The following is a 55,874-nucleotide window of genomic DNA, read 5'->3' as shown; positions in this document are numbered from 1 at the left end:
TTCAACATACAGGCTCCGGGTCGCGGGGCAGGGTGAGGCTCAGGCGTGCGCCGCCGGGCAGGTTCTCGACCTGCATCTGACCACCGGCATCGGCGATGATGCCATAGGAAATCGCCAGGCCCAGGCCAAGGCCTTCACCGACCGGCTTGGTGGTGAAGAAGGGGTCGAAGATACGCGGCAGGTCGTCGACGGCGATACCCCCGCCGGAGTCGAGGACGCTCAGGCACCACCGTTCGCCTTCGCATTCGATGCGAATCTCCAAGCGTTTGTAGCTTTTCTCGGCCATGGCGTCGAGGGCGTTGCGCAGCAGGTTGATCAGCACCTGCTCGAGGCGGATGGCATCGCCACGCACCCAGGCCGGGCGCGCCAGGTACAACGCCACCTCCACCGCTTCAGCGCGAATGCGTGCATCGAGCAGGTGCAGGGCCTGGTCGACCACGGTGGCCAGGTCCAGGCGCTCGCGCAGCCCGCCTGGGCTGTTGCGGGCGAAGGTCTTCAGGTGGCCGGTGAGCGCGGCCATGCGCGCCAGCATCTGTTCCAGCGGCTCCAGGGCCTCGCGGGCCTGCTCGTAGCGGCCATGGTCGAGCAGCAGGCGCAGGGTTTCCAATTGCATGCGCTGGGTCGTCAGCGGCTGGTTGATCTCGTGGGCCAAGGCGGCGGACATCTGCCCCAGCGCCGCCAGCTTGGCCGACTGCACCAGGCCTTCCTGGGCAGTGCGCAGCTCGCGGGTGCGCTCCTCGACCAGGCGCTTGAGCTCTTCGCGGCTGCGCTGGCGCAGGCGGGCCAGGCGCCAGCGCTGGCTGACGAACAGCACGGCGAACACCAGGCTCAGCCAGACCGCCGCAGCACCCAGGGCGGCGTTGCGTTCGTCCTGGGCGGCCTGAGGCTTGCGCAGCAGGTGCAGGGTCCAGCCTTCGGTATGCAGCGGCAGGCTTTCCCACAGGTAGTCGGCGCTGCCCTCCGGGCCTTGTACGCGGGCGAGCCGGCTGTGCTCGTCGAAGCGGGTGAGGGTCTGGTGTTGCAGGGGCACCAGTTGTTGCCTGTGGTACTGGCGGGTCTCGGCCAGTTCGGTGCGGTCGGCTTCGCTCAGCGGCAGCAGTTCGCGGTAGCGCCAGCCGTCCTGGTTGGCGAGGAAGATGATTCCACGGGCGTCGCTGACCATCAGGACATCATTGCCCTGGCGCCACTCGCGTTCGAGCTCCGGGAATTCCAGCTTGACCACCATGGCGCCGAGGAAGCGCCCTTGTTCGTCGCTCACCGCGTTGGAGAGAAAGTAGCCGGGCACCCCGCTGGTCACGCCCACCGCATAGAAGCTGCCGCTGCCCAGGCTGCGGGTCTGCTTGAAATAGGGGCGAAAGCCGTAGTTGGAACCCACGTAGGTGGTCGGCAGGCGCCAGTTGCTGGCGGCGACGGCAAGGCCGGTGCGGTCGAGCAGCTCCAGGGTCGAGGAGTTGGCGGCGCCGTTGATACGTTCGAGCTTGCGGTTCAGGGCGTCCTGCACCGGTTCGCTGACCGGGCCGCGCAGTGCGTCGATCAGTTCCGGGTCCAGCGCCAGTACGGCGGGCAGGGCGCGGTAGCGTTCGATCAGGGTGTGCAGGGCGGTGGCGTACAGGGTCAGTTGCTCGCTGGCACGGCGCGCGTCGGCCTGCATCGACTGGCGTTTGGCGTGTTGCATGGCCCAGCCGGCGCTCAGTGCGGTGCCGACCAGGATGAACAGGATGATCAGCCCCAGGCGCAGGGCGCGAACGGTAGAAGGCATGCGGCGGGGGTCCTGGGTTTCCTGCGGCGTGTCAGGTCCGGCCTCTTCGCGGGCTAGCCCGCGAAGAGGCCGCTACGGTTTACAGCAATTCGAAGCTCTGCTGCTGCACCGCCTGCGAATCGAGCCCGACCTGGACGTTGAACTGCCCAGGCTCGGCCACATGCTGCAACTGGCCATTGTAGAACTTCAGGTCGCTTTCGCTGATGTCGAAAGTCAGGGTGCGCGACTCGCCGGCCTTCAGCATCAGTTTGTGGAAGTTCTTCAGCTCCTTGACCGGGCGGCTCATCGACGCGGTGACGTCCTGGATGTACAGCTGCACCACCGTCTCGCCATCATGCTTGCCGGTGTTCTTCACCGTCACCTTGGCCTGCACGGTGTCGCCACGCTTGAGCTCGTCCTTGGACAGCGTCAACCCCGACAGCTCGAAGCTGCTGTAGCTCAGGCCGTAGCCGAACGGATACAGCGGGCCGTTGGGCTCCTCGAAGTACTGCGAGGTGTAGTTGCCAGGTTTGCCGGGGGTGAACGGGCGGCCGATGCTCAGGTGGTTGTAGTACATCGGGATCTGCCCGACCGAGCGCGGGAAGGTGATCGCCAGCTTGCCGGAGGGGTTGTAGTCGCCGAACAGCACGTCGGCGATAGCATTGCCGCCTTCGGTGCCGCTGAACCAGGTTTCCAAAATGGCATCGGCCTGCTCGCGTTCCCAGGCGATCGACAGCGGGCGGCCGTTCATCAGCACCAGCACCAGCGGCTTGCCGGTGGCCTTCAGGGCCTTGATCAGGTCGCGCTGCACCGCCGGGATTTCCAGGGTGGTGCGGCTCGACGACTCGTGGGACATGCCGCGCGACTCGCCGACCACCGCCACCACCACGTCCGACTGGCGGGCGGCCTTGACCGCTTCGTCGATGAGTACGGCAGCAGGGCGCGGGTCGTCGATGATTTCCGGGGCAGCAAAGTTGAGGAAGTTCAGGTAGTCGAAGATGGCCTTGTCGCCGGTCACGTTCGAACCCTTGGCGTAGACCAGCTTGGCCTTGCCTTCCAGGGCGCGCGTAAAGCCTTCGCGCACGGTCACCGAGTGCTCGGGACGGCCATCGGCGGCCCAACTGCCCATCATGTCGATGGGTGCATCGGCCAGCGGGCCGACCAGGGCGACAGTGCCGGCCTTCTTCAGCGGCAGGGTCTGCCCGCGGTTCTCCAGCAGCACCAGGCTGCGGCGCGCCACGTCGCGGGCAGCCTCGCGGTGCAGGCGGTCGTTGCCGTAGTATTCGGCCAGGTCGGTCTCAGGCTTGCCGATGCGCACGTACGGGTCCTTGAACAGGCCCATGTCGTACTTGGCGCCGAGCACTTCGCGTACGGCCTGGTCGAGCTCGGCCTGGGTCACCTCGCCATCCTTGAGCAGGCCCGGCAGTTCCTCGCCGTAGAGGGTGTCGTTCATGCTCATGTCGATGCCGGCCTTGATCGCCAGCTTCGCCGCTTCGCGACCATCGCGGGCGACGCCGTGACGGATCAGCTCCTGGATGGCGCCATGGTCGCTGATGGTCACGCCCTTGAAGCCCCAGTCCTTGCGCAGCAGGTCGTTCATCAGCCAGGTGTTGGCGGTGGCCGGCACACCGTTGATCGAGTTAAGCGCCACCATCACGCCACCGGCCCCGGCGTCCAGGCTGGCGCGGTAGGGCGGCAGGTAGTCGTTGTACATCTTCGGCAGGCTCATATCGACCGTGTTGTAGTCGCGCCCGCCTTCCACTGCGCCATACAGGGCGAAGTGCTTGACGATGGCCATGATGCTGTCGGGGTTGGCGGGGCTTGTGCCCTGGAACGAGCGCACCATCACCTGGCCGATCTTCGAGGTCAGGTAGGTGTCTTCGCCGAAGCCTTCGCTGGTGCGACCCCAGCGTGGGTCGCGGGCGATGTCGACCATGGGCGCGAAGGTCATGTCCAGGGCGTCGGCCGAGGCTTCGATGGCCGAGGTGCGGCCGACCTTGGCGATGGCGTCCATGTCCCAGGTGGCGGCCAGGCCGAGGCTGATCGGGAAGATCGTGCGTTCGCCGTGGATGGTGTCGTAGGCGAAGAACATCGGGATCTTCAGGCGGCTGCGCATGGCGGCGTCCTGCATCGGCCGGTTCTCGGGCGCGGTGCGCGAGTTGAAGGTGCCACCGATGCGACCTGCGGCGATTTCCTCGCGAATCTTCTCGCGGGGCATTTCCGGGCTGATGCTGATCAAGCGCAGCTGGCCGATCTTTTCATCGACGGTCATCTGGCCGATGAGGTGGTCGATGAAGGCCCGCTTGTCTTGCAGGGGCGGTGCGGAGGTGGCGGCCAGGGCCGCCTGACTGGCAAGGCCCATGGCCAGGCCCAGCAAGGACAATTTCATCATCAATTCCGTTATCGAGTGATACGCTCGCGGCCGATCGTTCGGACGACTGTTGTTGTAAGCCAGCTGGTGATACTGCATCTCGCTCCCCATCCACCAGCGGCAGCGGCAGCGGCGGATTATGCCTTATATGAGGGAGTGATGAGATACACTCTCGTCCGCCGCATGCCGGCTCACAACAATAAGAACGATCCAGAGACGCAAGGCATGACCCATCTCGATGAATATGAGCAGCGCCAGGTCGCCGAGGCCATCGCCCGCGCCGAGCGGCGTACCGATGTAGAGCTGGTGACCGTGCTGGCGCGCCGTGCCGACGACTATGACTACCTGCCGCTGCTCTGGGCGGCGCTGCTGGCGCTGGCGATTCCCGGTGCGCTGCATCTGTTGCTGGGTTGGCCTGGGGTGCGTGGCCTGCTGGTGGCCCAGGTACTGGTGTTCATTGCCTTTTGCCTGTTGCTGCGCCAGCCGCGCCTGGCCGCGTGGGTGGTGCCGCGTGTGCTGCGCCACCGGCGTGCGGCGCAGCTGGCCCACCGGCAGTTTCGCGAGCAGAACCTGCAACGTACCCAGGGCGCGACAGGTGTGCTGATTTTCGTCAGCGAGGCGGAGCGCTACGTGACGATCCTGGCCGACGAGGGCGTTGCCCGGCATCTGGATGAAAGAGCCAGAGCCGAGTTGGTGGCAAAGCTTGCCGAGCAGGTGGGCGAGGGGCGTACCTTGCAGGGGTTCGTCGAGTGCATCGATGCCTGTGGCGAGTTGCTGAGCCAAGCGGTGCCGCCGACCCAGCGGCGCAACCAGTTGCCGAATCGCTTGGTGATACTGGACTAAGCCTTGTAGTGGCGGTACTGGCCCTTTCGCCGCACCGCCGCGAAAGGGCCGGTACAGCCACCCCAATCAGCAAACCCTGTAGAATGCCGCCCATTGCGCACTTCGAGGCACCCCGTTCCTATGTCTTCCCCCACTCCTGCGGCAGACGCCCGCGCCCAGTTCCTGTCTCTCCTGGCCGACGCCTTGAACAGCGACACCCTGGTCAAGCTGGTGCTGGCGCGTCACGTCGGCGCCGACCAGACCTTGCAGCGGATCATCGCCAAGCCCCTCCAGGTAAAAGGCCAGCCGTGCCTGTCGTTGGTCTATCGCCACCAGACCCGCGACATCACCCGCAACCTGCCGCTGGACCAGGCCCAGGCGCTGGTCGCCGAGCTGCTGCCGGAGAGTTTCCGCAACGCCCACCTGTTCACCGCCGAAGGCGAAGTGCAACTGGGCTTCAGCAAGAAAGGCAAGCCGCTGCTGCAACACCACACCGCCCAGGCGCCGCGTGAGGCGGCAAGTGCAGGGCATGACCGCGAGAAGAAGCGCTACTTGCAGCTGTCGCGCCCATTCCTGCGCGACCTTGGCGTGACCGATGCGCAAGGTGCGTTGATCCCGTCGATGTCGCGCAAATGGAAGCAGATCAACAAGTTCATCGAGGTGTTCGACCACGCCCTGGCCAGTGCACCGCTGACCGCCGAGCAGCCGCTGCGGGTCGCCGACTTCGGCTCGGGCAAGGGCTACCTGACCTTCGCCATGCACGACTACCTGCGTGACAGCCTCGGGCGTGAAGCCGAGGTAACCGGCGTGGAGCTGCGCCAGGACATGGTCGAGCTGTGCAACGCCGCCGCCGCGCGTCTGGAGCACCCGGGCCTGGAGTTCCAGTGCGGCGACGTGCGCAGCGTGGTGCCCGAGGCCATCGAGGTGATGATCGCCCTGCATGCCTGCGACATCGCCACCGACTACGCCATCCACACCGGCATCCGCTGCGGCGCGTCGATCATCATGTGCTCGCCGTGCTGCCACAAGCAGATCCGCCCACAAATGCACAGCCCCGGCCTGCTCCAGCCGATGCTGCAATACGGCCTGCACCTGGGCCAGCAGGCCGAGATGCTCACCGACAGCCTGCGCGCCCTGTACCTGGAAGCCTGCGGCTACGAGACCAAGGTGTTCGAGTTCATTTCGTTGGAGCACACCAACAAGAACAAGATGATTCTGGCGGTCAAGCGCAGGCACGCCGGGGACAACGGCGCGTTGCTGGAGAGAATTGCCGAGCTCAAGGCGTTCTATGGGGTGAAGGAGCATTGCCTGGAAACGCTGCTGCGGGCGGATGGGTTGATTCCAGGCTGAGTCAGGCGATAAGGCCGCGCGTGTCCTGTGGGAGCGGCCTTGTGTCGCGATTACCGGCGTAGCCGGTGCCATTCACCGTGGCGTTCCCATCGCGGGACAAGCCCACTCCCACAGGCGGCGCGGCGTTCTTGAAACCCACGCGATGCAACTCAGAAAAACCGCGTCACGCTGACCTTGGCATTGCGCCCCTGGGTATACACGTTCTCCCCCGACAACTCCGGGCGCACGGCCTTGTTGAACAGGTTGTCCACCGTGAAGTTGACCTCGGTGCCCTTCAGGTAGGCCTGCTGCGGCTTCCAGTTGGCGAACAGGCCGTGGATCTGGTAGCGGTCGTTGGCGAAGTGGTCGTAGTAGCGGTCGCCCAGGGTGCTGGCCGGGCCGCTGTAGTAGTCGTCACTGGGCAGGCGGTCGGTCTGGCGCACGAACTGCGCGGTCCAGCCGATGCGCGCATCCCACGCCGGGATCTTCACGCCCAGGGTGGTGATCCACTTCGGCGCGGGGATGTCCTTGGCCCATACGTCCGGGCCCCAGGGGTTGGTGTAGGCCCCTTGGTGACGGCCAGTGATCCACGAGAACGACGCCGAGCCGAACAGGTAGGTGGAGTCGTAGAAGCTCTCTACCTCGAAGCCCTTGATCACCACGTCGCCGATGTTGCGGTAGTTGGACATCAGCCCGCCGCCGCAGGTGTTGGCGATGGTGCCGCCGGTCACCAGCTGCTGCGGGCAGCCGATGCCGGTGGCCTTGAAGATCTCGTCCTCGATGTGGTTGCGAAACAGCGTGGTGCGCACTTGGGCGCTGTCGCCGCTTTGCAGCACGTTGTCGAAGTCGAACACGCTGCCCACGCGCAGGGCGGTGATGCGCTCGGGGTCGAGGTCGCGGCTGGTGGCGGTACGGCTGCCGCTGCCTTGTACTTCGTACTGCTCGTCCAGCACCGGGGCGCGCCAGGTCTTGCTGTAGTCGGCGAACAGCGCGGTCTGCGGGGTGACTTTCCAGAACACCGACAGGCGCGGCGACCAGCCGCTGTAGGTCTTGGCGCTGTAGTCGTGGCCAGAAGCAGGGGTGTTGTACAGCGGCGCGTCGTTGGGTTTGCCTTCGTTGGTGATGTGGTCGTAGCGCAGCGACGGAGTGATGGTGACATCGCCGATGGTCACTGCATCCTGCAGGTAGTAGCCCTGGCTCTGCACCTTGCCGCTGGGCATGAAGTACGGCTGGTAGTAGCCGTAGTTGTAGCGCGGGGTATTGTAGGTGGTGCCGGGCATCCACATCTGCGTGTCGCGGTCATGCCGGCGAACCTGTACGCCGGCGGTCAGCGCGTGTTCCAGGATGCCGGTCTCGAACAGGCTGGTGTTGGTGACCGCGAGCATGCGGTCCTGGTACTCGGTGTCCATGCGTCGCCCGCCGGTGGCTGGCTGGAAGAACGCGGTGGCGTCGCGCTCGTCGGTCTGTTCGGTGTCCGACTCGGAATATTTCACCTCGAGGTCGACCAGCGGGTTGTCGATCGGCTGGTACTTGTAGGTGGTCGACCAGGTGGTGTCGATGGTCTGGCGGTTGGCCAGGAAGCGCTTGAGCGCGGCTTTGTAGCCATATTGCCTGATGTTCGCGGCAGTCGGTGGCGTGGGGTAGGCGGTGGAGGAGAACGGCGTCCAGCGCTCGCTCTCGGAGCGCGACCAGGAAAAGCCCAGGCTGTGCTCGTCGGTGAAGTGCACGTTGCCTTTGAACAGCGCACCTTCCAGGTCCAGGGCGCTGTTGGGCAGGCGCTTGGGGTTGATCGGGTAGCGGCCTTCCGGGTCGGGCAGATTGCTGGCCAGTTTCATGTCGCCGCCATCGCGCTTGGTCAGGTACGCCAGGCCGTCGAAGCGGCCATCGTCGCTGCGACCGAACAGCGCCGAGCTGTAGACCTGCTGGTGGTCGTTGCTGGCGTAGCCGTACTTGAGCATGGCGCCGCTGTTGCGGCCTTCCTGGAGCAGGTCGGTGGCGTCCTTGGTGGTCATGTTGACGCTGCCGCCGAAGCCACCGTTGCCGGTCTTGACCGAGTGCGGGCCTTTCTCCACCTCGATGTGCTTGATCAGCTCCGGCTCGATGAAGATGGTGCCCTGCTGGTAGCGCTCGAAGCCGCTCTTGGTGGCGCCGTCGACGGTCATCGGCACGTCTTCGGCATCGCCCATGCCCCAGATGTTGATGGTCTGGCCGCCGGGCTTGGCCGAGCCGCCCATGTTCACGCCGGGCAGGGTGGCGAGCACGCTGGGGATGTTGCTGGGCTGGTAGCGGTCGATCTGCTCCTGGTTCAGGGTCGAGCGGCCAACGTTGCCAGGGTCGACCTGCTGGCCGTCGCCGACGATGCTCATGGCGCCGAGCTGGATGGCGTTGTCGGCGGCCGGGGCCTCGTCGTTCAGCCGCACCACGAAGGTGTTGCCCATGCGCACCATGCTGAAGCGGCTGCCGGCCAGCAGGCGGGCGATTGCATCCTGCGCCTCGAAAGCGCCGCGCAGGGCCGGTGCCTGGGCGTCGCGCAGCAGGGCTTCGTCGAACAGCAGCTGTACCTTGGCCTGCTGCGCCAGTTGGCTCAGCGAATGGGCCAAGGGTTGAGCTGGCAGGTCGAACTGCTGTGGGGCGGCCTCGGCGGCCAGGCTCAAGGCCAGGCACAGGGCCAGCAGGGTGGGGCGGGCAGGCAAGGTTTTCAACGGACGCAACGCGGACAACATGATTTCCCCCAATCGGCAAGAGGCCGTAAAAAAGCCTGCGTTCAAGCGGCAGGCGTGGAGGAAGACGCGGTGTTGGGAAAAACCCTCACCTGCGAATGATAAAAATTCTCAATTTATTTTTGCCGCTGCTCGATACGCACGCGGCCGTCGGCCAGCGGCATGGTTTTCACCGGCAGCAGGGCGGGGAGTGCGTTGAGCAAGGCATCCGGGTCACGCACGTCGAGGTTGCCGGAAACCTGGTAGCGGCCTAAGTCTGGGTCGGCCAGAAGGATCGGTTGCTGGCGATACAGGCCCAGTTCGTCGATCAGGCTGGCCAGTTCGCGGTTGCGAAAACTCACATGGCCGTCGCGCCAGTCGGCTACCAATTGCTCGCCAACTGCCTGGCGGGTCAGCGTGCCTCGGGCCGGATCGTAGGTGATGCGCTCGCCCGCGCCCAGCAACGAAGGGGGCTGGCGCTCGCCCGGGATCTCCAAGGCCACCAGGCCATGGGCGACGCTCACCACCAACTCGCGCTGGCCGCGGCGCAGGTCGAAGGCGGTGCCCACCACGCGCACTCGTGCGTTGCCGGCATCGACGTACAGCGGGCGTTCCTTGTCGGGGGCCACCTCGATGTACAACTGCCCGCGCTCGAGGTGAATCAACCGCTGCTCGGCGCTGAATTCCAGGCGCAGCTGGGTTTGAGCGTTGACGTACAGCTGGCTGCCGTCGGGCAGGCGCAGGCTGCGCATCTCGGCGCTGGCTGCCAGGCGCTCGTGGAATACCTGGGCCGAGGTGCCAAGGTTGCCGACCAGCATTGCACACAGCAGTGCGGCGGCCACTGCCAGGGCGGGGCGCCAACGCGGTGCACGACGCACAGGCAGGGGCACGGGCTTGCTGTCCTGCTTGAGTGCGGCCAGGTCGTCCCACAGTTGCTCGAACTGGCGATAGGCGCGGGCGTGCTCAGGTGTCTGGCGCCACTGCGCGAATGCCTTGCGCGTCTCGCGCGAAGGGCTGTTGCGGTTGCGAGTGAACCAGCTCGCTGCCTGGGCATCGATCGGGGATTGCTCGATGTCATCGATCGGGGTCATTCGGGCTGCTCCCTGCCGGTCTCGCTGTCCAGTCGTTGCTTGCATTGCAGCAGGGCGGCGGCGATGTGCTTCTCGACCATGCTGATGGAAATGTTCATGCGCTCGGCGATCTGCGCCTGGGTCAGACCTTCGAAGCGGTGCAGCATAAGGGCTTCTCGGCGCCGCGGCGAGAGTTCGGCGAGCACCTGGCGCAATTGCTCAAGGCGCTGCTCGCGCTGGGCGTGATCCTGCGGGTTGTTGTCGGCCTCGACCTGCTGCGCTTGAGCGGCGTCGTCGCTGAAGGTCGCCTGGCGCACCTTCTGCCGACGCCAATGGTCACTGAGCAGGTTGCGCGCCACCTGAAACAGGAACGCCCGTGGCTGCTGGACCCGTGCGCGGTCGCGGTAGCCGAGCCACTGGGCGAATACGTCCTGGGTCATGTCGGCGGCATCGCTGGCGTTGTCCATGCGTTTGCGCAGGAAATGCAGGATGTCGCTGTAGAAACCGCGGCAGGTGTCCTGGGTGGCTGGGTCGGGCTTGAGGCGCTGCATGCACGCTTTCCGGGCTGGCCTGGGAAAAGGGTGCGGATCTTATCGAGAATTATTTACATTTGCCAGGGTTGAATTCGTTCGTCCTCAGCGGTGCCTGGCAGGCCCAGGTGGCAGTGCCAGGGCCAACGCCGGATCGCCCAGCGGATGACTGCTGGCGTCGAAGAAATGCAGGGAAATGCGCTTGTCACCGGCGAAACGATTAAAGAAGTGCTGCTTCTGATTGATGATCGACGCGTCGCTCAGTGGACGGATGGCGATCGACAAGTGGCGGGGACGGGCCGCACGAATGGCGTCGAGCAGGTGTTCGTCGCTGGTATCCAGGTGCTGGCCGAACAGGCACAGACCTTGGTGTTCGTGAGCCAGTTGCGCCAGGCACCAGGCCAGATAGTCCGAGTTGCGAATGGCACGCAGCTTGTGGGGGCTGCGGTCTTCGTTGATGAACAGCGGTACTTCGCCGGGGATGTTCACGGCGAAGCCATCGAGCAATTCGGCGCCCTGTGCTGCGCGCTGGCGGGTACTGCCATCGGGTAGCTTGAGCAGGTGCAGCCCGCCATGCAGGTGCAAGATCCGCGTGCCTTCGCTGGCGGTGCGGCGCACGTCGAAGAAGCCTTCGTCGTCGAACAGGCGGGCGAAGCCTTCCGGCGCCTGCTCGACTGCCCAAGGCAGCAGCAGGTCGTAGTTGCTGGTGTAGACGCTGCGGTACTGGCGCAGCGCCTGGTTGAGCGTCGCCAGGGTAGCGGGTGGCAGCAAGGCAAAGGGCGGATGCACGGCGCGCACCGCGTGAATCAACCCTTCCTTGATCGAATAGTAGCGGTTCAGCGGCGCGGTGGAGTTGATCGCCAGTGCCGCGTTGGCCCGTACCGTGGTGTTGAGGGTGCTCAGCACCGGCTCGAACAGTTCCGTGCCCAGGGCCTTGAACAGCGCCTGGTCGCTGACGCCCAACGCCCGATGGCGCACTCGCGTGGCCTCTTCGAACAGCGAGAAGTAGCCGAACGGCTTCCACAGCGCCCGGCTGGCGCCATTGCCCAGCAGCAGCGCGTGGCAGGGGTGGCGTTGATTCAGGTCGGGCCAGGTGGCCAGTTGGGTGTCGAGCGCGGGCATGGGCATTCCGTCTGGGTGGGGCGTAAAACGCGGGGACTTTAGCATGTCACGCAGAAATGCGACGCTAGCCCGTCCAAGGAAATGCACACTGCTCTGCGCAGGACAATCGCGATAAGGAAAACTTCGATGCCGAGATCTATCAAGCACATGGCCTGCCTGGCCATGCTGATGCTGCCCCTTGCGGCCAATGCCAACGACGCCCAGGCCCTGGCCGAGGCCCAGGGCATTCCAAACCCGGCAGTCATCGCTCATCGTGGCGCCTCGTTCGACGCGCCGGAGTCGACCAGGCCGGCCTACGAACTGGCCCGTGACTTGGGGGCCGACTACCTCGAACTGGACCTGCAACGCACCCGCGACAACGTGCTGGTGGTGGTGCATGACGATGTGCTGGCCCGCACCAGCGATGTGGCCGCGCGCTTTCCCGAGCGCAAGGCCAGCCCCGTCAGTGCCTTCACCCTGGAGGAGCTGAAATCCCTGGATGCTGGCAGCTGGTTCAACCAGGCCTACCCGCAGCGTGCCCGTGCAGCCTTTCGTGATCTGAAGATTCTCACCCTGGATGAAGTGATCGACATTGCCGAAGCCAACCCTGCGCACAAGCCGGGGCTGTATATCGAGACCAAGGTGCCCAGCCAGTTTCCCGGTATCGAGCAGCAGCTCAAGGAAAAGCTCCAAGCGCGTGGCTGGCTCGAGCGACCGGGGCGAGTGATTCTGCAAACCTTCGACCGCAACAGCCTGGCGCTGCTGCACCAGCACATGCCGCAAGTACCGAAGATTCTTCTACTGTGGGTGGGCAATGGCGCCATCGAGCCGGCTTCAGGCAAGAATTTCGTCGACTCCGCAGAGCCCGACAAGGCCGCGTTCTACGCTCGCCAGGAGCCCAAGTCCGAGGCCGAATTCCTGCGATGGCTCGACTTTGCGATCGAGGGCGGGGCCATCGGCACCGGCCCCTCAGCCACCCGCGCACAGCTCGGCGAGCAAAGCTATGCCGACTTGATCAAACCCTGGATGAACAAGGCCAGCCACGAGCGTGGCTTGCTGGTGCATGTGTACACCCTTGATGAGACGGTGGACTTCGACAAGGCGATGAAGGCTGGGGTGGATGGTATTTTCACCAACCGGGCGGGAGAATTGATGCGGTTCTACGGACGTTCGCCGGAAAAGAACGAGGGGCAGGTACTGAAGGCGCTGGGGTATTGAATGAAGAGGGTCGCGCTTTGCGGCCCTCCTGCCCTGCCACATTCGGGTATCGAGTCACCAAGGCAATGTCTCGATTGCTGCTCAAACCACAGAAACGAAAAAAGGAGCCAAGGCTCCTTTGAACGGACGTTGACGTCACCGGGACGCCACGCGGGAAGACGGGGTGGAGCGGGTAGAGGGAATCGAACCCTCGTCGGAAGCTTGGGAAGCTACTGTTCTACCATTAAACTATACCCGCCTTGGTGTTACCCAATGCGTACTGAGAGCGGTGCCAGGAAGAACCCTCGGGGCTTACCTGCTTCAGCAGCCCGACTTTTTACCAGAACCCTCGGCCCATGAGAACCCCAAGTTGCTAAAAAAGCCTGTCGGCGGCCCGTAGCCTGCGGGTTTTGAGAGCTACAGGACGCCGATGCGCTCAGAGGGCAAGTGCATGTTGCCCCTGTGTGTAGGTGTAGCGTTGGCGGGTATCGCGCACCGCTGGCTTGAGGAAGCCCAGCATGGCACTGCGGGTATCTTCGCACGCGGCCTTGTGTTCCATGTCGAGGAAATGTCCGGCGTCACGGATCGTGCTGAAGTGGCTCTGGCCGACGTGGCGGGCGAACTGGCGTGCATCCTCGACGGTGGTGTACTCGTCGCGCTCACCGTTGATGAACAGCACCGGAATGTCGATGTTGCGTGCTTCGTTCAGCGCGCGCTCCAGGTCGTGGGCCAGCACCTGGTTGATGTGGAAGTGCATCTGCGCGTACTCGTGGGTGTCGAGGCTGCTGATATGCCGGTAGTTGAAGCGCTTGAACAGGGACGGCAGGTGCTTGCCGATGGTGTCGTTGACCAGGTTGCCCACCTGGTAGCGGTCGCAGGCCGCCAGGTACTCGCAGCCGCGCTCCAGGTAGTCGCGCATCGGCTCGTTGATGACCGGCGAGAACGAGCTGACGATGGCCTTCTTCACCAACCGCGGCTGGTGCGCCAGCGCCAGCAAGGTGCAGGCACCGCCCCAGGAGAACGACATGACATGGTCGGCCTGGAAATGCGCGATCAGCTCCAGCAGGATGTGCGCCTCGGTCTCCTTGCTGAGCAGGCGCTCCTGGCGGTTGTGCGGCTTGGACTTGCCCGCATAGGGTTGGTCGTACAGCACCACGTTGAATTCCGGATGCAGGTTGCGCACCGTCTGGGCGAACGAAGCCGTGGTGGCCAACGAGCCGTTGATCAGGATGATCGTCTTTTCGGCTGCTTGCGCGCGATAGAACTCCGTGTAAACCCGGTACTGACCTTGGATATCAAGTACAGCAATTTCTGGCCTCATGTCATCGACTCCTGGCGCAAAAAGGGTATTCGCGTCACCTAGGGTGCACGTTCTTCATGACAGGTAGGCATACGCCTTGAAGTGAAACCGGGGGGCCCAGTGTCGATCCTTGACACGCTGGTCGACGGGTATTGTTGTGCGGGCGATTCGCCGTGCCCCAAGGCGTCGAGGCCCTGGGTGGCCGGCAAAAGGCGTCTTGGACTGCGCTCGTGACTGGCAAGTCACATGCAGACTGACGATTTGGATTCAAGCAGCCGGGCGGGGATCGTGCAAGTGCCATTCGCGAGATTTTGTAGGAAACGTCCCTGAGAATTGGCGGGCAAGGGCGGTAGTGCGCGTTTCGCGGGCAGGCTCGCGAAGACGCCACCTGGAACACCTCAGACCGAAGCGACTTCTTCCATCGTCAATGCCCGGTACTCGCCCGGCGCCAAGCCAGGGTCCAGGCCTATGCTGCCGATGCGCTCGCGGTGCAAGCCCAGCACTTTGTTGTCGAAGTGCCCGAACATGCGCTTGACCTGGTGATAGCGCCCTTCGACGATCGCCAGCCGGGCGCTGCGTGGCCCGAGGATGTCCAGCTGGGCGGGCAGGGTGGTCAGGTCTTCGAAGGCGAAATAGAAACCTTCGCGGAATTTGTCGACGTAGTGCGCGCCGATCTCGTCCTCGGTCTGTACCTGGTAGATCTTTGGCAGCTTGGTATGCGGCTGGGTCAGGCGGCGCGACCACTGGCCGTCGTTGGTCAGGATCAGCAGGCCGGTAGTGTTGTAGTCCAGTCGCCCGGCGATGTGCAGGTCTTTGCCTAGCTCGGCGGGCAGCAGGTCGAGCACCGTAGGGTGCTGCGGGTCGCGGGTGGCGCTGACACAGCCGGCTGGCTTGTGCAGCATCAGGTAACGCGCCGGGCGCCCGGCCTGAAGCAACTGGCCATCCACCTCCACGCGGCTGAATTCGCGCACCTCGTGCAGAGGGTCGGCGACCGGCGCGCCATCCACCTGCACACGCCGCTGTACCAGCAGCAGACGTACTTGCTGGCGGTTGTAGCAAGGCAGGTTGGTGAGGAAACGGTCAAGGCGCATGGGGGCGGTCAGCGCTTTTGAGCGATGGCTTTGAGCTGTTCGTCGACCGCCGCGCAACGTGGGCACAGGCACGCCTTGTCGCGCAGTTCGTCGGGTAGTGCCTCGAGCACGGTCGGGTCGATCTGCACAGTGAAACACCAGCAGCCCTGGGTGGCGCTGCGCGGGTCGGCAAGGCCGCATTGGTTGGACGCGCCGCAGGCTGGGCAGCGCTGGGTGTCGTTCATGGTGGTCCCGGTGTTTCGTCGAGGGCGCGCAGTATACCCGGCGCCAGCGTTGTTTTTCAGGGGGCGTTCAGACTGTTTCAATTTGTTGCTCAAACGGCACCGGATCGCGTGACGAAGGTCTTATTCGGTGTCGATCAATGTCTGCCGGTCGACGCTCGCCAGCGCCGCTGTCGGGCACCCTAGCGGTCCAGGAGGCCGCCATGTCCTATCGAATCCTGCTGGTCATCCTGCTGGCCCTCATGACCTCCGCCTGCGCGCCCTACTACGGGGGCGGGGGCCACTACCGCAGTACCTACTACACTGCGGACCGCTACGCCTACCCTGGCTACTATCGCCAGAACCACTACTACGTGGCGCCGCAGCCGCGCTACTACTACCAGCCTGCGCCCCGCTATTACCCGGCGCCTACTCCGCACTACCGGCCGTATCCGTCGCCCCGGGTCAACCAGTGGCATGGCAACCCGCGCAATGACTATGGCAACCGGCACCGCTATGACTATGGTCGCGACCGGGATCGCCATGACTACCGCAACGACCGACGTGATTGGGATGATCGTCGGCACTCCAACCGGCGAGGGGACAGGAACCGTCACTGGCAGCGTTGAGCATCCGCCTCAATCCAAGTCCGCCAGCGGGTGACGTCCTTCCCACACCTTGCTGAAATGCGCCTGCACCACCGCCGCTGGCACTTGGGCGACATCGTTCCAGTGCCAGCGCGGTTGGTTGTCCTTGTCCAGCAGCCGAGCGCGCACCCCTTCGCTGAATTCCGGGTGGCGGCAGCAGTTCAGGCTCATGCTGTACTCCATCTGGAACACCTGGGCCAAAGACAGGTGCCGCGCGCGCTTGAGCTGTTCCCACACCAGGTGCGCGGTCAGCGGGCAACCCTCGCGCACACGCTGCCCGGCTTCGGCCAGCAGCGGGTCGGCATGCCGATGCAGGCTGCCCAGCGCGCGCCAGGCCGAGGCCGGGTCGGCGACATCGAGCAAGGCATCTATTTCGCTGCGGCGAGGTAGCCATTGGGGCTCGGGTAGCTCGCCCAAGGCCCGGTGCTGTTCTGCCTTGAGCAGGCTGTTCAGTTGCAGCGCGGTCTGTTCCTGCCAGTTCAGTTGCAAAAGCTCGTCGATCAGCGCGTCCTGTTGGCCTTCACCCATGAAGCGGTCGGCCAGGCCCAGGTCCAGGGCATCGCGAGCGTTGATCGGTGCGCCGCTCAGGCCCAGGAACAACCCCAGCTTGCCGGGCAGCCGGCTGAGGAACCAGCTGGCGCCGACGTCCGGATACAACCCGATGCCCGCCTCTGGCATGGCCAGGCGGCTGCTGGGCGTGACGATTCGCACCCCAGCGCCTTGCAGCAGGCCCATGCCACCGCCCAGCACATGGCCATGCCCCCAGCACAGCAGCGGCTTGGGGTAGGTGTGAATGCGATAGTCGAGCCGGTATTCATCGGCGAAGAAGCGGGCGGCCAAGGGGGGCACGCTGCCGGGTTGTTCGCGGCAGGCGCTGGCCAGGGCACGTACGTCGCCACCGGCGCAGAAAGCCTTGGGGCCTGCTCCGCGCAGCAGCACGCAGACGATGCCGGGGTCGCTGGCCCAAGCCTGCAGGCGCTCGTCGAGCGCTTCGATCATCGCCAGGCTCAGGGCGTTCAGCGCCTTGGGCGCATCCAGGGTGGCGATGGCGATACGCGCGCCGTCGACGCCGCTGAGTACTTCGTATTGAATGGACATGGACTACCTCGTGCAGGTCGTCGCACAAGTATGGCCTGCCTGGGCGAACGTGCCGGTCGCCGGTCGGAGCGATTGACAAGGCGGGACGGCTTTCCTAGTGTCGCGCCACTGAAATTTCTGGAAGACCCCATGACCGACGACGATCGCATCAAGCTCGAACCCAGCTGGAAGGCCGCGCTGCGGGCCGAGTTCGACCAGCCCTACATGCGCCAGCTGCGCGAGTTCCTGCGCCAGGAGCATGCCGCGGGCAAGGAGATCTACCCGCCGGGACCGCTGATCTTCAATGCGCTCAATTCCACGCCTTTGGACAAGGTAAAAGTGGTGATCCTCGGCCAGGACCCTTACCACGGCCCAGGCCAAGCCCATGGCCTGTGCTTCTCGGTGCAGCCGGGCGTGCCTGCGCCGCCATCGCTGGTGAACATCTACAAGGAGCTGAACCGCGACCTGAACCTGCCGATCCCCAGCCATGGCTACCTGCAAAGCTGGGCAGAGCAGGGCGTGCTGTTGCTCAACACCACCATGACCGTGGAGCGCAGCAAGGCGGCGTCACATGCCAATGCGGGCTGGCAGCCGTTCACCGATCGGGTGATCCAGCTGGTCAGCGAGCAGTGCGAGAACGTGGTGTTCCTGCTGTGGGGTTCCCATGCGCAGAGCAAGCAGAAGTTGATCGACGGGACCAAGCACCTGGTGCTGAAGGCGGTGCATCCGTCGCCGCTGTCGGCGTATCGTGGGTTCTTCGGCTGTGGGCATTTCAGTCGCGCCAATGGGTTTCTGGAGCAGCGTGGGCTGGCGCCGATCGACTGGGCGTTGCCGCCGGTTTGAATGGCTGGAACACCGTAGCGCCTTGTTCGCAGGCTTGCTTGCGAGAAGGCGCCGCGGTCAAGGCTGGTTCGCGTTCCAGACCCTGAATATCGGTTCGGCCAGAAACAGCACGAACAACAGCCGCATCACTTGCAACGCCGTCACCAGCGGTACCGACAGTTGCAAGGTCTCAGCGGTCAGGCTCATCTCGGCAATGCCGCCGGGCATCATGCCCAGGGTAAGCGAACGCAGGTCCAGGTGCGTCAGCAGGCTCAAGCCCCAAGCTGCGCCACCTGCGGCCAGCATGCACAAGGCGGTGGCAACCAAGGTACGCCCCAGGAACGACGGCGCACGACGAAAGAACGCGCGGTTGAAGTGACAGGCCAGCCCGCTGCCGATCAGCCACTGGCCAACCTGGCTGGCGCCATTGGGCAAGGCGATTTGCAGGTTGCCTGCCAGGCATACGCTGGCGGCCACCAGCAGCGGGCCGAACAGCCAGGGGTTGGGTTGGCGCAGGCGCTGCCAGAGCAACGCGGCCAATACCCCCAGCGGCGCTATCAGCGCCAGCCAGCCCCAGCTGACACTGCCGGCATGGTGCAGCGGGTCGCCATCGCCCAGCAGCAGCTTGAACAGCGCCGGCACGCACAGCACCACGGTCAACACCCGCAGGCTCTGCGCCGCTGCCACCTGGCTGAGCATCGCACCGTTGCGTGCGCCCAGGTTGACCATCTCCCCCGAGCCGCCCGGCATGCTGGCGAAGTACGCCGTGGCGCGGTCTTCACCGGTGCGCCGCAACAGCCACACGCCGATCACGCTGCAGAGCGTGGTAACCAGCGCGCCGAAGAAGATCAAGGCGAAATGGCTTGAGACCTGCTCGATCACCTCGGGGGTGAAGTGCAGGCCGATTCCGATACCGATGATCCATTGGCCGCATTTGCGGCCATTGGGGATTTCCGTGAGCTGCCAGGGCGTCAGGCAGCGCACCAGGATGATCGCCAGCAACGAGCCGACCATCCATGGCAAGGGCCAGCCGACCAGGCTGGCGACGAAACCGCCCGCCAGCCCGACCAGCCCGGTGGCCCAGAACAGCGGCAACGACCGATCAGGCATCGGCCATGGCCCGGCGCTGCTGGCTGCGCTTGCGCCAGATGCGCAGCAGCGGCAGGCCCAGCATCAACACCACCAGCACCCACACACCCATGCTGATCGAGCTCGACCACAGGATGCTCAGCTCGCCGTTGGAGATCGACAGCGCGCGGCGCAGGTTCTGCTCCATCAGGCCACCGAGGATGAAGCCCAGCAGGATCGGCGACAGTGGGAAGTCCAGCTTGCGCAGGATGTAGCCCATGATGCCGATGCCGACCATCAGGAACAGGTCGAAGGTGGTGGCATGCACGGCGTACACGCCGATCGCGGTGATGATCGCGATTACCGGCACCAGCGCCCAGTTCGGCACGGCGAGGATGCGGGTGAAGATCCGGATCATCGGGATGTTCAGGACCACCAGCATGATGTTGGCAATGAACAGCGAGGCGATCAGGCCCCAGACGATGTCCGGTTGCTGTTCGAACAGCAGCGGGCCGGGGGTGATGTTGTACAGGGTCAGCGCGCCGATCATCACGGCAGTGGTGCCCGAGCCCGGAACGCCAAGGGTCAGCATCGGCACCAGGGCGCCACAGCACGAGGCGCCGATGGCGGTTTCCGGGGCCGCCAGGCCGCGGGCGTCACCCTTGCCGAACTTGCCGCTGGCACCGGCCAGGCGTTTCTCGGTCATGTACGCCACGGCGCTGGCCAGGGTCGCACCGGCACCCGGCAGCACGCCCATGAAGAAACCGAGCAGGCCGCAGCGGATGTTCACCACGAACACCGAGGCTGCTTCCTTGACGTTGAACAGCATGCGCCCGGTGGCTTTCACTGCGGCGTGGCCATGATGGGTCTTCTCCAGCAGCAGGAGGATCTCGCTGATCGAGAACAGGCCAAGCACCAGCACCACGAACTGGATGCCGTCGGCCATGTGCACGCTGTCACCGGTGAAGCGGTAGACGCCGCTGTTGGCGTCGATGCCCACGGCCGATAGGAACAAGCCGATCAGCGCGGCAATGAAGGTCTTCAGCGGCTTGTCGCCAGCCATGCCACCGAGGGCGACGATGGCGAACACCATTAGCACGAAGTACTCCGCCGGCCCGAAGGCGATGGCCCATTTCGCCAGCAGCGGCGCGAACAGCACCATGCCGCAGGTGGCGATCAGCGCGCCGATGAACGAACTCCAGGCCGACAGCGACAGCGCCACACCGGCCAGGCCTTGGCGGGCCATGGGGTAGCCGTCCAGGGTGGTCATCACGGTGGAGGCTTCGCCTGGAATGTTCAGCAGGATCGAGCTGATACGCCCGCCATATTCGCAGCCCAGGTACACCGCAGCCAGCAGGATCAGCGCCGACTCCGGCGGCAGGCCCAGGGCGAAGGCGATGGGAATCAGCAGGGCCACGCCATTGATCGGGCCCAGGCCCGGTAGCAGGCCGACTACGGTGCCGATCAGCGTGCCGATCAGGGCGGTGATCAGGTTGTAGGGGCTCAGGGCGACGCCAAAGCCCTGGCCCAGGTAGCTCAAGGTATCCATGTGTCAGTTCTCCAGTACGTCGAGCAGGCCAAGGGGCAGGGGCACGTCCATCACGCGGTCGAACAGCCAGTAGAGGAAGATGCTCATGGCGATCACCACGATGGCGCTGTGCAGCCAGCGGCCGCCGTACAGGCGCGCCATCGGCAGGCCGATGAGCACGGCGCTGAGGATGAAGCCCAGCGGTTCGAAAGTGGCGGCGAAGACCAGCAGCAGGCCCACGCAGGCAGCGATCTTGGTCAGGGTCTCGCGGTCCAGTTCTGGCTCGTCGTCCTTGCGCACGATCGGCGTGGGGCGGATCGCCAGGTACAGCAGGGCGACGCCCATCAGGCCGAGCATCAGCAGCGGGAAGGCTCGCGGGCCGACCGGTTCATAGGAAAACGCGGCCTGGTAGGGCCAGGCCATCACGGCCAGGATGGCGCAGACCGCCAGCAGGACCAGGGCGAAGATGCGTTGCAGGATCATGAAGAAATCCTCGTTGTGTGTCGGCAGAACGCGGACCCTGTGGGAGCGGGTTTACCCGCGAACCAGGGCGAAGCCCTGGCCATCAATCGCGGTGTCTGCTTCGCGGGTAAACCCGCTCCCACAGGGGGCGGTGCAGGGCTGATTACTGGATCAGGCCGAATTCCTTGGCCAGGGCCTTGTAGTCGGCGACCTGCTTCTTCACGTAGGTGTCCAGCTCCGCACCGGTCATGGCGAACGGGAACAGTTCGCGCTGGTCACGTAGCTTGGCGAAGTCCTCGGAGGCCAGCAGCTTGTCGAACGACTCTTTCCACCAGGCGTACTCCTCGTCGGTCACCTTTGGCCCCAGGTAGAAGCCGCGCACCACAGGCCAGACGATGTCGTAGCCCTGTTCCTTGGCGGTAGGGATGTCTTTCATTTCCGGCTCGTCCAGGCGCTGCTCGGAGAACACCGCGAGGATGCGCATGTTGCCGGCCTGGATGTGCGGCATGGAGTCGGAAATGTCGGTGGAGCCGACCTGGATATGCCCGCCCATCAGTGCGGTGGCGATTTCGCCGCCGCCTTCCAGGGCCACGTAGCGCAGGTCGCGCGGGTTGATACCGGCGGCCTTGGCGATCAAGGCCGTCTGCATCCAGTCCTGGCTGCCGACGGTGCCGCCGGAGCCGATCACCACCTTGCTTGGGTCTTTCTTCAAGGCGGCGACCAAATCCTCCAGGGTCTTATAGGGCGAATCGCTCTTCACTGCGATGGCGCCGTAGCTGGTGCCGACCGCTGCCAGCCACTTGACCGCGTTCTCGTCGAAGCGGCCGAATTTGCCTTGGGCCAGGTTCAGCAACGAACCGCTGGACCAGGCCACCAGGGTGCCGGCATCGGCTGGACGCTGGGCGACCACGGCGTTGTAGGCCACCGCTCCGACACCACCAGGCATGTACGTGACGCGCATGGGCTTGCTGAGGATCTTTTCCTCGACCAGTGCGCTTTGCACCAGCTTGCAGGTGAGGTCGAAACCACCACCGGGCGAGGCCGGGGCGATGCATTCAGGGCGTTTCGGTTCGGCGGCCAGGGCGTTGCCGGCAAGCAGCAGGCAACCGGTGGCGAGAACGAGGCGGCGTAGTGAAAGGTTCATCGACTATCTCCGTACGTGTTGTTGTTGTCGGGGGTTACCACAGGGCCAGGCTGTAGCTCACCAGCAGGCGCACTTCATCGGCGTCGCGGGCGAAGTTCGAGCGGAACGTGGCGTTGCGCAGGCGCACGGCGACGTTTTTCAACGGGCCGCTCTGTACCACGTACTTGAACTCGGTGTTGCGCTCCCACTCCTTGCCCTCGCTGCCATCGGCGCGGCTGACGTTGTCGCCGCTGAGGTAACGGGTCATGAAGGTCAGGCCGGGGATGCCCAGGGAGGCGAAGTTGTAGTCGTAGCGCGCTTGCCAGGAACGCTCGTCGGCGCCGGCAAAGTCGTTGATCTGGACGAAGTTGGTCAGGTACGGGTCGGCGCCGTCGATGTAGGGGAAAGCGCTGTCACCCGACAGGTGCTGGTAGGCGGCGCTGAACTTGTGGCCGCCCAGGGCGTAGCTGAACATGCCGTTGACGGTGGTGTTGTCGATCTTGCCAGCCAGTGCCGAGCCTTGCTCGTCACTCTTGGACAGGCGCAGGTCGGCGCCGAAGGTTCCTGGGCCCCAGGGCTGGGTGGCGACCATGCCGACGAAGTGCTGGCGGTAGATGTCGTCGAGCTGGGCGAAGTGGTAGCTGCCGGTGATGCGGTCAGTGAACTTGTAGTCCAGCCCGCCGAGGTCGTAGTGGTCGGACGAGAACGTCCCGCCGAAACGGCCGTTCTTGTTGTTCAGCGCCAGGTCTTCCCAGTTGGTGTCGTTGCGATCCTTGGCCTTTTCCAGGCGCCCGCCGGTGAAGGTGAGGTTCTTGATCTCGTTGGAGGTCAGCAGGCCGCCTTCGAAGGTCTGCGGCAGGATGCGCCCGTCGTTGGGCTGCAGGGTCGGAAGTTCAGGAATCAGGGTGCCGACCTTGAGTTCGGTCTTGGACACCTTGACCTTGCCGGTCAGGCCGAGCTTGGAATATTCATCGGCGGCCTTGCCGTTGTCATGGGTGGGCAACAGGCCGGTGTCGGTGCGGTCGGGGCTGGAGTCGAGCTTTATGCCGAGCATGCCCAGTGCGTCGAGGCCGAAGCCGACGGTGCCGTCGGTGTAGCCGGATTCGAAGTTGAGCATGAAGCCCTGGGCCCATTCGTCGCGCTTGGATTGCTGCGCGCTGGTGCCGTCGCGAAAGTCGCGATTGAAGTACATGTTGCGGGTTTCGAAGGTGGCCGTGCTGTCTTCGAAGAAGGCGGCCTGGCTCATGGGGGCGACGCCTGCAAAGGCGATAGCGCTGGCAATGGCGCTGGGGCGGGCGCAAAGGGATCGAATAGGCGTAAACGCCTGCGGCTGCATGGACTGCATCGTCGACTGACTCCGTTTATTGTTCTTATTGGTTTGCACCTTGCTGGTGCTTTTTTCGGCGCATGAGGCGACCGTGGTGCGATGCTAGGCCGTCAACCTTTCGCTAACCTTTCAACTTGAAAGGTTTGTTACAAGGGGCTTCACAGCCTCCGCGACGGCGGTACACTCCGCGCCACCGTCCTACCCGAGCAGGGAGATACCGATGCGTGTGCTGTTGGTCGAAGACCATCTGCAGTTGGCCGAAAGCGTGGCCCAGGCCTTGAAGAGCCAAGGCCTGACCGTGGATGTGCTGCACGATGGCGTGGCTGCCGACCTGGCCCTGGCCAGCGAGGACTATGCCGTGGCCGTGCTGGATGTCGGCCTGCCGCGCCTGGATGGCTTCGAAGTGCTGGCGCGCCTGCGTTCGCGTGGCAAGACCCTGCCCGTGCTGATGCTGACCGCCCGCAGCGATGTAAAGGACCGCGTGCACGGCTTGAACTTGGGGGCCGACGACTACCTGGCCAAGCCGTTCGAACTGACCGAGCTGGAAGCGCGGGTCAAGGCCCTGCTGCGGCGCAGCGTGCTCGGCGGCGAGCGCCAGCAGCGCTGCGGGCCATTGGTCTACGACCTCGATGCCCGGCGTTTCAGCCTGGGTGAAGAACCACTCACCCTGACCTCCCGCGAACAAAGCGTGCTCGAGGCGCTGATTGCTCGCCCAGGCCGGGTGATGAGCAAGGAGCAGCTTGCCGCCCAGGTGTTCGGCCTGGACGAAGAGGCCAGCCCCGACGCCATCGAGATCTACGTGCACCGGCTACGCAAGAAGCTCGACGGCCACCCGGTGGCCATCGTCACCTTCCGCGGCCTGGGCTACCTGCTCGAGCACCGCGATGCGTGACGCTGGCAGCCTGCGCGGGCGCTTGCTGGGCAACCTGGCGTTGCTGCTGGTGGTGCTGATGCTGGCCAGCGGCCTGAGCGCCTACTGGAATGGCCGCGAAGCGGCCGATACCGCCTACGACCGCACCCTGCTGGCCTCGGCGCGGACCATCGCCGCCGGCCTGTCGCAGCGTGATGGCACCCTCAGCGCCGACGTGCCCTACGTGGCCCTGGACACCTTCGCCTACGACAGCGCCGGGCGTATCTACTACCAGGTGCTGGATATCAACCAGAAGCTGATTTCCGGCTACGAGAACCTGCCGCCGCCGCCGCCAGGCACACCGCGCACTGACGATTACCCGGCGCTGGCACGCTTCTACAACGCCACCCACTTGGGTCAGGACGTGCGAGTGGTGAGCCTGCTCAAGGCGGTGAGCGAGCCGAACATGAACGGCATGGCCGAGATTCGCGTGGCCGAGACCGAAGAAGCGCGGGTCAGCATGGCCCGTGGCCTGATGGCCGATACCCTGCTGCGGTTGGGCATGCTGGCGCTGGGCGCGCTGGGGATGGTGTGGTTCGCCGTCAGTGCCGCGCTGCGCCCGCTGGAACGCCTGCGCACTGCGGTGGAAGAGCGTCAGCCCGACGACCTGCGCGCCTTGCCGGTGGTGCAGGTGCAGCATGAACTCAGCCCCTTGGTGCGCGCCTTGAACCACTTCACCGAACGCTTGCGCGGGCAGTTCGAGCGCCAGGCGCAGTTCATCGCCGATGCAGCCCACGAACTGCGCACCCCGCTGGCGGCGCTCAAGGCGCGGGTCGAGTTGGGCCTGCGTTCACGCGAGCCGCAGGAGTGGCAGCAAACCCTCGAAGCCGCTGCCCAGGGCACCGACCGTCTGACTCATCTGGCCAACCAGTTGCTGTCGTTGGCCCGGGTGGAAAACGGCGCGCGGGCCATCGCCGAGGGCGGTGCCCAGCGTCTTGACCTCAGCCAACTGGCGCGCGAGCTGGGCATGGCCATGGCGCCGCTGGCCCATGCCAAGGGCGTGGCGCTGGCACTGGAGGCCGAGGCGCCGGTGTGGCTCAAGGGCGAGCCGACCTTGCTCAACGAGCTGCTCAGCAACCTGGTGGACAACGCCCTGGCCCATACCCCGAGGGGCGGCAATGTGATCTTGCGGGTGCTGGCGCCGGCCGTGCTGGAGGTGGAAGACGATGGGCCGGGCATTCCCGAGGTGGAACGCGAACGGGTGTTCGAGCGTTTCTATCGGCGTGGTGTGCAGGGGAGCGGGCTGGGGTTGGCGATCGTTGGCGAGATTTGCCGGGCGCATCTGGCGCAGATCAGCCTGCACGACGGCGAGAAGGGCGGGTTGAAGGTGCGGGTGAGCTTTATCGCTGACTAGGCGGGTGTTCGTTTCAAACCTCAGCGGCTTCATTCGTGGGCAAGCCCGCGAATGAAGCCGCTGCGGCCTTCAGCCGCGCAGCATTTCCCGTGCCTCGAGAAGTTCCATCAGGTCCAGGTCCTTACCGGGGGGCAGGCGCAGGTGATGGTAGGCGGGCAGGGTGGTCAAGGGCCGACCGCGGCCACGCAGGCTGAGGGAGCGGGCGACCTGCACGATGCCGATGTAGTCGATGTTGTCGGTTTCGCGCTCCAGGTCCTGTACCTGGCTGGGCAGCTTGACCAGCTGCTCGGGGAACTCCCAGGTGCTGAGGATCTTGTCGCCCAGCACCGGCTGGATCTGCTCGATCACATAGTGCAGGCACACCGGGTCCGACAGCAGTTCGTTGTGCTCTTCGGCGTAGATCAGTACCGGCAGTGCACCAATCTGGTGGACCAGCCCGCCAAGGGTGGCCTGGTCGGGTTTGAGGTGGGTGTACCTGCGACAGATTTCGTAGCTGATACCCGCTACTTCGAGGCTGTTTTCCCAGATATCGCGAAGCTTTTGCTCTACGGCGGGCGAGCGGGCGTGGAAGATCTGCTCGATCACCAGGCCAATGGCCAGGTTGCAGCTGTAGTTGACGCCCAATCGGGTGATCGCGGTGTGCAGGTCGGTGACTTCCACCATCGCCCGCAGCAGGGGGCTGTTCACGACCTTTATCAGTCGTGCCGAGAGGGCCGCGTCGCGGCCAATCACACGGCTCAAGGCGGCCACGCTGATCTCGCTGTCCTCGGCAGCTTCGCGGATGCTCAGGGCAACCTCGGGAAGCGTGGGCAGGACCAGGTCGTCATTGTCGATGGCGGCCAGCAGTTGCGCTTGGACCATTTCGGCCAGGTTGTTCATGGACTTCTCTACCGCAGTGGTGGAACGGCCCCGTCAGGCAGGCGGGGCGTGCAGGTCAACGCTGGATTTCCTGGTCTCGGTCCAGTGCGTAGGGCAGGTCGAGCAGCGTAAGGCGGGGGCCTTCGAGGCTGCCCAGGTGCAGGTTGTCGTCCTCCACCGCATCGGCACTGAGCACGGCCAGCAGCTCGCAGCCCGCACCATTGCGCGCCGCGATCACCACTTCGCCTACCGAGGAGCCGTGGGTGGGCGAGAAGATCTCGGCCCCAGGCGCCGGGGTATGCTCGCCGGGCAAGGCCAGGCGGTACTGACGGCGCTTGAGCTTGCCCAGGTACTGCATGCGGGCGACGATTTCCTGGCCGGTGTAGCAGCCTTTCTTGAAACTCACGCCACCCACCGCTTGCAGGTTGATCATCTGTGGGATGAACAGCTCGCGGGTCGGGCCCATGACCTGGCCGATACCGGCCCGCACCTGGCCCAGCAGCCATTGCTCGAGGCTGCCCGGGTCGAGGTGCCCGGCCAGGGTTTCGCTGATTTGCGCTGCCTGTTCGGCGGGCACCCACAGTTCCACGCGGCCGGGGGATACACGCACGGCGATCAGCTCGTCGCGACGCGCTGTGGCGCCGGCCTCTTCAGGTACCGCGAGCGCCAGGGCAGCCAGCGCAGCATCGGCCTGCTGCAAGCCGAAGCGCGCCCAGGCGGCGCTTTCGTCGGTCAGCGTAGCCTTGGAGAACACCGCGTACTTCTTCAGGTCGGCCAGCTGCATTTCGAGCAGTTCGCTGGCCATGGCCAGCAGGTAGCCGTTGCCCTGGGGCAGGATGCGGAAGCTGGATTGCATGCGGCCCTTGACCATGCAGCGGGCGCCGAGGCTGGAATGCTCGAGGTCGAGGTAGTTGAGGTTGCAGGTCAACTGGCCTTGCAGGAATTTGCCGGCGTCGGAGCCGCGAACGGCGAGGATGCCCTCGTGGGACAAGGAGGTGAAGAAAGCGGAGTCGGCCATGGGTCATCGCGGTTGGTAAAGACTGGCGGCCATCATAGAACGCCAGTAACAAAATAGGTAGGTGACCAGACCAACGCCTTGTACCGCCACCTTGGCGCCGCTGTATACTAACCGGCCATTCGAGGAGGGCCCCATGGTCGAACAAACTGAACTCAACCGGCTTTTCTGGCACAGCCGCCGCGGCATGCTGGAACTGGACGTACTGCTGGTGCCATTCACCCAGGAGGTCTATGCCACCCTCGGCGAAAGCGACCGCGAGCTGTACCGTCGCCTGCTGACCTGCGAGGATCAGGACATGTTCGGCTGGTTCATGGAGCGCACCGAGTCCGAAGACCCGGAGTTGCAGCGCATGGTTCGCATCATCCTGGACCGTGTCCAGCCCAAGTGACAATTTCCAGTGCCGTTGGCAGGGCTCTCGCCTGCTGCTGACGGCCTACCTCGTCGGCCAGTCCCTGGCGCTCTCGACACTGTTGCTGACGGCACTGCCTGTCTGGCTGGTGCTCTCCCTCGGCGTTGCCTGTCTTGCCCACGCCTGCTGGGCCATTCCCCGTCGTATCCTGCTGACTCACCGCAATGCCATCACCGGACTGCGGCGCGATGCCGGTGGCTGGCAGTTGTTCTGTCGCGCCAGGGGCTGGCAGCCGGCGCGCTTGTGCCGTGACAGCGTGGCGCTGCCGGGGCTGGTGGTGCTGAGGTTTGTGCGCGAGGGGTGGTGGCTGGGGGAAGGGGTGTGTGTCGTGCGCGATGGGCTGGCGCCGGACGAGCATCGGCGCCTGCGGGTAAGGTTGAAGTTCAGCCGACGGCGGTGGGCCATTGCGCGCTCGACTTGAAGGCCCTTCGCGGTGCGTCAGAACGGGCTGAGTAGGGTGTCCTTGGCTTCGGCCAGCATGTCCGGATAGTCCAGCGTGTAGTGCAGCCCGCGGCTCTCCTTGCGCTGCATGGCCGAGCGAATCATCAGCTCGGCCACCTGCGCCAGGTTGCGCAGCTCGATCAGGTCGCGGCTGACCTTGTAGTTGCTGTAGAACTCGTCGATCTCGTCCAGCAGCAGGCGCACTCTGTGCTCGGCACGTTGCAGGCGCTTGTTGGTGCGCACGATGCCGACATAGTCCCACATGAAGCGCCGCAGTTCGTCCCAGTTGTGCGCAATGATCACGTCTTCGTCGGAGTCGGTGACCTGGCTTGCATCCCAGCACGGCAGGGCCTGCGGCATGCCCACCTGGTCCAAATGGGCTTCGATGTCGGCGGCCGCCGCCCGACCATAGACGAAACACTCGAGCAGCGAGTTGCTGGCCATGCGGTTGGCGCCGTGCAGGCCGGTGAAGCTGGTCTCGCCAATGGCATACAGGCCGGGCACGTCGGTGTGGCCGCGGGCATCGACCACCACCCCGCCACAGGTGTAGTGCGCTGCTGGCACCACCGGGATCGGCTGGCGGGTGATATCGATGCCGAAGGTCAGGCAGCGTTCGTAGACCGTGGGGAAGTGGCCCTTGATGAAGTCGGCGGGTTTGTGGGTGATGTCCAGGTACACGCAGTCCACGCCCAGGCGCTTCATCTCGTGGTCGATGGCGCGGGCCACGATGTCCCGCGGCGCCAGCTCCTCACGCGGGTCGAAGCGCGGCATGAAGCGCTCGCCATTGGGCAGGCGCAGCAGCGCACCTTCGCCGCGCAGGGCCTCGGTTACCAGGAAACTCTTGGCCTGCGGGTGGTACAGGCAGGTGGGGTGGAACTGGTTGAACTCAAGGTTCGCCACCCGGCAACCGGCGCGCCAGGCCATGGCGATGCCATCGCCGCAGGCGCCGTCCGGGTTGCTGGTGTAGAGGTAGACCTTGGCCGCGCCGCCGGTGGCCAGCACGGTGAAACGCGCGCCGAAGGTGTCCACCTCGCCGCTGCTGCGGTTCAGCACGTAGGCGCCCAGGCAGCGCTCGCCAGCCAGGCCCAGGCGCCGCTCGGTAATCAGGTCGACCGCTACGCGCTGCTCCAGCAACTCGATGTTCGGGCGCTTGCGGGCCTGTTCCAGCAAGGTGGTGAAGATGGCCGCGCCGGTGGCATCGGCGGCATGGATGATGCGTCGGTGGCTGTGGCCACCTTCGCGGGTCAGGTGGAATTCAAAGCCGCCGTCATCGACGCTGGCGTGTTCGTCGCGGGTAAACGGGACGCCTTGTTCGATCAGCCATTCGATGGCCTCGCGGCTGTGCTCCACGGTGAAGCGAACCGCATCTTCGTGACACAGGCCGCCGCCTGCGTTGAGGGTGTCCTCGACATGGGACTGCACAGTGTCTGCATCGTCCAGTACCGCGGCAACGCCGCCCTGGGCCCAGAAGGTCGAGCCGTTGGCCAGGTCGCCTTTGCTCAGCACGGCGATGCGCAGGTGGGCAGGAAGGTTCAGTGCCAGGCTGAGGCCGGCGGCGCCGCTGCCGATCACCAGGACATCGTGTTGGAATTGTTTGCTCATGTCGGGACACTAGTAATCAAGAGGGGGGGCGCGGCACAATAGTCAGGCATAGGTGGCATTGTGAAACTATCGTGGAAAGTGGCCGGGCAGCCTTTATAGCAGCCCCGTAGGCCTGATTTCCAATGGTCCATGCACGGTAGTGGCGATCTTTGTGGGAACTTTCCGGCACCCCTGGAAATCTCATGAAGGCTGCCCGCACGCCATATTTTGCTGCGGCGACGCAAGGCAGTAGTCCTGATCCAGGGCGACACCTGCGTATCCGATTCATCGATTATCGACGTAGCCGGCAGCGACCGCGCTGCGTCTTTCGTGCGAGCCGACCAAGGGCCGCAGGAAACTTGCTTGGAGGGGAGAACTTTTGCGAAAAGCTCGAGTCTATGGTTGCAAGCCTGAACGATGGCTACTGCAGCGCTCCTTCGAGTTCACTGAGGAGTGTTCATGCTAACCCAGGAAGAGGATCAGCAGCTTGTCGAGCGTGTCCAGCGTGGTGACAGGCGAGCGTTTGATCTGTTGGTGCTGAAGTATCAGCACAAGATTCTCGGGTTGATCGTGCGGTTCGTTCACGACACCCACGAAGCCCAGGATGTGGCGCAGGAAGCCTTTATCAAGGCCTACCGTGCGCTTGGCAATTTCCGCGGAGACAGTGCTTTTTATACTTGGCTGTACCGCATCGCCATCAACACGGCGAAGAACTACCTGGTGTCCCGTGGAAGACGGCCACCAGACAGTGATGTGAGCTCCGAGGATGCGGAGTTCTATGACGGCGATCATGGTCTCAAGGATCTCGAGTCCCCAGAGCGCTCGTTGTTGCGGGATGAAATCGAAGGCACTGTCCATCGCACCATCCAGCAACTGCCTGAAGATTTGCGTACGGCCCTGACTTTGCGTGAGTTCGACGGTTTGAGTTACGAGGACATTGCCAGTGTCATGCAGTGTCCGGTGGGTACCGTGCGCTCTCGAATCTTCCGCGCTCGGGAGGCCATAGATAAAGCCCTGCAGCCGTTGTTGCAGGAAACCTGAGACAGCGGCGACAGCCAAGAGAGGAACCGCCATGAGTCGTGAAGCTTTGCAGGAATCGCTGTCCGCGGTGATGGATAACGAAGCGGACGAACTGGAACTGCGTCGGGTGCTGAGCGCCGTAGACGATGCAGAAACCCGCGCCACCTGGTCGCGTTACCAGGTAGCACGTGCAGCCATGCACAAGGAGCTGTTGCTGCCCAAGCTGGATATCGCCTCGGCAGTATCCGCTGCGCTGGCTGACGAAGCCGTGCCTGCCAAGGTCAAGAGTGGCCCATGGCGCAGCATTGGTCGCCTGGCTGTTGCCGCTTCGGTGACCGTTGCCGTGCTCGCCGGTGTGCGTCTTTACAACCAGGACGAGATCACCGGTGCCGAGCTGGCTGCACAGCAGCCTGCCCAGCAGGGGCTGACTTTGCCACAGGCTCAAGGCCCAGCCGTTCTGGCAGGCTATAGTGAGAGCAGTGAGCAACCGACCGGGCCTATGGCCAACGGCGTGCTGCAGAACCAGGCCGGCTGGGATCAGCGCCTGCCAGGCTACCTGCGCCAGCATGCCCAGGAATCTGCGCTCAAGGGCACTGAAACCGCACTGCCGTATGCCCGCGCTGCCAGCCTGGAAACCGCCAAGTAAGGAGGATCATGCGCGCGCTACCTCTCCTGTCGATACTGCTCGGCAGCTGCCTATCGCTGCCAGCATTGGCAGCCAACTCCTCGCCTGAGGCGAATGAGTGGCTGAACAAGCTGGCCCAGGCCGAGCAAAAGCAGAGTTACCAGGGCTCCTTTGTCTACGAACGCAACGGCAGTTTCTCCACGCACGACATCTGGCATCGCGTCCAGGACGGCAAGGTCAACGAGCGGCTGTTGCAGCTCGATGGCGCGGCTCAGGAAGTCGTGCGGGTTGATGGCAAGGTGCAATGCGTCAGTGGTTCCCTGGTAAGCGGCGTGGGCACTCCGCCCGATTCAGCACCACGCGTTCTCGACCCCCTCAAGCTGATGAGCTGGTACGACCTTGCAGTCGCCGGCAAGTCGCGGGTTGCCGGACGCGATGCGGTCATCATCTCCCTCAGTCCTCGCGACCAGCACCGCTATGCCTTTGAGCTGCATCTGGACCGTCAGACCGGCTTGCCCTTGCGCTCGTTGATGCTCAATGACAAAGGCCAACTGCTGGAGCGTTTCCAGATGACCCGCCTGGACACCGACGATCTGCCCAGCGACCGTGATTTGCAGGCCAGCGCGGCATGCAAGCCCATCGAACGTGTAGTCAGCAAGACCGCCGATACGGCGGCGGGTTGGCGCTCCGACTGGCTGCCGCCGGGCTTCGAACTGGTCAATAGCGCCGTAAGACGTGACCCGCAGCGCAACAGTCAGGTCAGTAGCCTTATGTTCGACGACGGCCTGGCACGTTTCTCGGTGTTCCTCGAGCCGGTCAAAGGCGATGCGGGTGTCGATACCCGGGCGCAACTGGGGCCAACCGTCGCGGTATCCCGCCATCTCAACACCCCCAAGGGCAAGGTGATGGTCACCGTGGTCGGGGAGATTCCCCTTGGCACGGCAGAGCGTGTGGCGTTGTCCATGCGAGCCCAGGATGCCCAGGCGAGTCAATGAGGTTTGCTGCCTTTTCTACAGCTCGCGTGGTATGCGGCTGAAATGAAATTAAAGCATTGTCATTTGCAATCCTTCGGTAAATTTTCTATAGGTCAGGCTCTTCACGGAGTCTGGCCTTTCCTGCTTCTGCAGTGGCCCTACTGCTAACTACGCTCGTTGTGACGGGAGCCGTATGTCAATACCACGCTTGAAAACCTACCTATCGATGTTCGCCGCCGTGCTGATGCTCGGCCAGGTGCTGACTGCCCAGGCCGAGGAAGCCCTGCCGGACTTCACCACCCTGGTCGAGCAGGCCTCGCCGGCCGTGGTCAACATCAGTACCAAGCAGAAGCTGCCCGACCGGCGCATCGCCGCCGGCCAGATGCCTGACCTGGAAGGCCTGCCGCCGATGTTCCGCGAGTTCTTCGAGCGCAACATGCCGCAACAGCCGCGCTCGCCGCGCGGTGACCGCCAGCGTGAGGCGCAGTCCCTGGGTTCGGGTTTCATCATTTCCAGCGATGGTTACGTCCTGACCAACAACCACGTGGTCGCCGATGCCGACGAAATCATCGTCCGTCTGTCCGACCGCAGCGAGCTCCAGGCCAAGCTGGTGGGCACCGACCCGCGCACCGACGTGGCCCTGCTCAAGGTCGACGGCAAGAACCTGCCGATCGTGAAACTGGGTGACTCGCAGAAGCTCAAGGTCGGCGAGTGGGTGCTGGCCATCGGCTCGCCGTTCGGCTTCGACCATTCGGTGACCAAAGGTATCGTCAGTGCCAAGGGCCGCACCCTGCCTAACGACACCTACGTGCCGTTCATCCAGACCGACGTGGCGATCAACCCGGGGAACTCCGGCGGACCGCTGTTCAACATGAAAGGCGAAGTAGTCGGCATCAACTCGCAGATCTTCACCCGTTCCGGCGGCTTCATGGGCTTGTCGTTCGCCATTCCGATCGATGTGGCGCTGGATGTCTCCAACCAGCTGAAGAAAGACGGCAAGGTCAGCCGTGGCTGGCTCGGCGTGGTGATCCAGGAGGTCAACAAGGACCTGGCCGAGTCCTTCGGCCTCGACAAGCCGGCGGGTGCGCTGGTGGCGCAGGTGCTTGAGAACGGCCCGGCGGCCAAGGGTGGCTTGCAGGTGGGGGATGTGATCCTCAGCCTCAATGGCCAGCCGATCGTCATGTCGGCCGACCTGCCGCACCTGGTCGGTGGCCTGAAGGATGGCGACAAGGCCAAGCTTGAGATCATTCGCGAGGGCAAGCGCCAGAACCTGGATATCACCATCGGCGCGCTGCCGGACGACGATGCCGACATCGGCGTCGGTGGGCAGGCTGGCGCGGAGCGCAGCAGCAATCGCCTCGGGGTGTCCGTAGCCGACCTGTCGGATGAGCAGAAGAAATCCCTGGAACTCAAGGGCGGCGTAGTCATCAAGGAAGTCCAGGATGGCCCGGCGGCGCTCATCGGCCTGCGTCCAGGCGATGTCATCAGCCACCTGAACAACCAGGCGATCAGCAACGCCAAGCAATTCACCGAAATTGCCAAGGACCTGCCGAAGAATCGCTCGGTGTCCATGCGTGTGCTGCGTCAGGGGCGCGCAAGCTTCATCACCTTCAAGTTGGCGGAGTAATCTGCCGGATGTGCAGGAAAGGGCAGCTTCGGCTGCCCTTTTTAATTCGTTACCTTTTGTTGGCGCGAGCTTGGCCCGCGATAGCCTTGTTCCAGGCCGTGATGCCGCCTGATCGGGGGACCGGGTTTCGGCCCGCGGGTGTGCTCGGCCCGATGAGGACGCTCCCATATCCGTGCAGCTTGAGGTACAATTCCCGGCTATTTTTCGGCGGGCGTACGGCTCGCAGCCTTTTCGAGTGTTGACCTGTGAGTGATTTGAGTCATATCCGCAATTTCTCCATCATCGCCCACATCGACCATGGCAAGTCGACGCTGGCCGACCGTTTCATCCAGATGTGCGGTGGCCTGTCGGCACGCGAAATGGAAGCCCAGGTCCTTGACTCCATGGACCTCGAGCGCGAGCGCGGTATCACCATCAAGGCCCACAGCGTCACGCTGCATTACAAGGCCCAGGACGGCAATACCTACCAACTGAACTTCATCGACACCCCCGGTCACGTCGACTTCACCTATGAGGTCAGCCGTTCCCTGGCGGCGTGCGAGGGTGCGTTGCTGGTGGTCGACGCCGGTCAGGGCGTCGAGGCCCAGTCGGTCGCCAACTGCTACACCGCCATCGAGCAGGGCCTGGAGGTCATGCCGGTGCTGAACAAGATGGACCTGCCCCAGGCCGACCCCGATCGCGTCAAGGACGAGATCGAGAAGATCATCGGCATCGACGCGACCGACGCCGTGGCCTGCAGCGCCAAGAGCGGCATGGGCGTGGACGAGGTTCTCGAGCGTCTGGTGCAGACCATTCCCGCGCCGGAAGGCGACATCGAAGCGCCATTGCAAGCGCTGATCATCGACTCCTGGTTCGACAACTACCTTGGCGTCGTCTCCCTGGTGCGCGTACGTCATGGCCGGGTGAAGAAGGGCGACAAGATCCTGGTCAAGTCCACCGGCAAGGTGCACCTGGTCGACAGCGTAGGGGTGTTCACGCCGAAGCACACCCAGACCGCCGACCTCAAGGCCGGTGAAGTGGGCTTCATCATCGCCAGCATCAAGGACATCCATGGTGCGCCGGTGGGTGATACCCTGACCCTCTCGTCGACCCCTGAAGTCGCCGTGTTGCCAGGTTTCAAGAAGATCCAGCCGCAGGTCTACGCCGGCCTGTTCCCGGTCAGTTCCGATGACTTCGAGGACTTCCGCGACGCCCTGCAGAAGCTCACGCTCAACGACTCGTCGCTGCAGTACATGCCGGAAAGCTCCGATGCCCTGGGCTTCGGCTTCCGTTGCGGCTTCCTCGGCATGCTGCACATGGAGATCATCCAGGAGCGCCTGGAGCGCGAGTACGACCTGGACCTGATCACCACTGCGCCAAGCGTGATCTACGAGCTCGAGCTCAAGACCGGCGAAACCATCGTCGTCGACAACCCCTCGAAGCTGCCTGACGTTTCATCCGTCGCTGATTTCCGCGAGCCGATCGTCACCGCTACCATCCTCGTGCCTCAGGAACACCTGGGCAACGTCATCACCCTGTGCATCGAGAAGCGCGGCGTTCAGCGCGACATGCAGTTCCTCGGTAGCCAGGTGCAGGTAAGCTACGACCTGCCGATGAACGAAGTGGTGCTGGACTTCTTCGACAAACTCAAGTCCACCAGCCGCGGTTATGCCTCGCTGGACTATCACTTCGATCGTTACCAGTCGGCCAACCTGGTCAAGCTGGACGTGCTGATCAACGGTGACAAGGTCGACGCCCTGGCATTGATCGTGCATCGTGACAACGCCGCCTACAAGGGCCGGGCGTTGACCGAGAAGATGAAGGAACTGATCCCTCGTCAGATGTTCGATGTGGCGATCCAGGCAGCCATCGGCGGCCAGATCATCGCGCGGACGACCGTCAAGGCGCTCAGAAAGAACGTGCTGGCTAAATGCTACGGTGGCGACGTGAGCCGTAAGAAGAAGCTGCTGGAAAAGCAGAAGGCCGGTAAGAAACGCATGAAGCAAGTGGGCAACGTGGAAATTCCACAAGAAGCCTTCCTTGCCGTGCTCAGGTTGGATAGCTAGGTCCTATGTCGCTAAATTTCCCGCTGTTGCTCGTCATCGCCGTTGCCGTCTGTGGCTTGTTGGGCTTGATCGACCTGCTGTTCCTGGCCCCGCGCCGGCGAGCGGCGGTCGCCAATTACCAGGGTAGCGTCAACCAGCCTGAAATGGCCGTGGTCGAGCGCCTGAACAAGGAGCCGCTGCTGGTCGAATACGGCAAGTCGTTCTTTCCGGTGCTGTTCATCGTGCTGGTGCTGCGCTCGTTCCTGGTCGAGCCGTTCCAGATCCCCTCGGGGTCGATGAAGCCGACCCTGGAAGTGGGTGATTTCATCCTGGTGAACAAGTTCTCCTACGGCATTCGCCTGCCGGTGATCGACAAGAAGGTCATCGAAGTGGGTGACCCGCAGCGTGGCGACGTCATGGTGTTCCGCTACCCCAGCGACCCGAATGTCAACTACATCAAGCGTGTAGTCGGCCTGCCGGGTGATGTGGTGCGCTATACCAGCGACAAGCGGCTGTTCGTCAACGGCCAGCCGATCGCCGAGCAACTGGTCGGTACCGAAGCCGGTTCCCTGGGCAGCGCCGAGCTGTACAAGGAAAAACTCGGCGCGGCGGAGCACCTGATCCGCAAGGAAATGAGCCGCTACCGCATGCCGCCGGACCAGCAATGGACCGTGCCGGCCGGCCATTACTTCATGGTGGGCGACAACCGCGACAACTCCAACGACAGCCGCTACTGGGACGATCCAAGCATTCCCAGGGAACTGCACGGCATGGTTCCGGACCGCAACATCGTCGGCAAGGCCTTCGCCGTGTGGTTGAGCTGGCCGGAGCCCAAACTCGGCCACTTCCCAAATTTGTCCAGGGTTGGCCTGATCCACTGATACCCTTCGGCGCTGCCTGTCAGGCAGCGCCGATTGCATTTCTGACATAGGCTGTGTTCTCAGGGATCGGGAATTCGTCGTTCTTGAACGGCAAACCACAGCCAAACAGTCTTTCAGGATGTTGATTTGAACGCTTCTACTACACAACGGGTGGCCGCATGAGTGCTTCCCTTGCCCGCCTGGAGCGCAAGCTCGGCTATACCTTCAAAGACCAGGAGCAGATGCTGCTGGCGCTGACCCACCGCAGCTACGCCGGGCGCAACAATGAGCGCCTGGAGTTCCTCGGCGACTCGATCCTCAACTTCGTCGCTGCCGAGGCGCTGTTCGAGCGTTTTCCGCAGGCCCGCGAAGGCCAGCTTTCGCGCTTGCGCGCGCGCCTGGTGAAGGGCGAGACCCTGGCCCGGCTGGCACGTGGCTTCGATCTGGGTGAATACCTGCGCCTGGGCTCCGGCGAGCTCAAGAGCGGCGGTTTTCGCCGCGAGTCGATCCTGGCCGATGCCCTGGAGGCACTGATTGGCGCCATCTACCTGGATGCCGACATGGACACCGCCCGCGAGCGTATCCTGGCCTGGCTGACCGATGAGTTCGATGGCCTGACCTTGGTCGACACCAACAAAGACCCCAAGACCCGCCTGCAGGAGTTCCTGCAATCGCGTGGCTGCGAGCTGCCGCGCTACGAAGTGGTGGACATCCAGGGCGAACCGCACTGCCGTACCTTTTTCGTCGAATGCGAAGTGGTGCTGCTGAACAACAAGAGCCGTGGCCAGGGCGTGAGCCGGCGTATCGCCGAGCAGGTCGCTGCGGCATCGGCACTGATCGCCCTGGGCGTGGAGAATGGCAATGACTGACAACAACCCGACCCGCTGCGGCTACGTGGCTATCGTCGGCCGCCCGAACGTGGGCAAGTCGACCTTGCTCAACCACATCCTCGGGCAGAAGTTGGCGATCACCTCGCGCAAGCCGCAGACCACCCGCCACAACATGCTGGGCATCAAGACCGAAGGCGACGTGCAGGCGATCTACGTCGACACCCCGGGTATGCACAAGGCCAACGACAAGGCCTTGAATCGCTACATGAACCGTAACGCATCGGCAGCCCTGAAGGACGTCGACGTGGTGATCTTCGTGGTCGACCGCACCCGCTGGACCGACGAGGACCAGCTTGTTCTCGAACGTGTGCAATACGTCAGTGGCCCGGTGATCCTGGCGGTCAACAAGACCGATCGCATCGAGGAAAAGGCCGAGCTGATCCCGCACCTGCAATGGCTCCAGGAGCAACTGCCGAACGCCGAGGTGGTGCCGATTTCCGCCCAGCAGGGGCACAACCTCGACGCCCTCGAGGCGCTGATCGCCAAGCACCTGCCCCAGAACGAACACTTCTTCCCGGAAGACCAGATCACCGACCGCAGCAGCCGCTTCCTCGCCGCCGAGCTGGTTCGCGAGAAGATCATGCGCCAGCTGGGTGCGGAGCTGCCGTACCAGATCACCGTCGAGATCGAGGAGTTCAAGCAGCAGGGGCATGTACTGCATATCCATGCGCTGATCCTGGTGGAGCGTGACGGACAGAAGAAGATCATCATTGGCGACAAGGGCGAGCGCATCAAACGCATCGGCTCCGAGGCGCGCAAGGATATGGAAACGCTGTTCGACGCCAAGGTGATGCTCAACCTGTGGGTCAAGGTCAAGGGTGGCTGGTCCGATGACGAGCGCGCCTTGCGTTCGCTGGGCTACGGCGACCTGTAAGCTCTCCCGGCCCCTCAATTCCTGTGGGAGCGGGTTTACCCGCGAAAGCATCAGTGAGTTCACTGCAGCATTCGCGGGTAAACCCGCTCCCACAGGTGTTTTTGTCTCCGAGCGATTGTTCATGGATCAGCCCATCGCCCAACCCGCCTACGTGCTGCACAGCCGCGCCTACAAGGAAACCAGCGCACTGGTGGACTTCCTCACGCCCCAAGGGCGTGTGCGCGCGGTATTGCGCCGTGCCCGTGGCAAGGCGGGCAGCCCGGTCAGGCCATTCGTGCCGTTGGAAGTGGAATTACGCGGGCGCGGCGAGCTGAAGAACGTCGGGCGCCTGGATACCACCGGGCTTGCCGCCTGGCTGCATGGCGATGCGCTGTTCAGCGGCCTGTACCTCAATGAGCTGCTGATGCGCCTGCTGCCCGCCGAGGCGCCGCACCCGGCGCTGTTCGAGCACTACACCCTGACCTTGCAGGCCCTGGCCAGCGGGCGGCCGCTGGAACCGTTGCTGCGTTCGTTCGAGTGGCGCCTGCTGGATGAGCTCGGTTATGCCTTCGCGCTGGACCAGGATATGAATGGCGAGCCCGTCGTCGCCAACGGCCTGTATCGTCTGCAAGTGGATGCCGGGCTCGAGCGGGTCGAACTGTTTCAGCCGGGGTTGTTCGGCGGCACCGAATTGCTGGCGCTGGCCGAAGCCGACTGGGATGCCCCCGGTGCGCTGCCGGCAGCCAAGCGCTTGATGCGCCAGGCCCTGGCAGTGCACCTGGGGCCCAAGCCGCTGGTCAGCCGGGAACTGTTTCGCAAGCGCTGAGCACATCGTATGCTGTGGCGCTTAATCTTCAGGAGAACCTTTCCGTGACTCACAGCAACCGCATGCTTCTCGGCGTCAACATCGACCACGTGGCGACCTTGCGCCAGGCTCGGGGTACCCGTTACCCGGACCCGGTCAAGGCAGCCCTGGACGCCGAGGAAGCGGGTGCCGACGGCATCACCGTGCACCTGCGCGAAGACCGCCGGCATATCCAGGAGCGCGATGTGCTGTTGCTCAAGGACGTGCTGCAGACCCGCATGAACTTCGAAATGGGTGTCACTGAGGAAATGATGGTGTTCGCCGAGCGTATCCGCCCGGCGCATATCTGCCTGGTGCCGGAGACCCGCCAGGAGCTGACCACCGAGGGTGGCCTGGATGTGGCGGGCCAGGAGGCAAGGATCAAGGCTGCGGTGGAGCGATTGGCGCGCACTGGCGCCGAGGTGTCGCTGTTCATCGATGCCGATGAGCGGCAGATCGAAGCCTCGCGCCGCGTCGGTGCCCCGGCCATCGAACTGCACACCGGTCGCTACGCGGATGCCGAAACGCCTACCGAGGTGGCCGAAGAGCTCAAGCGCATCGCTGACGGCGTGTCGTTTGGCGTGGGTCAGGGCCTGATCGTCAACGCCGGGCATGGCCTGCATTACCACAACGTCGAGGCCGTGGCGGCGATCAAGGGTATCAACGAGCTGAACATTGGCCATGCCTTGGTGGCGCATGCGCTGTTCGTCGGTTTCAAGTCAGCGGTGGCAGAGATGAAGGCGCTGATCGTCGCGGCCAGCTCACGCTGAGCCGGATTCATTAGCAGCTGCATAGGCCGCTTCGCGAGCAAGCCCGCTCCTGCAGGTACCACCCGGTTCTTGCAAGAGTGGGCTTGCCCGCGATGGGGCCGGTACCGCCAATATCACGGCGACTGAAACACCAAGGTGAAACGCGTAGGCCCTTGCGGCTGGCTGCTCACTTCCACCCGCCCACCATGCAACTGCATGATCGAGGCAACAATCGCCAGCCCCAGCCCAGTTCCCCCCTCCAGCCGCGACCGCCCACTCCCCACCCGGTAGAAACGTTCGAACAACTGCGCCAGATGCTGCTGGGCAATCCCCACACCCTGGTTCTCCACCCACAGCCAAACCTCGCCGCCATGCCGCTCGAGCCCCACCTCCACCACTTGCCCATCAGGGCTATGGCGTATGGCATTGCTCAGCAGGTTGGAAAGCGCCCGTTGCAGCATCAACCGGTCGACCTTCGCCGTGCCCCAGCCATGCACATGTAGCTCGAGGCTCTTGAGCTCCGCACTGAAGGCGAACAGCTCACCTACGCGGGCCACTTCGTCAGCCAGCGCCAGTGGCTTGAGGGTGATCTCGGCCTGGGGCTGGCTGGCCTGGGCGAGGAAAAGCATGTCGTTGATGATGCGATTGAGGCGAGTCAGCTCCTCGATGCTGTCTTCCAGTGCCTCGCGGTAATGCGCGCTGTCGCGCTCGCGCCCCAGGGTGACCTGGGCCTTGCCCATCAGGTTGCTGATGGGGGTGCGCAGCTCGTGGGCCAGGTCGTCGGAGAATTGCGATAACTGGCGCACGCCCTGGTCGAGGCGGTCGAGCATGACGTTGATGCTCGCCGCAAGCTCGGCCAGTTCCTGTGGCAGGCCGCCGCTTGGCAGGCGGTGGGTCAGGGTCTGGGCCGAGACCTGCCCGGCGATGCGCCGGAACCGGCGCAACGGGCTCAGGCCGCGTTGCACCAGCTTCCAGGCGGCGAAGCCGATCAGCAGGAGCAGTACCGGCAGGGCCAGCAGGGTCGAATTCAGGTAGGCCTGCAACAGTGCATTGTCGTCGGCGCGGTCGAGGGTCATGGTGACCCGCACCGGGGTGTCGTCGCGCAGGCGCATCAGGCGGCTGGCACTGAGCAACTCACGGCCTTCGCCGTCGTTCCAGGAGCGGAACGCCAGCTGTTCGCCGACCTCAAGCTGGCGCAAGGTATCGGCCTGTAGCGCAGGTCCAAGGCTCAGCAAGGGCGGATGGCGGCTGCCGGTGGCGAGCACATTCAGGCTGAGGTTGTCATGCCCCATCACCAGGTCGAGCAGCGGATGGGCGCGGGCGGCCAGGTCGCCGCTGCGCAAATCGACGCGCAGGTTGTGCTCGACCTGCAACATCTTGCGCGCCAGGTCGCGGTGGGCGCGGCTGTCCAGTTCGTGGTCGAGGGCTAACACGGCCAGGCACGCGAGCAGCAACACCAGCGCTGCGCCCATCAGGGTGACCGAGAGGCCCAGGCGCACGGACAGACTGGTGTTCCTCACGCACGCGCCTCGAGCACGTAGCCAACTCCGCGCAGGGTGTGGATGAGCTTGTCTTCGAACGGGTCGTCGATCTTCGCCCGCAGGCGGCGGATGGACACTTCTACCACGTTGGTGTCGCAGTCGAAGTTCATGTCCCACACCAGCGAGATGATCTGCGTGCGCGACAGCACCTCGCCGCTCTGGCGCATCAGCAGGTGCAGCAGGGCGAACTCCTTGGCGGTGAGGTCGATGCGGTGGCCGGCGCGCCAGGCGCGATGACGGCCAGGGTCGAGCTCGAGGTCGGCCACTTTCAGCGTGCTCGGCTGCAGGTGCTGGTCGGTGCGCCGCAGCAGGCTGCGGATGCGCGCCAGCAACTCGGGGAATTCGAACGGCTTGAGCAGGTAGTCGTCGGCGCCCAGGTCCAGGCCCTTGACCCGGTCGGCCAGGCGACCGTGGGCGGTGAGCATCATGATGCGCGTGGACGACTCGGCGCGCAGCCGTTGCAGGACGCCCCAGCCATCCAGCGCGGGCAGGTTGACGTCGAGCACCACCAGGTCGTAGGCATGCTGGCGGGCCAGGTGCAGGCCATCGATGCCGGTGTGGGCGCAATCGACCACGTAGCCGTTTTCGCGCAGGCCTTGTTGCAGGTAGTCCGCGGTGCGGGGTTCGTCCTCGACGATCAGTAGGCGCATGGGCAGGCTCGGCTGGGGGAGGGTAGCGATTCTCGACCTTGTAGTGGGTTCAGGGTCAAGGCGCAGGATGTTACGGCATGGCACGGCGGCGGTTGTGCAGATTGCAAATTTGTAATGTTCGGGTCATCTGCCTGAAAGGCACGCCCCGTGGCGGGGCGAGCCTTGCAGCACTGTAATGTGCGGTTCACCTTCGCGTTAGCTTGCCCCTCGTAGGATGGCGCTGTCTGAAACGCGACTACGAGGCAAGCACGATGAACCTGACCAGATACCTGCTGCTGGCGATCCTCGCCCTGGGCAGCTCCATGGCCCTGGCCGAAGGCGGCGCCGAGCGCTCCCAACAGTTCTGGGCGGCGTTTCGCGAGGACCAGCAACGACTGCACGGCGACCAGCGGCAAGCCGTTGCCGAGCGCCCACGCAAGCAGCAGGACGAAAAGGCCCGCCAGGTGGCCAAGGATTGAGGTGCAAGCCCCGGCGCCGCTGAGCTCCGGCAGCGCAGGGAAGTTTGGGCGCCCTGGGGGCGCCTGTTTTATTTACGCGCCAGCAGGGTGGCCCGGCGTGGCGCCGGCAGCCCTTCGACCGTGCGGCTGTGGTCGTCAGGGTCGAGGAAGTCGCCCAGCGACTGGTAGCGCATCCAGTCGGTGCTGCGCTGTTCCTCGACACGGGTCACGCTCACATCGACACAGCGCACATCGCTGAAGCCTGCCCTGCGCAGCCAGCGCTCCAGGGCCGGCACCGACGGCAGGAACCACACATTGCGCATCTGCGCGTAGCGGTCCTCGGGCACCAGCACCTGGTTTTCATCACCCTCGATCACCAAGGTTTCCAGCACCAGTTCGCCACCCTTGACCAGGCAGTCCTTGAGCGCCAGCAGGTGCTCGATGGGCGAGCGGCGGTGGTAGAACACGCCCATGGAAAACACCGTGTCGAAGCCTTCGAGGTTGGCGGGCAGTTCCTCCAGGGCGAAGGGCAGGTGCCAGGCGGGCAGTTCCGGCAGGTATTTCTGAACGGCCTGGAACTGGCAGAAGAACAACCAGTTCGGGTCCACGCCGATGACCATGTCGGCGCCGGCGCCGAGCATGCGCCACTGGTAGTAGCCGTTGCCGCAGCCCACATCGAGCACGCGCTTGCCGACCAGGTCCAGGTGCGGAGCGACCCGCGACCATTTCCAGTCCGAACGCCATTCGGTGTCGACATGCACGCCGAACAGCTCGAACGGTCCTTTGCGCCAAGGTGAAAGGCCCATCAGTGCCTTGTGCAATTGCGCGCGGGTGGCGTCGTCGCAGGCGCTGTCCAGGCGCAAGGCGTCGGCCAGGTCTATTTCGCTTGGTTGCAGCTCGGGCAGGGCCTCCAGCGCGCCGCGCCAGCGGTCGAGGTCGCCATGGCCTTTCTCAAGCTTGGTTTCGAGTTGCGCGGACAGACCCTGTGACCAGGCCGCTAGCGGGGTGCCCGCCAGGCGGCGGACGAGAGGGGAGAGATCAATCATGGCAGGGCAATCAGCGAGGCGAAGTTCAGGCATTGGAACCACGGCACCACCTTGGAGAAGCCAGCGGCGTGCAGGCGCTCGCGGTGGGTCTCGAGGGTGTCGGGTTTCATCACGTTTTCAATGGCACTGCGTTTCTGGGCGATTTCCAGGTCGCTGTAGCCGTTGGCGCGCTTGAAGTCCAGGTGCAGTTCGTTGAGCAGCGACTGTTCCTGGTCGTCGGCGAAGCGCAGTTTTTCCGAAAGAATCAAGGCACCGCCCGGCAGCAGTGCCTGGCGGATGCTGCCGAGCAGCGCCAAGCGCTGGTCGGGGGCGATGAACTGCAAAGTGAAGTTCATTGCCACGACCGAGGCCGGTTGCAGGGGCAAGGCGAGGATATCGGCTTCCAGCACGTGCACGGGCAGCAATTCCTGGAACATCGAGTCCTGCGCCGTGAGGTACTGGCGGCAGCGCTCGACCATGGCCGCAGAGTTGTCTACCGCGATCACCCGGCAACCCTCGGCACGGACGTGACGGCGCAGCGACTGGGTCACCGCGCCCAGCGAGGCACCCAAGTCGTAAAGGGCGGTGTTCGGCTGGGCGAAACGTGCGGCGAGCACGCCGAGGTTCTCGACGATGGTCGGGTAGCCGGGCACCGAGCGCTTGATCATGTCCGGGAATACGCGCACGACGTCTTCGTTGAAGACGAAGTCGGGTACTTGTTCCAGGGGGTGGGCGAAGAGGCGGTCGGGGGATCGATTCACAGCGAGCTCGAGGTAAAGGCAAACGGTGACGTATTTTAGCCAAAAAGCCAGTGTGCTGACCACGGCGGCCTGTCCTACAACCCCTGCTCACTAACTCACACTGCCACTGTAGAGCTTTAGCCATTCCAGTGTACTTGCTGAACGGCATAACTTTAGAGGTGCAAGCACAATCAATTTAAGCAGGATGTCGCAATGGAAACACTACCGAATGAACCCGCTGTGGGTATGCCGATTGAAGATTTGGATGTGAAAGCCCAGGCGAAAACTTTGCCTGACCTGTACTTTAGATTCCTGGAGGGAAAAGTGGGTAATGATTCCCAGGCTGCCAGCGTGCTGACAGCTGAAAATCTAAAGGTCATCAAAAAATACGCGGGAGTCGTTCGCACGTTATCCAGGAGCGAAGAGGATATCCGCGATGAAGTTGACTATGATGCGCTGGGCATAGAAGTGGGCAGGATTGTTGACCTGAACACAGCGTTGCACCGGCATGTGGACGAGTGGGACAAGCTCGAGCGGCAAATCAAGGAACTTGGGCCGTTAATAGAGATGTTCGCTGCGTCCATGAAAAGTCGAGGCGGTGCATTGATCTCAAGTATCCAGGGCACAGCTGCCTTTAAGCGTATCGCCAGCGAGAAAGAAGCACAGGGTGGCGACATCTATTTCTCCCTACTGACTGAAGAGGAACGCGGCCAAATACTGGCCGTCATCGAAAAGCGCCTGGGGGAGCTTATCAAGCAGATTGAGCGGACCAAGGATCAAATCGCCGATGTCGATACGCGCGCGAATTGGTTCCATAAGGAAATAGAGCTCGAAATCAGGCCGCGGTTGGCACGCCTGATCAGGCACGTCGATGACAAGCTCAGCAGCTCCCGCATTGATGAGTTGGTAGTGAAGCGTGATGAGCTGGACATGCAAATCGATGTTTTGCGCGCACAGTACAGTGCCGAAGTGGGGTACGCCTTCAGTGGCTTGTTAGTCGGGCCGGTAGGGCTAATTATTACGGGAGGGATATTCGGGAGCCGCGCTGAACATACGAGAAAGGAAAAGAACATCTTGGTTGAAGAACGTGATGCGCTGACTGAGCGCTTGGCGAATATTACACCCGCTGTGAAGAATTTTGAAAAGGTCAATAGCACGATCAGGGACCTGATGTTTAGGACGACGGATCTCCTTAGTGCGACTCAGCGTTTGGCGGATACCTGGCTTTACCTGCATAAGTTCGCGCGCACCTCGCTCGATGAATCCAAAAGTTTATCGACGAGCGCTGACCTGGAAGAATTTGTCCAAGATTTCACCGAAGTTATCAGGCCTTGGCAGAGTATTGGAAGCATATGCCACACGTTGTCTGAGCTGTTCAACAAATTTTTAGTGGAGAGCTGAAATGCCCAATCGAGGATCAATTACCGTAGACAGTGCAGTGCCGGATTTCGTCAAGCTGAATCAATTGAGGCTACAGTTGTTCGAGCTATGTGATGAATGGCAGGAAGATGTGCTACCCGCTGTCCGGGATCTCTGTCGAGAGTTGAAGGTTGTCATGCTCGATACCGACCGAACGCTACGCGAGGTCGTTTTCGGTGGTACGGTGCTATTGGGCAACAAGCTGTTTGGCTTTGCTTCCGACACGGCGGTATCAGCGAGCACTATCGCTGAAGCTTCCACGATGCAGGCCGCCCTGTGTGCGGATCTGGCGAAGCAAACCTCGCGTCTAGAGCTGTTTTCGTTGTCAGCAATCTCCCAGCAAGTGGTACGTCTGGAAAAGTCAGCGAGCGAACTCGCCAATTCCGAAGCGCCTGCCAAACAGCGGCTGGAAAATCTGGAAACCCAGCACGCGGACATCGTCGAAGCCATTGAGGCTTTCAGCAAACCCACTGTCAGGAAGGCCTTCAAAGGCTTGATTCCCAGCGAAGAGGAGATCGATGCCGCTTTTGGAGTTGTGAAGGATCCTGGTGTGGATCCGGCGCTATTAAAGTTGCTCTCCCGTAAGTTGGCCTCCCACTTGGAAGTGCTTGAGGGCGCAAGGACTTTCAGTGGGCTGACTCAAAGCCGAGATCGGCTCTACCAGAAAATCCAGGAAGCCAAGCAGCTACTCGATGATGCCTGTGCAAGTAAGGACAAAGTTCTACGCGAGCTTGAGGCGACCCGTGCTTTGGCAGGCGTTGGTGTAATCAAGGACCAGTGGTTGCTTCTGGTGCGCAAGGTCGAAGGTTACTGGCAACATAGCTCGAGTCTACTCACGCCTGGCATCGCAGCAGACAATGCCATGATCATCTTTGATGACCTGTACCGTTATCTGCAAGCGGTGCAAAAAGCTTTTGAGCGTGCGTAGGCTGGTTATCTAACCTTGACTGCACAATCGAACGTTTGCACAGGCTGCACTTCCTTCGCCCAAGGTTGCTGGTACACCAGCAACAGTTGCCCGTCGCCAGCAGTGGTGGCCTGGAAGCGCCAGGTTGAAACCCCGGCGCTACCGACGATACCGGCCTCCTCGGGGCTGTTGTAGACCTCCGGGCCGAGGCTGCGCAGGAGACCGGGTGCAGCATCCTGCACGTTCCAGCGGTACCCCGTGGTGGGGGTGCTGGGTAGGTTGAGGGTCAGAGTCTGGCCGACTTGCAGAAGCTGAGGGCATTCGCTTTCAGCGTCCAATACCACGGTTTGCCGCGGGTGCTGGACGCAGGCAGCGAGCAGGGCGAGGCTGGCGGGGAGCAGCAGGCGGGGTATGGACATGGGGGCTCCTGAGGCGTGCGATGGCCTGAGGATAACTGATGCGCTCGGGTATGTGTGTGGTCTGTCATGGCCCTATCGCGGTGCAAGCCCACTTTCACAAGTACAGCGCTGACCTGAAGATTAGCGCTGTACTTGTGAAAGTGGGCTTGCACCGCGATAGGGCCGCATAGCGGCCCCGGATACGTCAGAACAACACTTTCGCCACGTCGGCGTAGCGCTTGGCGAAATGCACGGTCAGCCCTTCGCGCAGGTAGTCCGGCAGGTCTTCGAAATCGCCACGGTTGGCCTCCGGCAGGATCAGCTCGAAGATCTTCTGCCGCTTGGCGGCAATCACCTTTTCACGCACGCCACCGATCGGCAGCACCTGCCCGGTGAGGGTCAGTTCGCCGGTCATGGCCACGCCTTTCTTCGGCGCCTGGTCGCGGGCCAGCGACAGAAGGGCGCTGGCCATGGTGATGCCGGCGCTGGGGCCGTCCTTGGGCGTGGCACCCTCGGGCACATGCAGGTGGATGAAGGCTTCGTTGAAGAAGCCTGGGTCACCCCCGTATTGCTTGAGGTTGGAGCTGACGTAGCTGTAGGCGATTTCGGCGGACTCCTTCATCACCTCACCAAGCTTGCCGGTCAGCTTGAAGCCGCGGTTCAGGGTATGAATACGCGTGGCCTCGATCGGCAGGGTGGCGCCACCCATGCTGGTCCAGGCAAGCCCGGTGATCACGCCCTTGCCGGCCAGCACCTGCTCGCTGCGGAACACCGGCATGCCCAGGGCCGCTTCCAGGTCCTTGGCGCCGATCTTCAGCTTGGCGTCGGGGTTCTCCAGCAGCTTGACCACCGCCTTGCGTACCAACTTGCCCAACTGCTTCTCCAACTGGCGTACGCCAGCCTCGCGGGCATAGCCTTCGATCACCAGGCGCAGGGCGCTGTCGCTGATGCTCAGGCTGGTTTTGGATACCCCGGCCTTGTCCAGCTGCTTGGGCCACAGGTGGCGCTTGGCGATGGCCAGCTTTTCCTCGGTGATGTAGCCCGACAGGCGAATCACTTCCATGCGGTCGAGCAAGGGGCCGGGGATCGAGTCCAGGGTGTTGGCAGTGCACACGAACAGCACCTTGGAAAGGTCCAGGCGCAGGTCCAGGTAATGGTCGAGGAAGTCGACGTTCTGCTCGGGGTCGAGGGTTTCCAGCAATGCCGAGGCCGGGTCGCCCTGGTAGCTCTGGCCCATCTTGTCGATCTCGTCGAGCATGATCACCGGGTTCATCACCTCCACGTCCTTCAGCGCCTGCACCAGCTTGCCCGGTTGGGCGCCGATGTAGGTGCGGCGGTGGCCCTTGATTTCCGCTTCGTCGCGCATGCCACCGACACTGAAGCGGTAGAACGGTCGGCCGAGGGATTCGGCGATGGACTTGCCGATGCTGGTCTTGCCCACCCCCGGTGGGCCCACCAGCAGCACGATGGAGCCGCTGATCTCGCCTTTCCAGGCGCCTACGGCGAGGAATTCGAGGATGCGTTCCTTGATGTCGTCCAGGCCCGCATGGTGCTGGTCGAGCACCTTGCGTGCGTGCTTGAGGTCGAGCTTGTCGTCGCCATACACACCCCAGGGCAGGGCGGTGGCCCAATCCAGGTAGTTGCGGGTAACGGCGTACTCGGGCGAGCCGGTCTCGAGGATCGCCAGCTTGCCCATTTCCTCGTCGATGCGCTTTTTCGCGGCATCGGGCAGGGTCTTGCCTTCCAGGCGCTGCTGGAACTGCTCGACGTCGGCGCTGCGGTCGTCCTTGGTCAGCCCCAGCTCCTGCTGGATCACCTTGAGCTGCTCCTTGAGGAAGAACTCGCGCTGGTGCTCGCCGATCTGCCGGTTCACCTCGGCGGAAATCTCGTTCTGCAGGCGCGCCACCTCGACTTCCTTGCGCAGCATCGGCAGCACCTTCTCCATGCGCTTGAGCATGGGCACGCAGTCGAGCACTTCCTGCAACTGGTTGCCGGTGGCCGAAGTGAGTGCGGCGGCGAAGTCGGTAAGCGGCGAAGGGTCGTTGGGGCTGAAGCGGTTGAGGTAGTTCTTCAGCTCTTCGCTGTACAGCGGGTTGAGCGGCAGCAGCTCCTTGATCGCGTTGATCAGCGCCATGCCGTAGGCCTTGACCTCGTCGTTGGGTTCGGTGGGTTGGCGTGGGTATTCCACTTCCACCAGGTACGGCGGGCGGTGGTGCTTGAGCCAGGTGCGAATGCGTACGCGGGTCAGGCCCTGGGCGACGAATTGCAGCTTGCCGCCTTCGCGGCTGGCGTGGTGCACCTTGACCAGGGTGCCGTACTCCGGCAGCGCCTGGGTGTCGAAGTGGCGATGGTCGGCCGGCGGGGTGTCCATGAAGAACAACGCCAGGGCGTGATGCGGCGTCTTGGCGACCAGGTCGAGGGTTTCGGCCCAAGGCTCTTCGTTGACGATCACCGGCAATACCTGAGCCGGGAAGAACGGGCGGTTGTGGATCGGGATGACATAGACCTTGTCCGGCAACTGTTGGCCGGGCAGGGCAAGCGCGTGGCCGGGGGCGGCCTGGGCGTCGAGATGATCGACTTCGCTGTGTTCGTCTGGGTGTTCCGGCAAATCCTGCTGGTCGCTCATAGGGCACCTGCGTGAATGACTATGGTGCTTAGATGGGGCAGGCGGGGCTGGGTTTCAATGGTAGTCGAGGGGCGCGGGGAGGGCTTTCATCTTCGAAAGCCTGTGCCTCCCCTGCGTTGGGTTACTTGGCGAGTTTGTAAGCGATGATGTAGTCGCCCATCCTGGTCCCAAGCGAGCCGTGGCCGCCGGCGGTCACCAGCACATATTGCGTGCCGTCCTTGCCGGTGTAGGTCATCGGGGTGGCCTGGCCGCCAGCGGGCAGGCGCGCTTTCCACAGTTCCTTGCCGTCATGTACGTCGTAGGCCCGCAGGTACTGGTCAAGCGTACCGCTGAGGAAGCCCAGGCCGGCAGCGGTGACGATAGAACCGCCCATGCTCGGCACGCCCACAGGCAAGCCGATCGGTATCGGGGTGCTGTCGCGAGTCGTGCCGTTCTTGCGTTTCCACACCACCTTGTTGGTGAACAGGTCGATCGCCGCCACATAGCCCCAGGCCGGCGCCTGGCACGGCACGCCCAATGGCGACATCAGCGGGTGCATGGTCACCGCGTACGGCGCGCCGGTATTGGGCTGAACACCGCTGGTTTCACTCTCGCGCTGACTGCCTTCGGCAACTTGCTCGCGCGGCACCATCTTCGACACGAACGCCATGTAGTTGGGCGATGTGAACAACAGTTGGCGCACCGGGTCGACCGACACGCTACCCCAGTTGAATACGCCGACGTTGCCGGGATAGACCAGCGAACCCTGCTCGGACGGGGGCGTGTACTGGCCTTCGTAGCGCAGGCTGCGGAACTGGATGCGGCACAGCATCTGGTCGAACGGCGTGGCGCCCCACATGGCTTGTTCGGTCAGCTCGGGGCCGAGCAGGTTGAGCTCGGAGCGCGGCTGGGTGGCTGCGGTGCGGTCGCCCTTCACGGCCCCTTGGGGCACCGGCACTTCGTGGATCGGCACGATAGGCATGCCGTCGCGACGGTCGAGCACATACAGGCTGCCCTGCTTGGTCGGCACGATCACCGCCGGCTTGATGCCGTCGTCGGTCTTCAGGTGTACCAGGGTCGGCTGGCTGCCGACGTCCATGTCCCACAGGTCGTGGTGGGTGAACTGGTAGTTCCAGCGCGCCTTGCCGGTAGCAAGCTCCAGGGCGACGATGCCAGCGCTGTATTTCTCTGCGCCCGGCGTGCGGTTGGCGCCCCATTGGTCGGGGGTCTGGTTGCCCAGGGGCAGGTAGATCAGGCCCAGGTCTTCATCGACGCTGGCAATCGACCACATGTTCGCCGAGTTGCGGCTGTAGGTCTTGCCGTCGGCCAGGGGCTTGGTGTCGTTGGGGTTGTCGCTGTCCCAGTTCCACACCAGGCGGCCGTCGTGAACGTCGTAGGCGCGGATTACGCCGGACGGTTCGTTGATCGACTCATTGTCGGTGACATGCCCACCGATGATCACCAGGTCGCGGGTGATGGCTGCGGGCGAGGTGGAATAGTAGCCGCCGGCAGTGAACGGGCCGATGCCGCGGGTGAGGTCGATCACGCCCTGATTGGCGAAGCCCTCGCAGACCTTGCCGTTGTCGGCGTTGAGCACGATCAGGCGGGCGTCGGCGGTGGGCAGGTAGAGGCGACGAGGGCAGGCCCTGGCCACGGCCTGGCCGGCTTCGGAGATTTTCGGCGCGGGGCTGCCGTCGCGGCTGACGTAACGATTTTCGTCGTAGTACGAAACGCCACGGCAGGTCATGTGGGCGAAGCCCTTGAAGGTGCCCACGGGGCTCTTCACCTGTGGGTCGAAGCGCCAGATCTCGGCGCCGGTATCTGGATCCAGGGCCAGCACGCGACTGTGCGCGGTACAGGCGTAGAGCATGCCGTTGACCTTCAGCGGGGTGTTCTGGTTGGTCAGCTCCAGCGGGTCGTTTTCGGTGGGCAGGTCGCCGGTACGGATGCGCCAGGCCTCCTCGAGGCGATAGACGTTTTGCGGGGTGATCTGGCGTAGCGGGGAATAACGGTCGCCATACTCGGTACGGCCATAGGCCTGCCATTCGCCGTCGGGCATGGCCGGTGCGGCGCTGGCCATTTCGCTGTTGTCGCGGCCCAGCACCCCGAACACCTCGCCGGGGTGGGTGAACTGGCTGGCGATGGCCGTGGCTCCGGAGGCGACCACGGCGACGGCCAGCAGTGCGACGTTGGCCTTCGATGGCGGGCCGAGCAGAGGCCGGCGGGCCCATGGCAGCAGCAAGACCACGCCAAGGGCGAACCAGATGGCCAGGCGCGGCACCAGCTGCCACCAGTCCAGCCCCACTTCCCACAGGGCCCAGGCGGTGCTGCCCAGCAGCACCACGCCATACACGCCGAGGCCGATGCGCCGCAAGGCGATGAGCAGGATGCCCGAGAGGAGGAAGCCGATACCGGCCACCAGGTAGTAGACGGAGCCGCCCAGCTGGCTCAGCTTTATGCCGCCGACCACCAGGGCGAGGCCCATCAACAGCAACAGCACGCCGACCAGGCGCGTCAGCCAGCGGCTTCCCTTCTTGGCAGCGTCAGTGCCCATCGCAGCATCTCCTTTTCTTGCCGTGCTTCCCTACGAACTACTGTAGTCGCACCCGGCGCGGTATTCCCCTTTCAGGCCATTGACCTCCTGTTTGCGTAGCCGTTCGATTGGTGTTCGCGTGGGTTTCAGAAACGGGTACGCAAACCGACTTCCACGCTGCGTCCCGGCGCCGGTGCGATGTCGCGCAGGATCGAGCTGGCATAGCGCACGGTCTGGTCGGTCAGGTTCTCGCCACGCACGAAGGCCAGCCACTCGCTCTCGCCGATATCGAAGCGGTAGCCGACGCTGGCGCCCAGGGTGGTGTAGCCATCGGTACGGGTTTCGTTGGCCGGCTTGCGGCGTTGCGCGGCGGCGTGTTGTACATCGATGCGCGCCTGCCAGCGGTTGCGTTCCCACACCAGGCCGCTGTTCAGGCGCAGGGGCGCGATGCGCGGCAGTGGCTCGCCGGAGTCCAGGTTCTTGGCGCGGGTGTAGTCGCCGGAAAGCTCCAGGGCGAAACTGCCATAGCGGTTCTCAACCAACTGCCAGCGGTCCTGGGCCTCGACGCCGTAGAAGCGCGCGCGCACACCTTGGTACAGGTACTCGGGCAGTTCGTGGTCGTGATCATGGTCGTCGTCGTCCTCGCCATGGTCATGCCCTTCACGCAGGTTGCCGCTGCCGATCAGGCCGATGTAGTTGCGGAAATGGCTGTAGAAAACCCCGACGCTGCCTTTGTGGATGCCGTTGTCGAAACGCAGGGCCAGGTCGCCGGAAATCGCCTTCTCCTTGTTCAGGTTCGGGTCGCCGACCTCGTAGGCACCGGTGGCGACGTGTGCGCCATTGGCGTACAGCTCGTAAAAGGTAGGCGCACGTTCGGTATAGCCGAGGCTGGCGGCCAGTGCCCAGACCGGGTCGAGCTGGTACACCGCTCCCGAGGACAGGCTGACGGCGTTGAAGCTGTTGTTGCTGTCGGCGTTGGCGAAGGCTTCGTTGCCCTTGGCATCCGGTTCTACCCGGGTGTGCTCCAGGCGTGCACCCAGGCTCAGGTTCAGGCGCTCGGTGGCTTGCCACTGCTCGAGCATGAACAGCGCCAGGCTGTCGGTGTCGGTGTGCGGCACGAACGCTTCCTCGCCAAGGGCAGAGAATTCGTTGCGGTTGACCTGGGCGCCGATCACCCCTTCCAGCGGCCCGATCGGCTGGTGACGGGCTTCGATGCGGGCCTCGTAGCCCTTGTTCTTGAAGGTGGTATGCACCTCGCCCGATTCGATTTCACGGTGCTGGTAGTCGGTGTACCCCGCGTCGAGCTTGACCGAGCTGAATGGGCCTTCCAGGTCGCGCAGTTCCGAGGCGAACGCGTAGTGGTCTTGTTGCATGTCCAGGCGCACGCCGGACTCGGCCACCGAGCCATAGTTGCTGTCATAGCCGCTGTAGGACATGCCGGCATAGCCATGGTCCCAGTGGTAGGAACCGCCGACCGCACCGCCGTCCTGGCGGCCATCGCTGTTCTCCAGGCGGTGCTTGCTGCCCGGCTCGTCGGCATCGCGCACTTTCGAACTGCGGGCGTAGCCGGGAATGCGGAGGTCGTTGAACTGGCGGCTGTTGGCATCCAGGTGCAGGGCGAAGGTGCCGTTGCCTGCCTCGAGCTTGCCGGCGCTGCTGCGGGTAGTGTCGGCACCGCCGTAGCGCAGTTCGCCGGCGCCGTGGATACCGTCGATGGGGGCGTCGGGAATACGGTTGTCGAAGGTATTGACCACCCCGCCGATGGCGTTGCCGCCATACAGCAACGCGGCGGGGCCGCGGACGATCTCGATGCGCTCGACATTCACCGGGTCCAGCGGCACGGCGTGGTCATAGGACAGCGACGACGCATCCAGGGCGCCGACACCATTGCGCAGGATGCGAATGCGGTCCCCGTCCAGGCCGCGGATGACCGGGCGGCTGGCACCTGGGCCGAACCAGGTGGATGCGACTCCGGGTTGCTTGTTCAGGGTTTCGCCGAGGCTGCCGTGTTGCTGCTGCAAGAGGCTGTCGCCTTCGAGCACCGTGGTGGGGGTAGCCAGCTGTTGGTTGCCGAGAGGGTTGGCGGTTATGACCTGGGGCTCCAGTTCTACCGCCTGGCTGGGCGAGGCGGCCAGCCAGAGGGCGGCGGCGAGTGGGGAAAGGCGCAGGACGAGCATCGTGACGTTCCGTGGAAGGGTGAAGGTTTAATGCATTGTTATAATGTAACGCTTGCATTTCAACATGAATCGAACCCGCTGGCCAGAGGGGCGGCGCGGCCCACTACACTCGTGTAAGGTGCGCATCTTTCTCCGCGGGAGCACTGGTATGAGCACAGCCCAACACAACGCGCTGCACGGCAAGACGCTGGAGCAGGTCCTGACCGAGCTGGTGGCCCACTACCAGTGGCAAGGCCTGGCCGAGCGCATCGACATTCGTTGTTTCAAGAGCGACCCGAACATCAAGTCGAGCCTGACCTTCCTGCGCAAGACCCCCTGGGCGCGGGAGAAGGTCGAGCAGCTGTACGTGAAGTTGCAGCGCAAGGCCTGAGGGGTGCGGCGCCCTTGGTTGAGCCTGGCTGCCTGTCTTGGCTGGGCGGGGCTGGCCATTCAGTTGTACCTGGTGCTGATCGCCCGCTGGCAGGAGCAGGCCAGCCTGATCGGCGGGCTGGTGAACCTGTTCGGCTATTTCACGGTGCTGACCAATACCCTGGTGGCGACGGTGTTGAGCCATGCAGCGTTCGGTCGGGAGTCGGCGGCCAGGCGGTTCTTCCTGTCACCGTTGGTGAGTTCCGGAGTGGCCGTGAGCATCGTGCTGGTGGCGTTGGCCTATAGCCTGTTGCTGCGCCACCTGTGGCAGCCGCAGGGCTGGCAATGGCTGGCCGATGAGCTGCTGCACGATGTGATGCCGCTGGTGTTCGTGCTGTATTGGTGTTTCGCGGTGCCCAAGGGCCACCTGCGGTTTTGGCACCTGGGGGCGTGGAGCCTTTACCCGCTGGTGTACTTCCTGTTCGCGCTGTGGCGTGGGCACGAAATCGGGGTGTACCCCTACCCGTTCATCGATGTTTCAAGCCTAGGGTATGG

The 55,874-nt window shown here is 63.9% G+C and carries 51 protein-coding genes and 1 tRNA gene (1 of these 52 running past the window's edge); 24 read left to right on the top strand and 28 right to left on the bottom strand.

Translation table 11 applies throughout. The annotated features are described in order from the left end of the window. The 3 genes from RAC97_RS12420 to bglX all read right to left on the bottom strand — a co-directional run. On the bottom strand, positions 1–8 hold the beginning of the coding sequence (locus tag RAC97_RS12420) for a sigma-54-dependent transcriptional regulator (RefSeq protein ID WP_375100541.1). It extends 1,327 nt beyond the left edge of the window; 8 of the gene's 1,335 nt are visible here — the first part of the coding sequence; the start codon lies at positions 6–8; its stop codon lies beyond the left edge, outside the window. Further along, on the bottom strand, positions 2–1,759 hold the full coding sequence (locus RAC97_RS12415) for an ATP-binding protein (protein ID WP_375100540.1): 1,758 nt from the start codon (positions 1,757–1,759) through the stop codon (positions 2–4). Before RAC97_RS12415 ends, RAC97_RS12420 begins: the two co-directional genes overlap by 7 nt. Positions 1,760–1,838: 79 nt before the next feature. Then, complete coding sequence (gene bglX / locus RAC97_RS12410; protein WP_375100539.1) at positions 1,839–4,130, bottom strand: beta-glucosidase BglX; 2,292 nt, start codon at positions 4,128–4,130, stop codon at positions 1,839–1,841. Positions 4,131–4,334: 204 nt separating this feature from the next. Between bglX and RAC97_RS12405 the strand changes: the two genes are divergently transcribed. Together RAC97_RS12405 and RAC97_RS12400 are read left to right on the top strand one after the other, a co-directional pair. Beyond that, a complete protein-coding gene (locus RAC97_RS12405) occupies positions 4,335–4,952 on the top strand; it encodes a TPM domain-containing protein (protein ID WP_375100538.1) in 618 nt (205 codons plus the stop codon). A gap of 120 nt (positions 4,953–5,072) precedes the next feature. Continuing rightward, positions 5,073–6,281, top strand: a complete 1,209-nt coding sequence (locus RAC97_RS12400; protein WP_375100537.1) for an SAM-dependent methyltransferase — start codon at positions 5,073–5,075, stop codon at positions 6,279–6,281. Between the two features lie 149 nt (positions 6,282–6,430). Here RAC97_RS12400 and RAC97_RS12395 read toward each other — a convergent pair whose 3' ends face one another. The 4 genes from RAC97_RS12395 to RAC97_RS12380 form a co-directional block, all read right to left on the bottom strand. Further along, the gene (locus tag RAC97_RS12395; RefSeq protein ID WP_375100536.1) at positions 6,431–8,983 is read right to left on the bottom strand and encodes a TonB-dependent hemoglobin/transferrin/lactoferrin family receptor; all 2,553 of its coding nucleotides are present in this window, start codon (positions 8,981–8,983) and stop codon (positions 6,431–6,433) included. Positions 8,984–9,096: 113 nt separating this feature from the next. Beyond that, a complete protein-coding gene (locus tag RAC97_RS12390; protein ID WP_375100535.1) occupies positions 9,097–10,050 on the bottom strand; it encodes a FecR domain-containing protein in 954 nt (317 codons plus the stop codon). After that, positions 10,047–10,580 (bottom strand): RNA polymerase sigma factor, encoded by a 534-nt coding sequence (locus RAC97_RS12385; protein WP_375100534.1) that lies wholly within the window; start codon positions 10,578–10,580, stop codon positions 10,047–10,049. Before RAC97_RS12385 ends, RAC97_RS12390 begins: the two co-directional genes overlap by 4 nt. 84 nt (positions 10,581–10,664) lie before the next feature. Then, a complete protein-coding gene (locus RAC97_RS12380) occupies positions 10,665–11,681 on the bottom strand; it encodes a DUF4917 family protein (protein ID WP_375100533.1) in 1,017 nt (338 codons plus the stop codon). A 126-nt stretch (positions 11,682–11,807) separates the two neighbouring features. Between RAC97_RS12380 and RAC97_RS12375 the strand changes: the two genes are divergently transcribed. Continuing rightward, positions 11,808–12,878 carry a glycerophosphodiester phosphodiesterase family protein gene (locus RAC97_RS12375; protein WP_375100532.1) on the top strand — a complete coding sequence of 357 codons (1,071 nt, stop codon included), beginning with the start codon at positions 11,808–11,810 and terminating at the stop codon, positions 12,876–12,878. A gap of 164 nt (positions 12,879–13,042) precedes the next feature. Here the strand turns inward: RAC97_RS12375 and RAC97_RS12370 are convergent. From RAC97_RS12370 to RAC97_RS12355, 4 genes are all read right to left on the bottom strand, one after another. Continuing rightward, positions 13,043–13,116 (bottom strand) — tRNA-Gly (locus RAC97_RS12370). Positions 13,117–13,293: 177 nt separating this feature from the next. Beyond that, positions 13,294–14,178 (bottom strand): alpha/beta fold hydrolase, encoded by an 885-nt coding sequence (locus tag RAC97_RS12365; protein WP_375100531.1) that lies wholly within the window; start codon positions 14,176–14,178, stop codon positions 13,294–13,296. A 377-nt stretch (positions 14,179–14,555) separates the two neighbouring features. Further along, positions 14,556–15,248 (bottom strand): pseudouridine synthase, encoded by a 693-nt coding sequence (locus RAC97_RS12360; RefSeq protein ID WP_375100530.1) that lies wholly within the window; start codon positions 15,246–15,248, stop codon positions 14,556–14,558. Positions 15,249–15,256: 8 nt separating this feature from the next. Beyond that, complete coding sequence (locus tag RAC97_RS12355; RefSeq protein ID WP_375100529.1) at positions 15,257–15,472, bottom strand: cysteine-rich CWC family protein; 216 nt, start codon at positions 15,470–15,472, stop codon at positions 15,257–15,259. A gap of 200 nt (positions 15,473–15,672) precedes the next feature. Between RAC97_RS12355 and RAC97_RS12350 the strand changes: the two genes are divergently transcribed. Then, entirely contained in the window at positions 15,673–16,077 is a 405-nt protein-coding gene (locus RAC97_RS12350; RefSeq protein ID WP_375100528.1) for a hypothetical protein, read from the top strand. 9 nt (positions 16,078–16,086) lie between these two features. On the opposite strand, the gene RAC97_RS12345 is transcribed toward RAC97_RS12350, so the two are convergent. Beyond that, positions 16,087–17,193 (bottom strand): enoyl-CoA hydratase/isomerase family protein, encoded by a 1,107-nt coding sequence (locus RAC97_RS12345; protein WP_375100527.1) that lies wholly within the window; start codon positions 17,191–17,193, stop codon positions 16,087–16,089. Positions 17,194–17,322: 129 nt separating this feature from the next. Between RAC97_RS12345 and ung the strand changes: the two genes are divergently transcribed. Next, positions 17,323–18,015, top strand: coding sequence for a uracil-DNA glycosylase (gene ung, locus RAC97_RS12340; protein ID WP_375100526.1), 693 nt, complete (start codon positions 17,323–17,325; stop codon positions 18,013–18,015). 57 nt (positions 18,016–18,072) lie between these two features. Here ung and RAC97_RS12335 read toward each other — a convergent pair whose 3' ends face one another. The 5 genes from RAC97_RS12335 to RAC97_RS12315 form a co-directional block, all read right to left on the bottom strand. Next, positions 18,073–19,104: an AbrB family transcriptional regulator gene (locus RAC97_RS12335; RefSeq protein ID WP_375100525.1), complete on the bottom strand. Its 1,032-nt coding sequence runs from the start codon at positions 19,102–19,104 to the stop codon at positions 18,073–18,075. Beyond that, entirely contained in the window at positions 19,097–20,611 is a 1,515-nt protein-coding gene (locus tag RAC97_RS12330) for a tripartite tricarboxylate transporter permease (protein WP_375100524.1), read from the bottom strand. Before RAC97_RS12330 ends, RAC97_RS12335 begins: the two co-directional genes overlap by 8 nt. Positions 20,612–20,614: 3 nt before the next feature. Continuing rightward, positions 20,615–21,073 carry a tripartite tricarboxylate transporter TctB family protein gene (locus RAC97_RS12325; protein WP_375100523.1) on the bottom strand — a complete coding sequence of 153 codons (459 nt, stop codon included), beginning with the start codon at positions 21,071–21,073 and terminating at the stop codon, positions 20,615–20,617. Between the two features lie 142 nt (positions 21,074–21,215). Further along, positions 21,216–22,196, bottom strand: coding sequence for a Bug family tripartite tricarboxylate transporter substrate binding protein (locus tag RAC97_RS12320; protein ID WP_375100522.1), 981 nt, complete (start codon positions 22,194–22,196; stop codon positions 21,216–21,218). A 34-nt stretch (positions 22,197–22,230) separates the two neighbouring features. Further along, entirely contained in the window at positions 22,231–23,520 is a 1,290-nt protein-coding gene (locus tag RAC97_RS12315; protein ID WP_375100521.1) for an OprD family porin, read from the bottom strand. Between the two features lie 202 nt (positions 23,521–23,722). On the opposite strand from RAC97_RS12315, the gene RAC97_RS12310 reads away from it, so the two are divergent. Both RAC97_RS12310 and RAC97_RS12305 read left to right on the top strand, forming a co-directional pair. After that, the gene (locus RAC97_RS12310; protein ID WP_375100520.1) at positions 23,723–24,394 is read left to right on the top strand and encodes a response regulator; all 672 of its coding nucleotides are present in this window, start codon (positions 23,723–23,725) and stop codon (positions 24,392–24,394) included. After that, the gene (locus RAC97_RS12305; protein WP_375100519.1) at positions 24,387–25,766 is read left to right on the top strand and encodes a sensor histidine kinase; all 1,380 of its coding nucleotides are present in this window, start codon (positions 24,387–24,389) and stop codon (positions 25,764–25,766) included. Before RAC97_RS12310 ends, RAC97_RS12305 begins: the two co-directional genes overlap by 8 nt. 69 nt (positions 25,767–25,835) lie before the next feature. Here RAC97_RS12305 and RAC97_RS12300 read toward each other — a convergent pair whose 3' ends face one another. Beyond that, positions 25,836–26,645, bottom strand: a complete 810-nt coding sequence (locus tag RAC97_RS12300; RefSeq protein ID WP_375100518.1) for an HDOD domain-containing protein — start codon at positions 26,643–26,645, stop codon at positions 25,836–25,838. 55 nt (positions 26,646–26,700) lie between these two features. Next, positions 26,701–27,642, bottom strand: a complete 942-nt coding sequence (locus tag RAC97_RS12295) for a YgfZ/GcvT domain-containing protein (RefSeq protein ID WP_375100517.1) — start codon at positions 27,640–27,642, stop codon at positions 26,701–26,703. Between the two features lie 133 nt (positions 27,643–27,775). Here RAC97_RS12295 and RAC97_RS12290 point away from each other — a divergent pair, with 133 nt between their 5' ends. After that, entirely contained in the window at positions 27,776–28,030 is a 255-nt protein-coding gene (locus RAC97_RS12290; protein WP_375100516.1) for a succinate dehydrogenase assembly factor 2, read from the top strand. Further along, positions 28,014–28,472: a protein YgfX gene (locus RAC97_RS12285; RefSeq protein WP_375100515.1), complete on the top strand. Its 459-nt coding sequence runs from the start codon at positions 28,014–28,016 to the stop codon at positions 28,470–28,472. The genes RAC97_RS12290 and RAC97_RS12285 overlap by 17 nt, the downstream gene beginning before the upstream one ends. Positions 28,473–28,489: 17 nt before the next feature. Here the strand turns inward: RAC97_RS12285 and nadB are convergent, their stop codons facing one another. Beyond that, the gene (nadB, locus tag RAC97_RS12280; protein WP_375100514.1) at positions 28,490–30,094 is read right to left on the bottom strand and encodes an L-aspartate oxidase; all 1,605 of its coding nucleotides are present in this window, start codon (positions 30,092–30,094) and stop codon (positions 28,490–28,492) included. 438 nt (positions 30,095–30,532) lie between these two features. Between nadB and rpoE the strand changes: the two genes are divergently transcribed. From rpoE to pdxJ, 10 genes are all read left to right on the top strand, one after another. Further along, the gene (gene rpoE, locus RAC97_RS12275; protein ID WP_003252049.1) at positions 30,533–31,114 is read left to right on the top strand and encodes an RNA polymerase sigma factor RpoE; all 582 of its coding nucleotides are present in this window, start codon (positions 30,533–30,535) and stop codon (positions 31,112–31,114) included. A gap of 31 nt (positions 31,115–31,145) precedes the next feature. Then, positions 31,146–31,739, top strand: a complete 594-nt coding sequence (locus tag RAC97_RS12270) for a sigma-E factor negative regulatory protein (RefSeq protein WP_375100513.1) — start codon at positions 31,146–31,148, stop codon at positions 31,737–31,739. Between the two features lie 8 nt (positions 31,740–31,747). Then, positions 31,748–32,713 carry a MucB/RseB C-terminal domain-containing protein gene (locus tag RAC97_RS12265; protein ID WP_375100512.1) on the top strand — a complete coding sequence of 322 codons (966 nt, stop codon included), beginning with the start codon at positions 31,748–31,750 and terminating at the stop codon, positions 32,711–32,713. 205 nt (positions 32,714–32,918) lie between these two features. After that, positions 32,919–34,319: a DegQ family serine endoprotease gene (locus RAC97_RS12260; protein WP_375100585.1), complete on the top strand. Its 1,401-nt coding sequence runs from the start codon at positions 32,919–32,921 to the stop codon at positions 34,317–34,319. A 245-nt stretch (positions 34,320–34,564) separates the two neighbouring features. Beyond that, positions 34,565–36,364, top strand: a complete 1,800-nt coding sequence (gene lepA / locus RAC97_RS12255) for a translation elongation factor 4 (protein WP_375100511.1) — start codon at positions 34,565–34,567, stop codon at positions 36,362–36,364. A 5-nt stretch (positions 36,365–36,369) separates the two neighbouring features. Then, positions 36,370–37,224: a signal peptidase I gene (lepB, locus tag RAC97_RS12250; RefSeq protein ID WP_375100510.1), complete on the top strand. Its 855-nt coding sequence runs from the start codon at positions 36,370–36,372 to the stop codon at positions 37,222–37,224. A gap of 158 nt (positions 37,225–37,382) precedes the next feature. After that, positions 37,383–38,072 (top strand): ribonuclease III, encoded by a 690-nt coding sequence (gene rnc, locus RAC97_RS12245; RefSeq protein WP_375100509.1) that lies wholly within the window; start codon positions 37,383–37,385, stop codon positions 38,070–38,072. Then, a complete protein-coding gene (era, locus tag RAC97_RS12240; RefSeq protein ID WP_375100508.1) occupies positions 38,065–38,967 on the top strand; it encodes a GTPase Era in 903 nt (300 codons plus the stop codon). The genes rnc and era overlap by 8 nt, the downstream gene beginning before the upstream one ends. 121 nt (positions 38,968–39,088) lie before the next feature. Then, positions 39,089–39,772 (top strand): DNA repair protein RecO, encoded by a 684-nt coding sequence (gene recO, locus RAC97_RS12235; protein ID WP_375100507.1) that lies wholly within the window; start codon positions 39,089–39,091, stop codon positions 39,770–39,772. Positions 39,773–39,834: 62 nt separating this feature from the next. Then, positions 39,835–40,560 carry a pyridoxine 5'-phosphate synthase gene (gene pdxJ, locus RAC97_RS12230; RefSeq protein WP_375100584.1) on the top strand — a complete coding sequence of 242 codons (726 nt, stop codon included), beginning with the start codon at positions 39,835–39,837 and terminating at the stop codon, positions 40,558–40,560. 113 nt (positions 40,561–40,673) lie between these two features. On the opposite strand, the gene RAC97_RS12225 is transcribed toward pdxJ, so the two are convergent. Together RAC97_RS12225 and RAC97_RS12220 are read right to left on the bottom strand one after the other, a co-directional pair. Continuing rightward, entirely contained in the window at positions 40,674–42,059 is a 1,386-nt protein-coding gene (locus tag RAC97_RS12225) for a heavy metal sensor histidine kinase (protein WP_375100506.1), read from the bottom strand. After that, a complete protein-coding gene (locus tag RAC97_RS12220; protein WP_375100505.1) occupies positions 42,056–42,730 on the bottom strand; it encodes a heavy metal response regulator transcription factor in 675 nt (224 codons plus the stop codon). Before RAC97_RS12220 ends, RAC97_RS12225 begins: the two co-directional genes overlap by 4 nt. 251 nt (positions 42,731–42,981) lie before the next feature. Between RAC97_RS12220 and RAC97_RS12215 the strand changes: the two genes are divergently transcribed. Then, complete coding sequence (locus RAC97_RS12215) at positions 42,982–43,188, top strand: hypothetical protein (protein ID WP_375100504.1); 207 nt, start codon at positions 42,982–42,984, stop codon at positions 43,186–43,188. A 68-nt stretch (positions 43,189–43,256) separates the two neighbouring features. Here the strand turns inward: RAC97_RS12215 and cmoB are convergent, their stop codons facing one another. Beyond that, a complete protein-coding gene (cmoB, locus tag RAC97_RS12210) occupies positions 43,257–44,213 on the bottom strand; it encodes a tRNA 5-methoxyuridine(34)/uridine 5-oxyacetic acid(34) synthase CmoB (protein WP_375100503.1) in 957 nt (318 codons plus the stop codon). Next, positions 44,210–44,953: a carboxy-S-adenosyl-L-methionine synthase CmoA gene (gene cmoA, locus RAC97_RS12205; RefSeq protein ID WP_375100502.1), complete on the bottom strand. Its 744-nt coding sequence runs from the start codon at positions 44,951–44,953 to the stop codon at positions 44,210–44,212. The genes cmoB and cmoA overlap by 4 nt, the downstream gene beginning before the upstream one ends. A 192-nt stretch (positions 44,954–45,145) precedes the next feature. On the opposite strand from cmoA, the gene RAC97_RS12200 reads away from it, so the two are divergent. Together RAC97_RS12200 and RAC97_RS12195 are read left to right on the top strand one after the other, a co-directional pair. Continuing rightward, positions 45,146–46,333, top strand: a complete 1,188-nt coding sequence (locus RAC97_RS12200) for an alpha-xenorhabdolysin family binary toxin subunit A (RefSeq protein WP_375100501.1) — start codon at positions 45,146–45,148, stop codon at positions 46,331–46,333. A gap of 1 nt (position 46,334) precedes the next feature. Then, positions 46,335–47,279, top strand: a complete 945-nt coding sequence (locus tag RAC97_RS12195; RefSeq protein ID WP_375100500.1) for an alpha-xenorhabdolysin family binary toxin subunit B — start codon at positions 46,335–46,337, stop codon at positions 47,277–47,279. Positions 47,280–47,284: 5 nt separating this feature from the next. Here the strand turns inward: RAC97_RS12195 and RAC97_RS12190 are convergent, their stop codons facing one another. The 4 genes from RAC97_RS12190 to RAC97_RS12175 form a co-directional block, all read right to left on the bottom strand. Further along, positions 47,285–47,677 (bottom strand): protease inhibitor I42 family protein, encoded by a 393-nt coding sequence (locus tag RAC97_RS12190; RefSeq protein ID WP_375100499.1) that lies wholly within the window; start codon positions 47,675–47,677, stop codon positions 47,285–47,287. A 184-nt stretch (positions 47,678–47,861) separates the two neighbouring features. Next, positions 47,862–50,282 (bottom strand): endopeptidase La, encoded by a 2,421-nt coding sequence (gene lon / locus RAC97_RS12185; protein WP_375100498.1) that lies wholly within the window; start codon positions 50,280–50,282, stop codon positions 47,862–47,864. 121 nt (positions 50,283–50,403) lie between these two features. Then, complete coding sequence (locus tag RAC97_RS12180) at positions 50,404–52,815, bottom strand: glucose/quinate/shikimate family membrane-bound PQQ-dependent dehydrogenase (RefSeq protein ID WP_375100497.1); 2,412 nt, start codon at positions 52,813–52,815, stop codon at positions 50,404–50,406. 125 nt (positions 52,816–52,940) lie between these two features. Next, positions 52,941–54,971, bottom strand: a complete 2,031-nt coding sequence (locus tag RAC97_RS12175) for a TonB-dependent receptor (protein ID WP_375100496.1) — start codon at positions 54,969–54,971, stop codon at positions 52,941–52,943. Between the two features lie 148 nt (positions 54,972–55,119). Here RAC97_RS12175 and RAC97_RS12170 point away from each other — a divergent pair, with 148 nt between their 5' ends. Together RAC97_RS12170 and RAC97_RS12165 are read left to right on the top strand one after the other, a co-directional pair. After that, on the top strand, positions 55,120–55,341 hold the full coding sequence (locus RAC97_RS12170) for a VF530 family DNA-binding protein (RefSeq protein WP_375100495.1): 222 nt from the start codon (positions 55,120–55,122) through the stop codon (positions 55,339–55,341). 3 nt (positions 55,342–55,344) lie between these two features. Continuing rightward, positions 55,345–55,874: Pr6Pr family membrane protein (locus RAC97_RS12165; protein WP_379671491.1), on the top strand; the 530-nt coding region annotated here is incomplete at its 3' end.

Source organism: Pseudomonas sp. LS_2 (assembly GCF_042709235.1).
GTDB lineage: Bacteria > Pseudomonadota > Gammaproteobacteria > Pseudomonadales > Pseudomonadaceae > Aquipseudomonas.
Note: the sequence above shows the minus strand (reverse complement) of the source record. Positions and strands in the feature narration are given on the sequence as shown.

Bases quoted from the DNA above. Each gene is read 5' to 3' on its own strand.
- RAC97_RS12415 (WP_375100540.1), bottom strand. From the start codon at position 1,759: ATGCCTTCTACCGTTCGCGCCCTGCGCCTGGGGCTGATCATCCTGTTC.
- bglX (WP_375100539.1), bottom strand. From the start codon at position 4,130: ATGATGAAATTGTCCTTGCTGGGCCTGGCCATGGGCCTTGCCAGTCAG.
- RAC97_RS12405 (WP_375100538.1), top strand. From the start codon at position 4,335: ATGACCCATCTCGATGAATATGAGCAGCGCCAGGTCGCCGAGGCCATC.
- RAC97_RS12400 (WP_375100537.1), top strand. From the start codon at position 5,073: ATGTCTTCCCCCACTCCTGCGGCAGACGCCCGCGCCCAGTTCCTGTCT.
- RAC97_RS12395 (WP_375100536.1), bottom strand. From the start codon at position 8,983: ATGTTGTCCGCGTTGCGTCCGTTGAAAACCTTGCCTGCCCGCCCCACC.
- RAC97_RS12390 (WP_375100535.1), bottom strand. From the start codon at position 10,050: ATGACCCCGATCGATGACATCGAGCAATCCCCGATCGATGCCCAGGCA.
- RAC97_RS12385 (WP_375100534.1), bottom strand. From the start codon at position 10,580: ATGCAGCGCCTCAAGCCCGACCCAGCCACCCAGGACACCTGCCGCGGT.
- RAC97_RS12380 (WP_375100533.1), bottom strand. From the start codon at position 11,681: ATGCCCGCGCTCGACACCCAACTGGCCACCTGGCCCGACCTGAATCAA.
- RAC97_RS12375 (WP_375100532.1), top strand. From the start codon at position 11,808: ATGCCGAGATCTATCAAGCACATGGCCTGCCTGGCCATGCTGATGCTG.
- RAC97_RS12365 (WP_375100531.1), bottom strand. From the start codon at position 14,178: ATGAGGCCAGAAATTGCTGTACTTGATATCCAAGGTCAGTACCGGGTT.
- RAC97_RS12360 (WP_375100530.1), bottom strand. From the start codon at position 15,248: ATGCGCCTTGACCGTTTCCTCACCAACCTGCCTTGCTACAACCGCCAG.
- RAC97_RS12355 (WP_375100529.1), bottom strand. From the start codon at position 15,472: ATGAACGACACCCAGCGCTGCCCAGCCTGCGGCGCGTCCAACCAATGC.
- RAC97_RS12350 (WP_375100528.1), top strand. From the start codon at position 15,673: ATGTCCTATCGAATCCTGCTGGTCATCCTGCTGGCCCTCATGACCTCC.
- RAC97_RS12345 (WP_375100527.1), bottom strand. From the start codon at position 17,193: ATGTCCATTCAATACGAAGTACTCAGCGGCGTCGACGGCGCGCGTATC.
- ung (WP_375100526.1), top strand. From the start codon at position 17,323: ATGACCGACGACGATCGCATCAAGCTCGAACCCAGCTGGAAGGCCGCG.
- RAC97_RS12335 (WP_375100525.1), bottom strand. From the start codon at position 19,104: ATGCCTGATCGGTCGTTGCCGCTGTTCTGGGCCACCGGGCTGGTCGGG.
- RAC97_RS12330 (WP_375100524.1), bottom strand. From the start codon at position 20,611: ATGGATACCTTGAGCTACCTGGGCCAGGGCTTTGGCGTCGCCCTGAGC.
- RAC97_RS12325 (WP_375100523.1), bottom strand. From the start codon at position 21,073: ATGATCCTGCAACGCATCTTCGCCCTGGTCCTGCTGGCGGTCTGCGCC.
- RAC97_RS12320 (WP_375100522.1), bottom strand. From the start codon at position 22,196: ATGAACCTTTCACTACGCCGCCTCGTTCTCGCCACCGGTTGCCTGCTG.
- RAC97_RS12315 (WP_375100521.1), bottom strand. From the start codon at position 23,520: ATGCAGTCCATGCAGCCGCAGGCGTTTACGCCTATTCGATCCCTTTGC.
- RAC97_RS12310 (WP_375100520.1), top strand. From the start codon at position 23,723: ATGCGTGTGCTGTTGGTCGAAGACCATCTGCAGTTGGCCGAAAGCGTG.
- RAC97_RS12305 (WP_375100519.1), top strand. From the start codon at position 24,387: ATGCGTGACGCTGGCAGCCTGCGCGGGCGCTTGCTGGGCAACCTGGCG.
- RAC97_RS12300 (WP_375100518.1), bottom strand. From the start codon at position 26,645: ATGAACAACCTGGCCGAAATGGTCCAAGCGCAACTGCTGGCCGCCATC.
- RAC97_RS12295 (WP_375100517.1), bottom strand. From the start codon at position 27,642: ATGGCCGACTCCGCTTTCTTCACCTCCTTGTCCCACGAGGGCATCCTC.
- RAC97_RS12290 (WP_375100516.1), top strand. From the start codon at position 27,776: ATGGTCGAACAAACTGAACTCAACCGGCTTTTCTGGCACAGCCGCCGC.
- nadB (WP_375100514.1), bottom strand. From the start codon at position 30,094: ATGAGCAAACAATTCCAACACGATGTCCTGGTGATCGGCAGCGGCGCC.
- rpoE (WP_003252049.1), top strand. From the start codon at position 30,533: ATGCTAACCCAGGAAGAGGATCAGCAGCTTGTCGAGCGTGTCCAGCGT.
- RAC97_RS12270 (WP_375100513.1), top strand. From the start codon at position 31,146: ATGAGTCGTGAAGCTTTGCAGGAATCGCTGTCCGCGGTGATGGATAAC.
- RAC97_RS12265 (WP_375100512.1), top strand. From the start codon at position 31,748: ATGCGCGCGCTACCTCTCCTGTCGATACTGCTCGGCAGCTGCCTATCG.
- RAC97_RS12260 (WP_375100585.1), top strand. From the start codon at position 32,919: ATGTTCGCCGCCGTGCTGATGCTCGGCCAGGTGCTGACTGCCCAGGCC.
- lepB (WP_375100510.1), top strand. From the start codon at position 36,370: ATGTCGCTAAATTTCCCGCTGTTGCTCGTCATCGCCGTTGCCGTCTGT.
- rnc (WP_375100509.1), top strand. From the start codon at position 37,383: ATGAGTGCTTCCCTTGCCCGCCTGGAGCGCAAGCTCGGCTATACCTTC.
- era (WP_375100508.1), top strand. From the start codon at position 38,065: ATGACTGACAACAACCCGACCCGCTGCGGCTACGTGGCTATCGTCGGC.
- recO (WP_375100507.1), top strand. From the start codon at position 39,089: ATGGATCAGCCCATCGCCCAACCCGCCTACGTGCTGCACAGCCGCGCC.
- pdxJ (WP_375100584.1), top strand. From the start codon at position 39,835: ATGCTTCTCGGCGTCAACATCGACCACGTGGCGACCTTGCGCCAGGCT.
- RAC97_RS12220 (WP_375100505.1), bottom strand. From the start codon at position 42,730: ATGCGCCTACTGATCGTCGAGGACGAACCCCGCACCGCGGACTACCTG.
- RAC97_RS12215 (WP_375100504.1), top strand. From the start codon at position 42,982: ATGAACCTGACCAGATACCTGCTGCTGGCGATCCTCGCCCTGGGCAGC.
- cmoB (WP_375100503.1), bottom strand. From the start codon at position 44,213: ATGATTGATCTCTCCCCTCTCGTCCGCCGCCTGGCGGGCACCCCGCTA.
- RAC97_RS12200 (WP_375100501.1), top strand. From the start codon at position 45,146: ATGGAAACACTACCGAATGAACCCGCTGTGGGTATGCCGATTGAAGAT.
- RAC97_RS12195 (WP_375100500.1), top strand. From the start codon at position 46,335: ATGCCCAATCGAGGATCAATTACCGTAGACAGTGCAGTGCCGGATTTC.
- RAC97_RS12190 (WP_375100499.1), bottom strand. From the start codon at position 47,677: ATGTCCATACCCCGCCTGCTGCTCCCCGCCAGCCTCGCCCTGCTCGCT.
- lon (WP_375100498.1), bottom strand. From the start codon at position 50,282: ATGAGCGACCAGCAGGATTTGCCGGAACACCCAGACGAACACAGCGAA.
- RAC97_RS12180 (WP_375100497.1), bottom strand. From the start codon at position 52,815: ATGGGCACTGACGCTGCCAAGAAGGGAAGCCGCTGGCTGACGCGCCTG.
- RAC97_RS12175 (WP_375100496.1), bottom strand. From the start codon at position 54,971: ATGCTCGTCCTGCGCCTTTCCCCACTCGCCGCCGCCCTCTGGCTGGCC.
- RAC97_RS12170 (WP_375100495.1), top strand. From the start codon at position 55,120: ATGAGCACAGCCCAACACAACGCGCTGCACGGCAAGACGCTGGAGCAG.